Origin of the sequence: Entomoplasma ellychniae, assembly GCF_002930155.1 — a bacterium.
In the GTDB taxonomy this organism is placed as follows: Bacteria; Bacillota_I; Bacilli_A; order Mycoplasmatales; family Mycoplasmataceae; genus Entomoplasma; species Entomoplasma ellychniae.
This window is the reverse complement of sequence record NZ_PHND01000001.1, coordinates 288,356-346,026: the sequence shown is the minus strand read 5'-3', so window position 1 is coordinate 346,026 and position 57,671 is coordinate 288,356. Positions and strand designations below refer to the sequence as shown.

At 24.9% G+C, this 57,671-nt stretch carries 41 protein-coding genes and 1 pseudogene (1 of these 42 cut by a window edge); 28 read left to right on the top strand and 14 right to left on the bottom strand.

The features are described from left to right. Nucleotides 1–84 carry the 3' end of a hypothetical protein gene (locus tag EELLY_RS01515; RefSeq protein ID WP_219818100.1) on the top strand. 618 nt of this gene lie to the left of the window's left edge, so the window shows 84 of its 702 coding nt (coding positions 619–702); its start codon lies beyond the left edge, outside the window; the stop codon is at nucleotides 82–84. A 2-nt stretch (nucleotides 85–86) separates the two neighbouring features. Next, a complete protein-coding gene (locus tag EELLY_RS01510) occupies nucleotides 87–1,340 on the top strand; it encodes an HNH endonuclease signature motif containing protein (RefSeq protein WP_104205749.1) in 1,254 nt (417 codons plus the stop codon). A gap of 315 nt (nucleotides 1,341–1,655) precedes the next feature. Here EELLY_RS01510 and EELLY_RS04340 read toward each other — a convergent pair whose 3' ends face one another. Further along, entirely contained in the window at nucleotides 1,656–1,790 is a 135-nt protein-coding gene (locus tag EELLY_RS04340; RefSeq protein WP_281253990.1) for a hypothetical protein, read from the bottom strand. 352 nt (nucleotides 1,791–2,142) lie between these two features. Between EELLY_RS04340 and EELLY_RS01505 the strand changes: the two genes are divergently transcribed. After that, nucleotides 2,143–3,837 carry a DUF262 domain-containing protein gene (locus EELLY_RS01505; protein WP_104205748.1) on the top strand — a complete coding sequence of 565 codons (1,695 nt, stop codon included), beginning with the start codon at nucleotides 2,143–2,145 and terminating at the stop codon, nucleotides 3,835–3,837. Nucleotides 3,838–4,063: 226 nt separating this feature from the next. Here the strand turns inward: EELLY_RS01505 and EELLY_RS01500 are convergent, their stop codons facing one another. Beyond that, nucleotides 4,064–4,402: a hypothetical protein gene (locus EELLY_RS01500; RefSeq protein ID WP_104205747.1), complete on the bottom strand. Its 339-nt coding sequence runs from the start codon at nucleotides 4,400–4,402 to the stop codon at nucleotides 4,064–4,066. 158 nt (nucleotides 4,403–4,560) lie between these two features. On the opposite strand from EELLY_RS01500, the gene EELLY_RS01495 reads away from it, so the two are divergent. From EELLY_RS01495 to EELLY_RS01470, 6 genes are all read left to right on the top strand, one after another. After that, a complete protein-coding gene (locus EELLY_RS01495; RefSeq protein ID WP_104205746.1) occupies nucleotides 4,561–7,551 on the top strand; it encodes a DEAD/DEAH box helicase family protein in 2,991 nt (996 codons plus the stop codon). 65 nt (nucleotides 7,552–7,616) lie between these two features. Next, nucleotides 7,617–8,990 (top strand): DNA (cytosine-5-)-methyltransferase, encoded by a 1,374-nt coding sequence (gene dcm, locus EELLY_RS01490; protein ID WP_104205745.1) that lies wholly within the window; start codon nucleotides 7,617–7,619, stop codon nucleotides 8,988–8,990. Beyond that, on the top strand, nucleotides 8,977–9,630 hold the full coding sequence (locus EELLY_RS01485) for a hypothetical protein (protein ID WP_104205744.1): 654 nt from the start codon (nucleotides 8,977–8,979) through the stop codon (nucleotides 9,628–9,630). The genes dcm and EELLY_RS01485 overlap by 14 nt, the downstream gene beginning before the upstream one ends. A gap of 5 nt (nucleotides 9,631–9,635) precedes the next feature. After that, entirely contained in the window at nucleotides 9,636–12,143 is a 2,508-nt protein-coding gene (locus EELLY_RS01480; RefSeq protein WP_104205743.1) for a DUF262 domain-containing protein, read from the top strand. 121 nt (nucleotides 12,144–12,264) lie between these two features. Further along, on the top strand, nucleotides 12,265–12,888 hold the full coding sequence (udk, locus tag EELLY_RS01475) for a uridine kinase (RefSeq protein ID WP_104205742.1): 624 nt from the start codon (nucleotides 12,265–12,267) through the stop codon (nucleotides 12,886–12,888). Nucleotides 12,889–12,931: 43 nt separating this feature from the next. Further along, complete coding sequence (locus EELLY_RS01470) at nucleotides 12,932–13,699, top strand: MurR/RpiR family transcriptional regulator (protein ID WP_104205741.1); 768 nt, start codon at nucleotides 12,932–12,934, stop codon at nucleotides 13,697–13,699. Nucleotides 13,700–13,756: 57 nt separating this feature from the next. On the opposite strand, the gene EELLY_RS01465 is transcribed toward EELLY_RS01470, so the two are convergent. The 3 genes from EELLY_RS01465 to EELLY_RS01455 are packed head-to-tail and all read right to left on the bottom strand — an operon-like array spanning nucleotide 13,757 to nucleotide 18,705. Continuing rightward, nucleotides 13,757–14,647 carry an HAD hydrolase family protein gene (locus EELLY_RS01465; RefSeq protein WP_104205740.1) on the bottom strand — a complete coding sequence of 297 codons (891 nt, stop codon included), beginning with the start codon at nucleotides 14,645–14,647 and terminating at the stop codon, nucleotides 13,757–13,759. Between the two features lie 42 nt (nucleotides 14,648–14,689). Further along, a complete protein-coding gene (locus EELLY_RS01460) occupies nucleotides 14,690–16,105 on the bottom strand; it encodes a glycoside hydrolase family 1 protein (RefSeq protein WP_104205739.1) in 1,416 nt (471 codons plus the stop codon). Nucleotides 16,106–16,113: 8 nt separating this feature from the next. After that, a complete protein-coding gene (locus EELLY_RS01455; RefSeq protein ID WP_104205738.1) occupies nucleotides 16,114–18,705 on the bottom strand; it encodes a glucose PTS transporter subunit IIA in 2,592 nt (863 codons plus the stop codon). 271 nt (nucleotides 18,706–18,976) lie between these two features. Between EELLY_RS01455 and EELLY_RS01450 the strand changes: the two genes are divergently transcribed. The 12 genes and pseudogenes from EELLY_RS01450 (at nucleotide 18,977) to EELLY_RS01400 (ending at nucleotide 36,446) form a co-directional block, all read left to right on the top strand. Further along, nucleotides 18,977–19,636 (top strand): aquaporin, encoded by a 660-nt coding sequence (locus EELLY_RS01450; protein ID WP_104205737.1) that lies wholly within the window; start codon nucleotides 18,977–18,979, stop codon nucleotides 19,634–19,636. Nucleotides 19,637–19,745: 109 nt separating this feature from the next. Beyond that, a pseudogene (locus EELLY_RS04400) lies at nucleotides 19,746–20,144 on the top strand (DNA topoisomerase IV subunit B); the annotation flags it as partial. Nucleotides 20,145–20,370: 226 nt separating this feature from the next. Then, on the top strand, nucleotides 20,371–21,255 hold the full coding sequence (locus EELLY_RS01440) for an HAD hydrolase family protein (RefSeq protein WP_181021038.1): 885 nt from the start codon (nucleotides 20,371–20,373) through the stop codon (nucleotides 21,253–21,255). Between the two features lie 162 nt (nucleotides 21,256–21,417). Then, the gene (gene parE / locus EELLY_RS01435; RefSeq protein WP_104205734.1) at nucleotides 21,418–23,343 is read left to right on the top strand and encodes a DNA topoisomerase IV subunit B; all 1,926 of its coding nucleotides are present in this window, start codon (nucleotides 21,418–21,420) and stop codon (nucleotides 23,341–23,343) included. Nucleotides 23,344–23,364: 21 nt separating this feature from the next. Beyond that, nucleotides 23,365–26,100, top strand: coding sequence for a DNA topoisomerase IV subunit A (parC, locus tag EELLY_RS01430; RefSeq protein ID WP_104205733.1), 2,736 nt, complete (start codon nucleotides 23,365–23,367; stop codon nucleotides 26,098–26,100). Nucleotides 26,101–26,192: 92 nt separating this feature from the next. Further along, complete coding sequence (locus EELLY_RS01425) at nucleotides 26,193–27,200, top strand: alpha/beta hydrolase (protein ID WP_104205732.1); 1,008 nt, start codon at nucleotides 26,193–26,195, stop codon at nucleotides 27,198–27,200. A gap of 121 nt (nucleotides 27,201–27,321) precedes the next feature. Beyond that, nucleotides 27,322–27,465, top strand: a complete 144-nt coding sequence (locus EELLY_RS04170; protein WP_181021037.1) for a hypothetical protein — start codon at nucleotides 27,322–27,324, stop codon at nucleotides 27,463–27,465. A gap of 220 nt (nucleotides 27,466–27,685) precedes the next feature. Further along, nucleotides 27,686–30,397: a DEAD/DEAH box helicase family protein gene (locus tag EELLY_RS01420; protein WP_104205731.1), complete on the top strand. Its 2,712-nt coding sequence runs from the start codon at nucleotides 27,686–27,688 to the stop codon at nucleotides 30,395–30,397. Between the two features lie 179 nt (nucleotides 30,398–30,576). Beyond that, complete coding sequence (locus tag EELLY_RS01415; protein ID WP_181021036.1) at nucleotides 30,577–31,311, top strand: MurR/RpiR family transcriptional regulator; 735 nt, start codon at nucleotides 30,577–30,579, stop codon at nucleotides 31,309–31,311. 68 nt (nucleotides 31,312–31,379) lie between these two features. After that, entirely contained in the window at nucleotides 31,380–33,275 is a 1,896-nt protein-coding gene (locus tag EELLY_RS01410; protein WP_104205729.1) for a PTS transporter subunit EIIC, read from the top strand. Between the two features lie 14 nt (nucleotides 33,276–33,289). Further along, nucleotides 33,290–34,684, top strand: coding sequence for a glycoside hydrolase family 1 protein (locus tag EELLY_RS01405; protein ID WP_104205728.1), 1,395 nt, complete (start codon nucleotides 33,290–33,292; stop codon nucleotides 34,682–34,684). A 172-nt stretch (nucleotides 34,685–34,856) separates the two neighbouring features. Further along, on the top strand, nucleotides 34,857–36,446 hold the full coding sequence (locus EELLY_RS01400) for a hypothetical protein (protein WP_104205727.1): 1,590 nt from the start codon (nucleotides 34,857–34,859) through the stop codon (nucleotides 36,444–36,446). A gap of 7 nt (nucleotides 36,447–36,453) precedes the next feature. Here EELLY_RS01400 and EELLY_RS01395 read toward each other — a convergent pair whose 3' ends face one another. Then, nucleotides 36,454–37,476, bottom strand: a complete 1,023-nt coding sequence (locus tag EELLY_RS01395; protein WP_104205726.1) for an alpha/beta hydrolase — start codon at nucleotides 37,474–37,476, stop codon at nucleotides 36,454–36,456. 80 nt (nucleotides 37,477–37,556) lie between these two features. On the opposite strand from EELLY_RS01395, the gene recD2 reads away from it, so the two are divergent. The 4 genes from recD2 (at nucleotide 37,557) to EELLY_RS04245 (ending at nucleotide 43,217) form a co-directional block, all read left to right on the top strand. Next, nucleotides 37,557–39,788, top strand: coding sequence for an SF1B family DNA helicase RecD2 (recD2, locus tag EELLY_RS01390; RefSeq protein ID WP_104205725.1), 2,232 nt, complete (start codon nucleotides 37,557–37,559; stop codon nucleotides 39,786–39,788). A gap of 129 nt (nucleotides 39,789–39,917) precedes the next feature. After that, the gene (locus tag EELLY_RS01385; protein ID WP_104205724.1) at nucleotides 39,918–40,544 is read left to right on the top strand and encodes a hypothetical protein; all 627 of its coding nucleotides are present in this window, start codon (nucleotides 39,918–39,920) and stop codon (nucleotides 40,542–40,544) included. Between the two features lie 158 nt (nucleotides 40,545–40,702). Continuing rightward, nucleotides 40,703–41,017 carry a BspA family leucine-rich repeat surface protein gene (locus EELLY_RS01380; protein WP_104205723.1) on the top strand — a complete coding sequence of 105 codons (315 nt, stop codon included), beginning with the start codon at nucleotides 40,703–40,705 and terminating at the stop codon, nucleotides 41,015–41,017. Between the two features lie 145 nt (nucleotides 41,018–41,162). Continuing rightward, nucleotides 41,163–43,217 (top strand): BspA family leucine-rich repeat surface protein, encoded by a 2,055-nt coding sequence (locus EELLY_RS04245; RefSeq protein ID WP_219818099.1) that lies wholly within the window; start codon nucleotides 41,163–41,165, stop codon nucleotides 43,215–43,217. A 56-nt stretch (nucleotides 43,218–43,273) separates the two neighbouring features. Here the strand turns inward: EELLY_RS04245 and EELLY_RS01370 are convergent, their stop codons facing one another. From EELLY_RS01370 to guaA, 5 genes are all read right to left on the bottom strand, one after another. Next, nucleotides 43,274–44,260 carry an aldo/keto reductase gene (locus EELLY_RS01370; RefSeq protein ID WP_104205722.1) on the bottom strand — a complete coding sequence of 329 codons (987 nt, stop codon included), beginning with the start codon at nucleotides 44,258–44,260 and terminating at the stop codon, nucleotides 43,274–43,276. Nucleotides 44,261–44,344: 84 nt separating this feature from the next. Beyond that, nucleotides 44,345–44,704, bottom strand: coding sequence for a MerR family transcriptional regulator (locus EELLY_RS01365; RefSeq protein WP_104205721.1), 360 nt, complete (start codon nucleotides 44,702–44,704; stop codon nucleotides 44,345–44,347). A 391-nt stretch (nucleotides 44,705–45,095) separates the two neighbouring features. Then, nucleotides 45,096–45,428 carry a hypothetical protein gene (locus EELLY_RS01360; protein ID WP_219818098.1) on the bottom strand — a complete coding sequence of 111 codons (333 nt, stop codon included), beginning with the start codon at nucleotides 45,426–45,428 and terminating at the stop codon, nucleotides 45,096–45,098. Nucleotides 45,429–45,573: 145 nt separating this feature from the next. Continuing rightward, the gene (guaB, locus tag EELLY_RS01355; protein WP_104205720.1) at nucleotides 45,574–46,701 is read right to left on the bottom strand and encodes an IMP dehydrogenase; all 1,128 of its coding nucleotides are present in this window, start codon (nucleotides 46,699–46,701) and stop codon (nucleotides 45,574–45,576) included. An 87-nt stretch (nucleotides 46,702–46,788) separates the two neighbouring features. After that, the gene (guaA, locus tag EELLY_RS01350) at nucleotides 46,789–48,327 is read right to left on the bottom strand and encodes a glutamine-hydrolyzing GMP synthase (protein WP_104205719.1); all 1,539 of its coding nucleotides are present in this window, start codon (nucleotides 48,325–48,327) and stop codon (nucleotides 46,789–46,791) included. A 299-nt stretch (nucleotides 48,328–48,626) separates the two neighbouring features. Between guaA and EELLY_RS01345 the strand changes: the two genes are divergently transcribed. From EELLY_RS01345 to EELLY_RS01335, 3 genes are all read left to right on the top strand, one after another. Beyond that, entirely contained in the window at nucleotides 48,627–49,856 is a 1,230-nt protein-coding gene (locus tag EELLY_RS01345) for a PhnD/SsuA/transferrin family substrate-binding protein (RefSeq protein ID WP_104205718.1), read from the top strand. A gap of 63 nt (nucleotides 49,857–49,919) precedes the next feature. Beyond that, the gene (gene phnC, locus EELLY_RS01340; RefSeq protein WP_104205717.1) at nucleotides 49,920–50,672 is read left to right on the top strand and encodes a phosphonate ABC transporter ATP-binding protein; all 753 of its coding nucleotides are present in this window, start codon (nucleotides 49,920–49,922) and stop codon (nucleotides 50,670–50,672) included. 2 nt (nucleotides 50,673–50,674) lie between these two features. Further along, complete coding sequence (locus EELLY_RS01335) at nucleotides 50,675–53,236, top strand: PhnE/PtxC family ABC transporter permease (RefSeq protein ID WP_181021035.1); 2,562 nt, start codon at nucleotides 50,675–50,677, stop codon at nucleotides 53,234–53,236. Between the two features lie 350 nt (nucleotides 53,237–53,586). Here the strand turns inward: EELLY_RS01335 and EELLY_RS01330 are convergent, their stop codons facing one another. From EELLY_RS01330 to EELLY_RS01320, 3 genes are read right to left on the bottom strand one after another with little or no spacing between them, the layout of a single operon-like run. Then, nucleotides 53,587–55,473: a hypothetical protein gene (locus EELLY_RS01330; protein ID WP_104205716.1), complete on the bottom strand. Its 1,887-nt coding sequence runs from the start codon at nucleotides 55,471–55,473 to the stop codon at nucleotides 53,587–53,589. Continuing rightward, complete coding sequence (locus EELLY_RS01325; RefSeq protein ID WP_104205715.1) at nucleotides 55,461–56,756, bottom strand: SGNH/GDSL hydrolase family protein; 1,296 nt, start codon at nucleotides 56,754–56,756, stop codon at nucleotides 55,461–55,463. The genes EELLY_RS01330 and EELLY_RS01325 overlap by 13 nt, the downstream gene beginning before the upstream one ends. A gap of 2 nt (nucleotides 56,757–56,758) precedes the next feature. Next, a complete protein-coding gene (locus tag EELLY_RS01320; protein ID WP_104205714.1) occupies nucleotides 56,759–57,649 on the bottom strand; it encodes a hypothetical protein in 891 nt (296 codons plus the stop codon). Nucleotides 57,650–57,671 lie beyond the last annotated feature (22 nt).

Below are 57,671 nucleotides of genomic sequence, written 5' to 3'. Positions count from 1 at the left end.
TGAATATGTAATAAGTTATTTGAGAATGATATTCAAGTTTGAAAAGGTGTTGATTATAAAAAAGATGGTAAGGAATTTTTCTAATTATGAAGATATTTGTTCCTAACAATTTAATTCAGAATTTAATAATACTTAGAAATAGAGACTGAAAAGAAAAACTATCGCAAGATCAAATATTGTTAAAAATTAAAGATGTATTAATATATGATGAAATAATAAAAATGGATGAAAAATTAGAATTTGAAATAATAAAAGAAAAATTTCAGGGTATTTTTATAGAAGATAAAAAAAGTGTAATATATTTTACGCAAATGTTAAGTTTCAAAGGAATGCCTAGATCTAGAAATACTTTTTTAAGTCAAAATTTTGAACCAGCCTATAAATTTGCTCTAAAAAATAATTCAAATATTTCTGTTTCTATAAATCCCTTTGATTTATCTAAAAGTTTTAGTATTTCTGCAGAATCAATTAATAAAGATTTCAAAACTCTATTAAGTATGTCTGTAATTATAAATAAATCCATGCCAATTAAATATAACGAAAATTTCGTATTTTTAGATCTAAAAGATTACATTTCTACAAGAAATAATTTAAAATCCAAAAACAAAGGAAATAACTCTATATACATAAAAATTTTTGAGGATGACAAAAATATAACTGTTTATGGAAAAGTAGAGGGGGCAAATTATTCTGACTCAGTAATTACTTGTAGAATAATATCAAAGCTTAATTCTGAAAAATTCAGTCTTTATTTTTTTAATTTAGAAAACGATTCAAGTCTTTCTAAAACACAATTAAATACAATTTCTGAAATTGGTTTTACAGTTATAGATTATATTAAAGAAGAAAATGATTTGGCAAATGAAATTAAAAGAAAACACTTTAATGATGAATATGAAGAAATAGTAAAAAGAAATCAAATGTTGTTTTTTAAAAATATAATTCAAAAATACATAGGTACTGAAAATTTTGATTTACATAAGTGTTTTGCATGTGATTATATTATTGATTCTAATTTTATTGCTTCTCATATACATAGATTTGCAGATATTTGTAAAGATTTTGAAGCTGGAAAAATAGATATAAAATTGGCTACACATCTTGCTGTTTCTGGAGAAAACGGTTTTCTTTTGTGTCCTAACCAGGATAAAGAATTTGAAAAAGGTTTGATTTATTTTGATATAGAAACCAAAAAGTTTGTTCCTAATGAAAGTAAATTAAATAATGAATCTTTTGAACAAATAAATAAAAGAATTAAAAATCAAGATTTTTCAAAGATAAAATATAATAAAGAATTTAGCGAAAATTTAATTAAGCATTTAAAAAGAATAAATTTATAAAGTAATAATATTTTGCCAAATAACAATAAAAGTTTAAAGAACAAAAAACGTAGAATAATTCTACGTTTTTAAGATAATTTATATTTAATTTTGTTATTTGATAATTTTACATACTTATTCAATTTCAATAAAAGTTTTTATAGAAATTATAGCTTTTTTATTTAATTTAATAAAAAGTTCAATACTTTTTTACTTTCATTTTTTTTCATTTTCAATTTCAATCATTGAGTTCAATAATTTTTTGATTGTTGTTTGCGATTTCTTAACACTTTTTATTAAATCACTGCTGGTCTAAATTCTTTAACAAAGTTTCTTCTAAAATAATAAATATTTTTCATTATATTTTTCAATGTTTAAAACTTGTTTTGGTTTTATTGAAAAATTATAAGTTACTATATTTGAAATAAATATTATAAAAATTGTAAATAAGTATTTACTTATTTTTCTCAAGAATACCCCCTTTCCAATTTTACAAAACATAATTATAGCTTTATATAATATGCAAAAATAGTAAAAGAAGGATTTTCACAATAGCTTATTGTTCTTTTTTAGATTATGTATCATGTCTATACAATATTTCTACTTTTAATAATAAACTTTCTTATAACAATAATTGACAACATGAATATAAGTAACAAGTATTTACTTTTATTTCTCAATCATATCACTTATTTAATTTTATAAAAAATTGTATAAAAAGTCTTATTTACAAATATGAAATACATTTCATTTTGTCATTATGTATAATATATTAGAATAAACAATTTTAATAGCAATAACATAAGAAGTGAGAGTGGCAAAAATGAAGGCAGATTTGAAAAATTTACAGGACTTTTTTGATTCGCAAAGAACACAGTTTTTTATACCAGTTTATCAAAGAGAATATGCATGAACTCAAAAGCAAATAAACCAGTTATTGGATGATTATGAGGATATACTTACTGGCAAAAGCAAAAGTCACTTTATAGGAAATGTAATATATAGATCTTCCACTTCTGGTGGAGTTATAAAAAATGAATTGATAGATGGTCAACAAAGAATAACAACGATGTTTTTGTTATTTATCGCTACAAAGAATGTTATTTGTGAACTCCCAGGTGATTACAAACAGGAACTGTCTATAATTGAGGAATTTATTTCCAACAGAGCATTTAAAAATGAAATGAAAATGCGCTTAAAACCTAATAATGTTGATAGAGAGACTTTTAAAGAAATTTACAATAACGAAAAAGTGAATTATTCAGAATCTAGTTTATTTAAAAACTACAAAATTATATTAAATAGAACTAAAAAATGAATTTTTGATTTTGGAATAGCTAAAATTTTTGATTTATTTGTTAATGTTAATATTGTTTATATTGAAATAAATGATTCTGACGATGTTAAAGTGCAAAAAGTTTTTGAGTCTATAAATAGTACAGGTTTAGATTTAAAAAATATAGATCTTATAAGAAATTTTTTGCTTATGGGTTTAGATGAAGAAAAACAAGAAAATTTTTATGTTAATAAGTGAATTAATTTTGAGAACACTTTAGCTAATTACCTAAAATTTGGATTAAATGAAGATGATTTTTTAAAAATGTTCTTGCAAGTTCACAGAAGAGAGTTTGTCAGCAAAAGTAACATTTATACATTATTTAAGGAATATGCAAAAGAAGTAGATTTAAATATTTATACAATTATGGATGATTTAATGAAGATTATCAGTCAATGAAATGAAATTTATCTTGAAAAAGATGAAGAATGTTACAATTATGATAGAGTTTGACAAGATGAACCTAAAAATAATCAAATGCAAAGCAGTTTGTTAATTTTATGTAAAAATGCTTTTGACAGTGGAATTATAGATCAAAAAGGTTGAGAAGATATAAAGCAAACTATTTCAATATACTTCATGCGAAGAAAGATTGCTGACTTTGACACCTCGTCAATAACCAGATTATTTACAGGTACTATCTTAAATTCCTTGTCTAAAGTTTTAAATTCTAAAGAAATGACATTAAATGAATTTATATATAAGCATTTATTTGTTGATAGAAAAAATTCGGAAATGAGAGCGCCCTCTGATGAAGAAATAAGGGATGTAATTAAGCATAAAAATTTTTATAAATTACAAATATGTAAACAAGTTCTATTATTTTTAGAAAATTTTGGTGTTAAAACTTTAATACCTATTTCAAAATTTGAAATAGAACATATAGCACCACAAAACCCTATAGAAAATAGTTTGTGATTACATTGAATTGGAGAGGATTACCAAACTAAAATAAATTATCTTGGGAATGTTACTTTAGTTACAGATAGTATGAATAAGGAGTTAAGTAATAAAGAGTGGATTCCTATTGAAAAAAAACAAGGTAAAAAAGAGCTGTTTCAGTACAACAAACACATAAGGTTAAACAGTGACATTAGTTCTTTGGACATTTTTAACTATGATAGTTTATTAGAAAGACAGGATAATCTTGTTGAAGAGATTATAAAAATATTCACCAAATAATTAAATTTTTTGAATGTTCTTCAGAGATATAATAATTATCAAAAAAAAGAAAAAAATGAATAAATAGGAAGAGCAACTATTAATGAAATTGTAATTATAAAAGATTGAAATATTAAATAAAAATACCTCATAAAATTCTGAACTATAAATCAATTCAAGAATTTTATAAGGTACTTGTTTAGAAGCACTGTACTTCCAATTTAAATTTATAAAAGAAAATTATTTTCTATTCACTGTCAATATATTTTTTGATTGCTAAATTAAATTCAGCAATCAATTTCATGAAAAGCTTTACACTTTTTTGATTATTTTTCATTTTGTTTTCAATTTCAATCACTGAATTTAATAATTTTAAATTCGTTTGAATTGATTTATTTGGTTTTTCTTTTAAAAATACAAAATGCTCTATTTGTGATGACAAAGTTTGTTCTAAAAATAATAAATATTTTTCATTATCTTTTTCAGCATTTAAAACTTGTATTGGCTTTATTACAAAATTATAAGTTACTATGTTTGAAATAAAAATTATCAAAATTATCAATAAGTATTTACTTATTTTTCTCAAGAATACCCCTTTTCTAATTTTATAAAAAATTATATATATTTGCTATTCATTATTTTGCTTCAATAAAATAGTATTATCAAATAAATTATCAAAATTAACTCATTTTTAACTGATTTAAAACTTGAAAAATGATAAACTGATATTAAAGATGGTCAAAAATGAAGAAAAAATTATTACAGGATATTTTGTTAAAAGAAAATGAAATAGTGCAAAATGAAAATATTCAAAAATTAAAAAATCAAAGTGACAGATGAATTTTAAATCAGATACAAAATGATTTGGGAAAAGAAATTGAAAAATTTAGTTCAATTGAAGAAAAAATACAATATATTAATACTATTTTAGGAAACAAAAATATTTTTTCAAACTATAAAAATCAGAATCTTGCAAATTGTTCAATAAATGATGAATTGAGTATTAATAATTTGATAGTTTCTTTTGCTAAATATATTGAAGATGAATTCATATATTCTAGTGATGTTTTTATGATATCACCATTTATTAGCTCATTCATGGTTAATAAATTGAGAAATTGGCTTTCAAACAATGAAGAATTAAAAGTGAAAATAATTACAACAACTTTTGATGGTAGCTCAAAATTTTTGTCATTAGAAACACTCGTTGAATTAAAAAAAGATTTTAGAGAAAGAATTGATATAAAAATTGAAAATTCTTTCAAAAATAATGGTTCAAGAATCCACATGAAAGCGTATTGTTTTTTACGTGAGGGCGGTTTTGGAAATTTATACATTGGTTCAAACAACTTTACAAGAACTGGAATTATGCTTGGAAATGAATATTCTATTAAAGTAAGTGAATTTAGAGAAAAAGAAATATTTAGTAATTTTTTAAGTGAATTTAATAAATTATGATCTAACAATTTAATAGATATTGAGAATACTGAAATCATAAATAAGCTGATTTCGGCACAAATTTTTATTGATGAAATAAATAGAGTTAAAGAAAAAGAACAAGATTCTGTTTTAAACAATTTAGACATGAAAAACAATTCAATTCAACTTTTTCCTTATCAGCAGGAAGCAATAAACACAATAATAAGAAGAGAAAATGCAGGAATAAATAAGCATTTGGTTGTTATGGCTACGGGAACTGGAAAAACATTAGTTGTAGCAAAGTATTTTGAACATATATACCATCAAAGCAATAGACCTTTAAAAATATTGTTTATAGCTCACCAAAAAGAAATTTTAGACCAAGGTATGGAAACTTTTGAAAAAGTTATGCCAGGTTTTAAAAAAGAGGTTGGAGAGTTTTATGATCAGAGAGCTACAATTGCTGATTTAAAAAATACGCAATATGTCTTTACTACATTTCAAACCTGTTTACTTAATTTAGAAGAGTTAGAAAATTATGCATATGATTTAGTTATATTTGATGAAGTTCACCATATAGAAGCAGCAAGTTATAAAAAAGTTTATGATGTATTTTCCAAAAATTGTAAAACACTAATCGGTTTAACTGCAACACCAGAAAGAACTGAAGGAATAGACATTAAAAAATATTTTAATCATGAATACGCATATAAAATGGGTTTGTATGAAGCTCTTTTAAAAGATTTTTTAGCTCCTTTTGATTATTATTTTATTAAAGATGATACTGTTGACTTAACGGGTATTGACTTAGTTAAAAATGAAAAAGTGGGCAAAATTTTAAGTTCTACTAATAGAAATGAATTTGTTTTAGAAAATATAAAAAAAATGATCGGATTAAATAACCGAGATACATCAACTGTTTTATTTTGTTCATCTATTGATCATGCCATTAAACTAAAAGAATATCTTTGCAATAATTACTTAAGATGTGAAGTTCTAACTAGTGAAAATTCAAAATCTGAAAGAGAAAAAATATTAAGTGACTTTAAAAATAAGAAGATAAATTATTTGTGTGTAAGAGATATTTTTAATGAAGGTGTTGATGTACCTAACATAGATAGAATAATGTTTTTAAGACCTACAAATTCTTTGCTGATTTATTTACAACAATTAGGAAGAGGTTTAAGAAAGACTCCTGATAAAAAATTACAAATATATGACTTTGTTAATAATGTTGATTTATATGTCAATAAGAAATACGACCCATTCCTACTCTTTAGAGCATTTAGTAAAGATAACAATATAAGAGTAAGCGATTTAATAAAAAATGAGCTAAAAGTAGAAACTTTATTGCCTAATGGCTCAAATATTTACATGGAATATTTGACAAGAAAAGATTTAATTAACAAAATAAAAAAATATGAATCAAATAAAAGTTTTGATAATATTATTTCTGAATTTTCAAAAATAGATTCTTTTGATAATTATGAAGAGATGTTTTTAGAAAATGAAACCAGAGAAGATTTTTCACCGTTTAAGATATATTCAAAAGGAAAAAGTTTTATAAAAGGAAACGAAGTATTTTCATTAGTTTTATCTAGAATGGCTATAAATAATATTTCAAATATTTTAGATCGTTGACTTGAAATAACTGAACAAGAAAATATTGACGTTGAGAAAATAGAAGATAGACTATTTATTTATAATTTTTGTAACAATTCTAAAAGGGATAAAGAATTAGCAAATGAAAAAAATTTAAAAGTTATTTGAAAAAAAGTTAGAAAAGATAATAATTTTATTAAGGAATTACAATACCTAATTAAATTTAAATTAAAAAATGAGGATTTGATAACTATAGAAAATATTTTTTCTAAACCATTAAATATTTTTTCATTAAAAAATATGTATTTTACTTATGACCAAATTAACACTGTTTTATTAACTGAGTCCAAAGAATATTTCAAGAGAAACACTAATGTAAAAGGAATTTATGAAGTGGCGAAAGGTGATTGAGTAATTTGTGCTTCTTCGCTAACTAAACAAACTAGTTTTAAACACTCAAACTATTTTTTTGAAAATACTGGAGAACTTTCTTGAGAATCGCCTGATGAATGAAAATTTTCAAACCCTGAAAAAATAAATTTATCGAAAAATAGATACTTTGTTTTCTATCAATCTGAAGAAACAGTAAACTTGTTCAATGATAAAATAAGAAAATTTATCGGAACAGTTCAAAGCATTGAAAAAAGAGAGTCTATGCAAAATAATAAAACTAATAAAGAAAATAAAGTTTTATACAAACTTAAAGTTTCTTAATTGTGAAGAATCTCTTGAAAAAAAAAAAAAAAAGATATTATCTTCCTTAGATAGGAAGTTTTTTTATGCAAAAAATTAAAGTCTTTGAAACATTTTCGGGAATTGGAGCTCAACACAAAGCACTGGAAATTCTGAAAAAAAATGAAATTTTAGAATATGAAATTGTAGCAACAAGTGAATGAGATATATGGGCTAATATTTCTTATAATGCTTTACACCATAATAACTTGAATATAGCTGCTAATCTAGACGAAGAAATAATTAATTCTTTTTTAGCGAAGTTTACACTTTCAAATGATTCTAAAACTCCTATGAAATTAGAACAAGTTTTAAAATTACCTCGTTTAGTTAGAGAGAATTTGTATAGTTCAATTATAAACTCTAATAATCTAGGCAGTATCACAGAAATAAAAGGGCAAAACCTTATTAATTCTGTAAAAGAATTTGATCTCTTAACATATTCTTTTCCTTGCCAAGATTTATCCACTGCTGGAAGTTTTCATGGTAATAACCAAGGGATGAAAAAAAATGGTGGTACAAGGTCGGGTTTGCTTTGAGAAATAGAAAGAATTCTAAAAGAATTGAATGAGATAAACAAATTACCAAAATACCTATTACTAGAAAATGTTAATAACATGATTTCAGAAAGACATAAAGATGATTATAAAGAATGACTAAATTTTCTCCATTCAATTGGTTATAATACTCAAACATATGTTCTGGGGGCTAACGAATATGGCATTCCTCAAAATAGAAAAAGAGTATTTGCTTTAAGTGTTAGAAAAGACGTGGATAACGAATTCATAGATACTTTTAATATAAGTCTTGGAAAAGTGATTAAAGAGTTTGACAAACCATCAGACATAAGCGAGAAAGTAAAAATTAAAAAAGATATTTTAGAAATATTAAAAGAAAATTATTCAATTCCTAAATATAAAATTGAAGCTATAAAAGCAACACCAAATAAAACTCCGAGCAGAGGAAGAATCTTTGAGAACAACAGAATGTTATCTTCAAAAATTAATACAGGTATTAAAAGGCACTTGAAAAATACATTTAAATTTGAAGATATAATTTATTCTTATTTTTCTTCAACAATAACTACTAAACAAGATAGAGATCCTAATGGTGGTGTTATAAATTTGAAGAAAACCATTTTAGAAAACAGGGTGGATGAAAAGAAAAATGTTAAAAAAGCTAATTTTAGACTTTTAACGCCAAGGGAATGCTTTTTACTAATGGGTTTTGAAGAAGATGATTTTGAAAAAATCACTGATGTAGCAGAAAAAATAAACCGATCTCATAATAAGAAAAATAATTATTTAGGTGAAAGTGTGCTATACAGGCAAAGTGGTAATAGTATAGTGGTCAACGTCTTGGTATCTATTTTTAACAAAATAGCCAAAATTGAGGAGAAAATTAAAAATGAAAATAGATAATTTTGAAAAAGAAGTTTATAAACTATTTTCCAACATTACAGGTTTAGAAATTAATCAAATAAACCCTAAATGATGAAAAATTAAAACGAGTGTAAAAAGTATGATAGAAAAGTTATATAGTTATAAGACTAAAGATAAATTTCTACATTTTCATTATGATGTAAATAATAAAAAGTTTTATATTAATGGGGATCTAACTGGAATATTTAAAAGCACATTTCGACAATATTTCATTGTGGGTTACATTCTTGGTGTTTTTAAAATTGATGATGATGTTGTGTCTTCTAAAACTTTTATGGAATTTGCATCAAAAAAAGCAAAATTTGAATTAACAACTTATTTTTTAGATAGTGCTAATTATGAAATATTTTTGATAGAACATGACATAATTAAAAGAATTAAAGAAGTAATAATGTGATCTAATCCTTCTTCTTTTATTTGAAAATCCTTAATGAATTTTATTTTTACGATCGTTACGTATACAATAACTTACAAGCAAAACACAATAGAATTAATGATGCTTTTTTTAGAAAATTATAGACAAAAAGCAAGCACAAAAATTGCTGGGGCAATAGAGGAATATGAATCACAAAAAGAATTAGCCATTAGAATACTCAATTCTAATGTAGAAAGAAAATAAGCAATATGCCAAAGAAATTATTTAAAAAATTTTATAATTTTTTATCAGATCAAGAGAATAAAGAATTGCAGATGATAGAGTCGAAAATAATAATAGAAAACGAAGATATAGCAGTTAATATATCTATGGAAATATCAAAAATTTTAGAATCAAAAATGAATAGAATTTTAGAAAGTAGACAAATTTACTTAGACTCATTTGAAAAAACATCAAAAACATTATTTTATGAAATATGTCGTTTGTATTCGGAAGAAAAAAAAGAATCTGGAATTTCAAAAAATACTGCAATGCCCAAAGTTATTTATTCGACTTTTAATTATTTAAGAAATTGAAGAAACGACGATGGTCATCCAAGCGAAATAAATGTAAATAGAAGTTTTACTGATGTTATTCATTTAATTAAATGTTTTGATTTAGTTTTATCATTTTTGATCGATTTTTTTGATAATGAAGATTTCCAAAAAGAGCCTTTTAATGAAGATGTTTTATTAAAAATTTTAAATCAAAGAAAACATTTTATAGAAGAAATAACGGATTTAAATAAAGAAGCTGATACCTCCTCTATTAAATTAGGTAAAATTGATATTAGTTCCTTTGTTTTGAATCCTGAGATAAATTTCTTTATTCCTTCTTATCAAAGAAAGTATAGATGAGATGAAGAAACTTGTAAAGAATTGGTTACTGGAATAATTAATAAAAGTAAAAATATCGATGACGAATATTTTGGGACAATAGCAATCACAATAGAAGGAAATACAAAGAATAGTCCAATAAGAATAGTGCGTTTAATTGATGGTCAACAAAGAGTTACTACTTCTCTTATTATTTTTAGAGTAATTTTTGATTTATGGAAAGAAAAACAACTAAATTCTTATGAATCAGAAATTTTAGAAATTCCTGAAGATTTAAAATTGACTTTTTTGAGTGAAGGACATGAAAATAAGTACAAAAATGTTACAGGTAATGAATTAGAAAATAAATCTATTGAATTTATTTTAAATGACAACTCTACTTACAGTGAAAGAATCAATAAAATAAATAATTTTGAAACAATAGGTAAATCTCAAGCAGCTAAAAACTATTTTGTAATTCATGATGAATTATCTTCATTGAATCAAGAAGAATTACATCTTTTTTATGAAAGATATGCGTATAGATTTTTGATTTCTTGTGTTGATTTTAACAAAACTCCAGCAGAAGAAATGGAAATTTTCGAAACTCTAAACTCAAAAGGAACAGAATTAGAATCTTTTGATATGATAAAAAACTTTTTGTTTAATTTAATCAATAAAAATATTTTTTTAGAAAAAGAAATTGAAATAACAGAAATTTTTAATGAACATATGAGTTTTGATGATCTTAAAGTAGATAAAGCCACAATTAGAAAAGTTCAAGAAACATTTTTATTCAGTTATTGTGAATATAAATTGCTAAATTTTAAACCAATAGAAAATAATTTAAGTAAAAATAAAAAATCAATATTAAAACATTTTAAAAAAATTTATGAAGATAAAAATAACATAGATGTTAATGAATTTAGAAAAATAGTTTCAGAAATAGGGAAATATGTTGCTTTAGCTAAGTCTTTTGAATCAAAAAGTTATGAGAATAACTCAAACGACGTATTATTTCCCCTTAGATATAATATTGCTAATATAGCTCACAAAGATGTTTTATTACTCATAATTTTCTATATTGTAGACGTATTCGCTAAGAATAAATGGGATTCTTATAGCAAAACTATAAACTATAAAGATAAAGCTAAACTAATGAAGAATACATTATTTGAATTTGAAAAATGAATAATTTCATTAGTCCAAGTTTGAGGTCCTGGGCAATCATTACAAAAAACTATTTTAAAATTATTGAGATTTATGAACTTTTTTGATACTTCAAATTTAGCTATTCAAGAACAAATACCTAATATGGTAAAAAAATGATTAGCGATGGATGAGGAAGATTCGTTTACATTCCAAAATAAAGAACAAAAAAAACTACTATTGGAGAACATCAATCATAAGACTCCTACAATGGAACAATTTAAAAATTCTTTAATTACTAAAAAAGTGCAAGACAAAAATATTGCAATGGTTTTATTAAAAAGACTTGAAAGTAGTTTAATTAATGACTGAGAGATAAAAAGAGAAAAAAATTCTTTAGAACATATAATGCCTAAATCTATTAAAGGAACTAAATGAATCGAATATTTAAAAGACCAAAATAGTGATATAACTGAAAAAGAAATAAATGATAAACATGATGAATATATGGATAAAATAGGAAACTATTTAATTTTAGATAAAAATAAAGAAAATTCAAAAATTTCAAATGGTGAATTTGATGTCAAAAGAAAAGACTTTATTAATTGGAACAATCCTCTATGTACTTTAATTTTTGGTGATACTGCCAATAAGAATTTATTAACTACTGAAAGGTTTGGTTTTGTCGAAATAGAAGAACGAACTAAAACAATTTCTAATCTAATTGTTGAAAATATATATTACAAAAAATAGACAACATGATATGAAAGCATTTGTTTATTTTTTAATTATTCAAATATTATCACCATTATTATTAGTCTAGCTAGGTTTTTCTTGTTAAAATATTAATAAATTTAAACAAACAAGGGGAAAAATGTCTAAGAAGGTAACAATAATACTAATCGCTGGTGGTACTGCTTCTGGTAAAACAACTGTAGCTCATAGATTAGCTAATGAAATACTAAAAGATAAATCAGTAACTCATATATCAATGGATAATTATTATAAAGATTTTAGTGAGTTAACTTTTGATGAAAGAAAAAAAATAAACTTTGATCACCCTAATAGTGTTGATGTTGAAATGTTAACAAATGATTTAACTGCATTATTAGATTATCAACCAATTAAAGTTCCAATCTATGATTTTAAAACTTCTGCAAGAACAGAAGAGTTTATCACTTATAAACCAAGTGATGTAGTTATTTTGGATGGTATATTTACTTTAGCTATTAAAGATATAAGAAAATTTGGTGATATTAAAATTTTTATTAAAACTGAAGATGATTTAAGATTTATCAGAAGATTACAAAGAGATATGATTGAAAGAGATAGAACTATTGAAAGTGTTATACATCAGTATTTAACTGAAGTTAAACCAATGCATGATACTTTTATTGGATCAAGCATTGAATATGCAGATTTAATTGTTCCTTATAAAGAAGGCAATGAAGTTGCAATTGATTTAGTGGCTACTAAAATCAGTAGTTTATTAAGTTAAAATAAGTATGTATTTGTGCTTTAATTAATATAAAGAGGTATATATGCATTCAGTATTAGATCAAATAGCTTCTATGTGTAGTGAAACTAAAAAAACAACTTCTTGAAAGATTTCAAGTGAACTAATAAAGTTTTATAAGAACAAACAAGAATTACCTAATTTAGTAACTTTAGCTAATTCTTGTTTTGTATCTCCATCAATGATTACCAAGTTTTCTAAAAACTTAGGATTTAATGGATATAAAGAATTAAGCGTAAAAATGCAAATTGAAATAATTGATCGAAGTCATAAAAATATTAGCACTATTTTTGATAACTCAAATAGTTTATTTAAAGAAAATGAAATTAATGCTATTAATACTATTAGAGATTTTCAACTTATAAAAGAGAAGTTTAACTCTTTAATTAATCTAATAAAAAACGCTAATAAAATTTATATTTTTTCAACAAACTATTTTTCAGATGTTGCTAAATTAATGAATATCATGCTTTTATCTAAAGGGATAAATGTTGTTTACATGAATAAATTAAATAGCATGATATCAATTTTTGATAATATCTCTAAAAAAGACTTATGCTTATTTTTTATTGGTGGTAGTGGTTCAGATGAAATTAAATTTTATTTTCAACAATTATATAATAAATTTCAAGTTGAAAATATTTTTTTATTTTGTACACACTCTAAAATTTTTAAATTTAATTACCCCAATAATTCTATAATTATTGATACAGACTTTTTAAGTCATAATTTCTTTGAAAGAACATTTTCATTAAGCTATATTATTATGCAAATTGATTTACATTTAAATTAAATAAAACAAAAAAAATTACTTTATTTTTAAAGTAATTTTTTGTTATTAAGAGTTAATTTACTTATGATAAATTTTAGCTAAGTAATGCCCTAAAGCACCATCGTGAGAATCGCATGAAACATCATATGCTTTTGCTAGGATTTCAGGCATTGCATCTTTAACAGCAATAGAATATTTTAAATTTTCAAAAACAGATATATCATTGTGACTATCTCCAAAATAAATAACATTATTTGGTTTCAAGTTTTGCTTTGTATCTTGATTGATAATATCTAAAAGATTTAAAATTCCTTTATATTTATTAGTTTCACCAATTACTAAATCAACACCATCAACAGATCACCAGGTTGCTTTAATATTGTACTTTGAGAATGTTTGTTCAATTATTTTTATTATTTCTGGTTTTTGTGCAAGATTAATTTTTTTCATAGTTATTTTAGGTGTATCGTGGATTGAGTTAAGTATTTCATCAGTTAAAATTTGGTGATTATAATTAGCATCGCCTGTTTTTTGTATACTTCTCATTAAATCTTTAAAATCTTCATTTGAGTAATAAATTACATCTCCTTTTTGAGAAGTTATGTCATAAACTAAATCAAACTTTTTAATAATTGTAATTATTTCTAACATTATTTTATGATTAAAAACGTTTTCAATTCAAGTTTTATTAGACTGAAAATCATGTATTAAATTTCCTGTACAAGAAATAAAATACTTATTAAATTCTTGAATATCACCAGTTAATTCATGAACTGCTCATTTCATAAAAAATGGAAGATTCCCAGTATTCATAACAACATAAACACCATCTTTAATTGCCTGTTTCAATCATCTTATATTGTTTACATGATTTTTGTGTTCACTTTTTTTGTTTGGATCTAAACTATATAATGTCCCATCCATATCAGTAATTATAACTTTAATTTCATCTTTGTTTATTTTAAACATTGGTCCCCCTTTGTAACTATCACATGTGGTTTTGATTTAAGATTATTTTAAATCCTCTCCATCTGATGCAATCACTTTTTTATATCAGTAAAAAGAATCTTTACGGTAACGTTTTAAATCTTTTAAATCATCTTCGTCACGATTAACATAAATAAACCCATATCTTTTTGAAATACCTTGGTGTGTTGATACTAAATCAATAGCACTTCAAGGGTTATAACCAATTAACTTAACTCCATCAGCTAAAATTAAAGGTATTTGAGCTATATGATCTCTTAAGTAAGCAATACGATAATCATCGTGAATTTTTCCATCACTTGTTAAAACGTCTTTAGCACCCAATCCGTTTTCAGTAATAATAATAGGTAAATTGTATCTATCATGTAACGCTCTTGAGGTCATTCTAAAACCAATTGGATCAATTTGTCATCCATATGGTGTTTTTTCTAAATACTTATTATCAGCTGATTGGAACATATTTTCAATATTAAATCCCATTTCTTGATCTCCAACTTTGTATTCAGAATCTTTAATAGGAGCTTGTGCTGTTGTGCTATTGTAATAGTTAAAAGCAATAAAATCAATACTTACTGATTTGAATAACTCTTCATCTTCTGGTAGGATTACAACTTGATAGTTATTAGCTTTTCAATATTCAATTAAAATCTCACTGTAATATCCTTTTACAAAAGGATCTATATAACTTCAGTTTCTTAAAACATTCGCATTATCTGCTGCTAAAACATCACTTGGAGCACATGTTTTTGGATAAACTAATGATATATTTGGCGCAGGGCCTATTTTAGCACTTGGAGAAATCTTACGTAGTTCTTTAATTGCTAAAGCTTGTGCAACATTTGCATTGTGAAATGATTGATAAGATTCAGTTCCAGTATCATGACCTTTTTTTTGTTTCCCTAATACGTGTGAAAATAAAATTACCATATTTAATTCATTAATAGTTTGTCAATAATTAATTTTATCTTTAAACTCTAAAAATAGTGTTTTTGCAAATTTCACATAAGCTGGTACCATTACTTCTCTATTAGCTCACCCACCTTTTTCTTCTAAAGTAATTGGTGCATCAAAGTGATGAATTGTTACTAAAGGCTCAATTTTATGTTTTAATAATTCATCGATTAAATTATGATAGAATTCTAATCCTTTAGAATTGGGTTTATCCTCAAAACCTGTTGGATATATTCTTGTTCAGTTTATTGAAAATCGATAAGACTTAAATCCCATTTCAGCCATTAAAGCAACATCTTCTTTTCAATGATGATAATGATCAGCACAAACTTTAAAGTCTGTAATTCCTCCAACTTTTAAATCAGAAAGAAAACCACCTTTTGAAACATCTTGAACTGATGGACCCTTGCCATCAATATTTCAACCTCCTTCAACTTGATAAGCACTAGTTGATGCTCCTCATAAAAAATTACTTGGTATTTTTTTCATATTTTCTCCTATGCATTTTTTAATGCTTTTTTAATTTCATTTTTTGTTAGAACGTTTATTTTTTTACCCACTAATTCATAGTTTAATTCTAGTGAATGAAGTGAGTTTCAATAATTATTCATAATTATATTACAATCTTCTGAATTGTTTTCTTTAAGTATTTTGTCAATAATATTTTCAATATATTCAAACTTTGTATTTAATGTTTTTGAAATCCATTCCATATTAGTTGCATTGTTTATTTGTAATTTTTCAATTTCATTTTCTAATTTATGAGTTAATTCTCCATTTTTTATTAAATTGTATTTATCAATTAACGGTTTTTGTTTTTCAATTTTTGCTTTTCCAGTAATTTTGGATAATTCTATTTTTTTTATTTGTTGTTTTAATTTTTCTTTTTGTTTTTCTAAGTGCATTTGTGCTTTGTCTAATGAAACAGATTTATTTGTAATTAAAACAATTTGATTTTCTATTTTTTTTAACTTTTCAATTTCTTCTTTTGAAAAAACATTTTTTAAATCTTTTATTTCGTTAACATATTTTGTATTTAAATCTTTTAATTTTTGATGATTTTTTAAAGCTAAAACTTTAATAAAGAAATTTGTTGTTTTACCAACACCTTTATTCTCATTAATTCTGTCAACATAAATAAGATAACAAACAAAAGCTGCTAATAGAATTGCTAACAAGTTAGTAACTAATCAAAATACACAATTCATTACAGGAGTATTTGGTGCACCTATAAACACATTATTAACACTATCTTTGCTAGGCTCCATTAGTAAAGCTGTAAATCCAAAAATCCCTAATCCTCCAGTAGTTCTATTTTCAACTCCTAAAAGTCCTGAAAATAAGCCAATAATACCAGCTGTTATTAATCCCGCTAAAAATGGTTTTCATTTTGGAAGATTTATTCCATATAATATAGGCTCAGTAACCCCAACAATTCCACCAGGTAAAGCTGCTAAACAAGCTACTTTTGTAATTTTATTTTTTGTTAGAATACAAACTCCTATAGCAGCTCCAACTTGAGTAAAAACAGCAATATTTGTTGGTGCTAGTAAAGTTGAAGGTATTCCTTGAGATACTGCTATTGATATAGGCACAATTATTGACGTGTGCATACCTGTTAAAACTAAAGGTTGTCATACTATGGCAAACAATCCAACTCCAATTCCATATGGTATTTGTGATAAAAGCCCCATAAATTTTGTTATTTCTTGTTCAATTAAAAATAAAATTGGTCCTAAAGCAAAGAATATTAAAATAAATACAAACATCACACCTAATAAAGGTCTAAATAAAACATCAATTGAAGTTGGCATTCATGTTTTAATCCATTTGTCTGCATAATACAAAATAAAAGCAGATACAATGTGCGGAATAATTGATGAAGAGTAAAAACTTATTTTAACTGAAAAGTTTCCTATTGAGAAAAGCGATAAGTTAGGAACTAAACCTAATCCTAAAGTAGCCCCAGCAATCATTAGTGATACAAATATTTGAAGTATCTCAGGACCACCCAATCATTTTATTGTATTGTATCCAATGTATACACCTAAAAGTTTTAAACCAGTTTCAGCAGCTACATTCATAAATACTGAAAAAGCATCTACTTGCATATTTATAGGTGAACCTAGTCCAATGTTCATGTCAACAATAACACCAGTCATAACTAAAATTGTTTTTATCCCCATTAATAGACCAGATGTCATCATTATAGGTAATGCTGGTAAAATGATAGCTGCAAAAGCTTGCATTATTTTTTTAGGTATTGAAACTTTGGTAAAAGTTCTTGCATTTGATTTTTCATTCGGGTTTTTATGTAAATTTTCTACATGCTCTAAAACTGCATCTTTAACTTTGTAAACTTCACCACCAATAACTATTTGTATTTGATTACCTGCTCAAAGCACACCTTTAACAATCGATAATTGTTTAATAGCTTCTTGATCTACTTTGTTTTTATCTACTATTTCAAACCTTAGTCTTGTCATACAATTATAAACATTTGTATAATTAGACTCACCTCCAATCAAATTAAAAATTTTACCAGCAGTTATTTGATAACGATTTTTTGACTCTAAAATTTCTTTAATATCATCAGTATAACTTACTTCCTTTTGAACATCATTATGAGTAAAAGTTGCGATCAAATCACCTTGTTTAACTTCACCATCTTTTTGCATTTCAAATTTTCATCCAGTGAATTCATTTAAATCTAAAACAATTGGTGTTGCTTTTAACAATTTATGTTTTTCAATTATTTTAAAATCAACATCTACTATTTCTTTTTGTAAAGAAAGTTTATCACCAATTTGAGCTTTTACATCAAATGGCTTTCCTTCTAAATTAACTGTATCTAAACCAATATGCATTAAAAATGCTGGTCCTTGTGAATCTTTAAAATAATAAGCATGCTTTGTATTAAAAATTTGTACCAATTCACCTTTTGCCAATGGAGAAAAAAACACATTTGATTTTGGTTCAATATAAAAACCAATACCTAGCATTTCTTCTGAAAAAACTCCATCATTTAATTCAACTAATGGTTTAACTATTCCATCAACAGGTGAATAAATCTTAATTATTTTTTTCATTTTAATCCTTTCATTTTCTAAGATAATTTTATGATTAAAATAATTCTAATTTTTGAAGTTTAAATGGTATGTAAAAAACAACACGCTTTGTGAAATATTTTACACTTTATTACATTTTTAAATATTAAAAGTCTTTTGATTATTATTTTGATGATTTTTATAATATAATAAAAAAATATTTTAAAAGAGGTGATAACATGTCAATTGGCACTGTATTTTTATCTGAAATAATCGGTTCATTAGTTTTATCACTTTTAGGTAATATGGTGGTATGGCTAATCAATTATTAACTAAAAAGAAGCCAAACGAAGTAATTATCGCCATTTGTTGGGCTTCTGGTGTAACTGTTGGAATAGTATTCTCTTTAATGCTTGGGGGCGTTGGACATCTCAATGCTATTATCTCTTTATTTTATTTAATCTATAATTGAAATTCAATTGGGTCATATTGATTGTTTTGGATATTTATCATTGCACAAATTATAGGTTTTGTCTTAGGACAAATTTGTGTTGTTTTTTTGTATCAAGGAAAAATAAAACAATCTTTGGCTGATGGGTTTAAACAAGAATATTTAAACTCATATTGTTATACAAGAAACAATGAAAAATTTATGAAAGTTTTTATCGCTGAATTTATCGGTGCTATTTTCTTCTTATTAGCAATTTATTTTATAATTGAAAATCCTAATAAAATTTTAAATCCAAATACTTCTTTTATTTTCATTTTTATTATTGTTATTTGTATTGTGTTATCACTTGGTGGTATTACAGGACCTTCATTATCTCCAACAAGAGATATTTCATTAAGACTTATGCATAAAATAATTCCTTTTAAAAATAAAGGTTCTAGTGAATTTAAAGAGAGTGTTCCACTGATTTTAGGGTCTATTTTGGGAACAATAGTGATAGGGTTAGTATTTTTAATAATTTAAAACTTATTTATAATAAACTCTAAAATTTGTTTTTATCTTTTTGTTTTGAAAATAAACTTAGATTACATTTTAGTTTTTTTATAATATAAATCGTTAAATAGAAAAGCGAATTAATGGTAAAGAATTTAAATATGATGAATCAGCTATTCACGTCTTCAAAGATCTAAAAGCTGTTGAAAAACGTCCTGAAATGTATATTGGTTCAACTGACACACGAGGTCTTCACCATTTAGTTTGAAAAATAGTTGATAACTCAATTGATGAAGCTTTAGCTGGATATTGTAGTAAAATTAATGTTGTATTAGAAAAAAATGGAAGTGTAACTGCTTCAAATAATGTTATATGATTTCCAATTGGAATCATACTACTGGTAAATCAGCACTAGAAGTAATTTTTAGTAACAATTTATAAAGACAAACAAGTTCATGAAATAGAGTTTGGTAATGGAGGGAAATTAGTTCAACCATTAACTCAAGTTTCAAAAACATATAAAACAGGCATGACTGTTAAATAATTAATGAAGAAAAAACCATAAGTTATACTTTAGATAATATGATATATTTGGAGATAAATTTATTGATCTATTTGTATTTGAAAATTTAAAATGCACACAACTGTTAGTAATGCATACCCAAGATAAAACAAAAGCTTTTGATATCTCTTGTAATGCTGACAAATGGGATTTAGGTTATTATCATAAAAAATATAAGTTGATTAATTTAAAAAGGAGAACTATGTTTAAAATTAATAGCGATGAAATTAAAATAATTATAACTGATATAGACGGCACATTATATCCAATGGATCATAAAGGATTATGACGTGTCAATAATCAGCAAAATATTGATTGAGTTAAAAAAGCAATTCAAAACAATATACACTTTGTAATGAATACAGGTAATTTACCATTCTTTTTAAAAGATATGTTAATCGATATTTCAGGTGAAATTAATGATTACAATAAATATTTTATTTCTTGCACTGGTAATTTAATTTACAATTTTAAGACAAATGAGTCTATAGTTGAAAACTATTTTGATAAAGAATTAATAATAAAAATTGTTGATAAAATAAAAAAGTACAAATTAGTTTATTTTATTGCTAGTGAAAACGGGGATGTGATCTATTTTTCTGATCGTGTGTTTAAAGAAAAATTAATACAACAAGACAATTCATTGAATGGTCGTTTACATCGAAAAGATTTAACACAAGAAATTTTAAATAGCTTTAAATATTCACCAAGAATATCCATGAAAAATGTGCTACCTCAAGATAAACTTGAAATAATTAAAATATTTGAAGAAGAATTTAAAGATGAAAAAATTAATACCACATGGTGATCTGATGATGGTGTTCATTTAACGATAGGTACAACTAATAAATATAATGGAATTAAACATTTATTAAAAATTATAAATAGTGAAAATGATACTAATTTAACATTAAATAATGTTATTTATTTTGATGATAATGAAAATGACTTATCAGTCTTTAAAAATCTTAAATACTGTATAGCTGTAAATGATGCTATATTAGAGATTAAAGAACTTGCATTTGATATATCATGTGATTCAAAAGATGGAGCAATTGGGTTTTATTTAGAAAAAATATTAGTTTAATTAAAGTAAAAACTTAGATTTTTACCTAAGTTTTGAAAATGAAAAATTAATCAAATTTAACTAATACTTTTAATAATTGTTTTGTGTCTTTAATAAACCTTATGTTGTGTGGGTAATGAAAATATTGTATAATATAATATGTTAAATAGAAAAGGTGAATCAATGGCTAAAGAAGTTAAATATGATGAATCCGCTATTCAGGTCCTGGAAGGACTAGAAGCAGTTCGTAAACGTCCTGGAATGTATATTGGTTCAACTGACACACGTGGACTTCACCATTTAGTTTGAGAAATAGTTGATAACTCAATTGATGAAGCTTTAGCTGGATATTGTAATGAAATTAATGTTGTATTAGAAAAAAATGGAAGTGTCACTGTTTCAGATAATGGAAGAGGAGTTCCAACAGGAATGCACGCGACTGGTAAATCAACACCAGAAGTAATTTTTAGTATTTTACATGCTGGTGGTAAATTTGGTGGAAGTGGATATAAAACTTCTGGAGGATTACATGGAGTTGGATCAAGTGTTGTTAATGCTTTATCTAAAAAATTCAAAGTAACAATTTATAGAGATAAACAAGTTCATGAAATAGAGTTTGGTAATGGTGGGAAATTAGTTCAACCATTAACTCAAGTTTCAACAACTTATAAAACAGGAACTATGGTTAACTTCTTACCAGATGATTCAATTTTTAATACAACTAAATATTCATTTTCAGTTATTAGTGAAAGATTAAAAGAATCAGCTTTATTAAATTCAGGATTAAAAATAACCTTAGAAGATAAAATAAATTCTAAATCAGTTGAATATCAATTTGAAAATGGATTAATTGAATTTGTTAAAGAATTATCTAGTGAGTTTACACCAATCACTGAACCTATCACAATTAAAAATGCAGCTAAAAGAATTGAATCTGAAATATGTTTACAATATACAGAAGATTTTAATGAAACTATTTTAGGATTTGCTAATAATGTTAAAACAGGAGATGGTGGAACACATATAACTGGATTTAAAATTGGATTAGTTAGAGCAATTAATGATTATGCTAAAAATAACAAAATATTAAAAGATAAAGATGCTCGTTTAGATTCAAATGATTTAAGAGAAGGATTAGTAGCTATTGTGACTGTTAAGATTCCTGAAGATCTAATCGAATATGAAGGACAAACAAAAGCAAAACTAGGAACTCCAGATGCTAAAAATGCAGTTGAACAAGTTGTTTATGATTTTATGAACTTTTGATTAATTGAAAATAAAGTTGCTGCTACTAAAATTATTGAAAAAGCAATTCTCGCAAGAAAAGCAAGAGATGAAGCTAGAAAAGCCAGACAAGCTGTTAGAGATTCTAAAGGTAAAAAAACATCAAGAACAATGCTTGGAAAATTAACACCAGCTCAAGGTCGAAAAAAAGAAATTAATGAATTATACCTTGTTGAAGGAGATAGTGCTGGGGGTAGTGCTAAATCTGGCAGAGATAGAGTTTTTCAAGCCATTTTACCTTTAAGAGGAAAAGTGATTAATTCTGAAAAAGCTAAGTTAAATGAATTGTTAAAAAATGAAGAAATTCAAACAATTATTGCAGCAATTGGAGCTGGAATTGGTCAAGATTTTGATGTTAGTGATATTAACTATGGAAAAGTTATTATCATGACTGATGCTGATACTGATGGAGCACATATTCAAACATTATTGTTAACTTTCTTTTATAGATATATGAAAGATCTTATAACTAACAAACATATTTTTATTGCTTTACCTCCATTATATAAAGTTACATTTGCTGATAAAAAATTCATATACTTGTGAGATGAAATAGAATTAAATGACTTTAATAAAGTTAATTCAAAGAAATTTGAATTACAAAGATATAAAGGGTTGGGTGAAATGAATGCTGATCAATTATGAGAAACAACAATGAATCCTCAAGCTAGAAAATTAATTTTGGTAACAATTGAAGATGTATTATTAGCTGAAAAATCATTTAGAACCTTAATGGGTGAAGATGCTGAAAAAAGAAAAGAATGAATACAAGAAAATGTTAAGTTTACTTTAGAAGATGAACAAATAGATATTATTAATAATTAAAAAAAAGAAAGGAAAACTAATATGGCTAAAAAATTAATAGACAATTCAAATGTTGAAAATCAAAAAGGTATCATTAGTTTTCCTTTAGATGAACTAATGGGAGATCGTTTTGGAAGATATGCTAAATATATTATTCAAGAACGTGCACTACCAGATGCAAGAGATGGATTAAAACCAGTTCAAAGACGTATTTTATATGCAATGAATGAATTAGGATTAACATCAGAAAAAGCATACAAAAAATCAGCTAGAGTTGTTGGAGAAGTTATTGGTAAGTACCACCCTCATGGTGATACTTCTATTTATGATGCGATGGTTAGAATGAGTCAGTGATGAAAACTAAACATGCCATTAATTGATATGCAAGGAAACAATGGGTCTATTGATGGTGATAGTGCAGCTGCAATGCGTTATACTGAAACACGTTTAGAAAAAATTTCTGATTTATTATTAGATGATTTAAATAAAAATACAGTAGCATTTGCACCAAACTTTGATGATAGTGAAAAAGAACCAACAGTATTACCAGCATACTTTCCAAATATCTTAGTTAATGGATCAACTGGAATTGCAGCTGGTTATGCTACAAACATGCCACCACATAACTTAGGTGAAATAATTGATGCAACTGTTAAGTTAATCAGAACACCAAATACTAGAATAGAAACTATTTTAGACGTTGTTAAGGGCCCAGATTTTCCAACTGGGGGTATTGTTCAAGGGCGTAACGGAATTAAAGATGCTTTTGAAACTGGTAAAGGTAAAGTTATTATTAATTCAAAATGACATGAAGAAAAAAATAACATTATTATTGATGAAATACCATACGAAGTTGTTAAACAAGATTTAGTTAAAAAGATTGGTGATGTAATTGATGCTAATCCTGGATTAGGTATTTTAGAAGTTAGAGATGAAACTGATAGAAATGGTTTAAGAATAGCGATTGATTTATCTGATAAAGCTAATATTGACACTGTGAGAAAATTCTTATTTAAATCAACACCATTATCTGTTTCATATAACTATAATAATGTTGCTATTGTTGACTTACAACCAAAACAATTAAATATTGTAGCATTACTACAAGCATATATTAACCACTACAAGCAAGTGTTTACATACAAAACTCAATTTGATTTAAATAAAGCAGAAAAAAGATTAGAAATTGTTTTGGGTTTGATCAAAGCAATGGATATATTAGATCAAGTTATTAGAGTGATTAGAAAATCTAACAATAGAATTGATGCTATTGAAAATTTAATTAATGAGTTTGCATTTACTCAACCCCAATCACAAGCTATTGTTGATATGCGTTTATATCGCTTAACTTCAACTGATGTTGTCAAACTAGAAAATGAAAAAAATGAATTATTAGATAACATTAAACTATTAAAAGAAATTTTAAATAGTAGCGAAGTATTAGATGAAACTATTGTTGCTAGATTAAAAGAAGTTAAAAAACAATTTGCAATCCCAAGAAGATCAATTGTTGAAAATGATGTTGAAAACCTTGATGTTGAAGCTAAAGAAGTTTTAGTTGAAAAAACATTTGATTTATGAGTGTCAAGAGATGGTTATTTAAAAGCAATTGAATCTAATCTAATTTCAAGAAATGATCCATTATTATTTGGAAGAAAACCAAATGATATTTGAATATCAAGTGGTGTTGTTTCTAACTTATCGCATTTGTTGTTAATTACTAATAAAGGGACATACTATTCAATTCCTTTATATAAATTGGCTATGAATAAATGAAAAGAAATAGGAGTGCATGTTAATACAATAGCTACAATGGACCCTTCAGAATACTTAATTAGTAGTTTTATAGTAAATGGTTTTGATCAAGCAACTCAACAAATTTTAATTACTTCTAAAAATGGTAATATCAAAAGAACCCCAATTAAAGATTTAGAAACTAAAATCTTTACTAAAGCATTTAGAATAATGAAAACACTTAATGATGATGAAATTGTTAGCGCACAATTAGTTGGCTCTAAAACACAAATTGTTGGAATCATTACTAAAAAAGGATATGGTGTTTGTTATAACATTGAAGATGTTCCTGTGCAAGGAACTAATTCAAAAGGGGTTAAAGCAGCTAATTTAAATGCTGATGATGAAATTGTTTCTGGATTAAGTTTAAACCTTAATGACTCAATTGTTTTTTTAACTGAAAAAGATGGAATTAAAAAATTAAGATCAAATATTTTACCAGTTTACACAAGACCAAAACGTGGGGTTAGAATTCTTCCTGAAAGAAAAAGAGGAACTGAAGATATTATTTATGTTGCTAAGTTTAGTTCAAATGAAGAAGTTATTATTAAGGCAATAGATAAACAAGATGTTTATCATGAAGCAAATATTTCAAAATATCATCATGTGGAATTAACAAGCGTTACTGGTGATTTTGAAATTAAAGATATTTTGCATGCTAGTTTTCAAAATTTTAATATTAGTATTAATAATGATATTCCACCATCTTCATTATCAGCTAGTGATGATAATGAAGGTTATGTGTCGAAAGCTCAAATTAGAGAAAAACAAGAATTTAATAAAACTAAAGTATCTTCAAAAGTTGTAATAAGTAAAACTAATAAAGAAGAAAGTGCGCAAAGAATTCATTCTTTATCATCTGGTCTTGGAGATCTTTTAGGTGACATTTCTTCACTACTAGATAATGTTGGTGCTAATAAACCAAAAGATAAAAAAGAAAAAGTTAAAGATATACAATTAGAATTAGATGATTTATTTGATTAAAGAACAATATGAGTTCTTTTTTTATTTATTTGCACACTTTAAATAGTATATAATGATAAAAGATATTTTAAAAATAAAGCAAGGTAATTAACATGAATCAAAACAGTAAAAATTATAAATACAATTTAAAAACTATAGTTTATACAATTTTTAATTTTATTAAAGTAAAAAAAGCTTCAAATGCTAACTTTGAAGCTTATAAAGACTTTTGTTTAAATTATCCAAGAGTTAGTGATTATTCAAAAGCATTAGATGAACCAATTATTGTTAACTCATATGAAGCACACATTAAAGATCTAAAATGAAAAGAAATGAGTTTAACAACTTTTGATAAAAAAGATATTAAAACATTAAATTTAAATTTGAATGGTAAAAATATTAGTTGTATTTATATAACTAATCCTAATTCTAATAAATGGGTTGTTGGGATGCATGGTTGAACAGAAGACAAGTATCTTGCTTTAAGATTAGTATTTCATTACTGACAAGCTGGATATAACGTATTAACATTTGATAGTTATGCTCATGGTGATACTTATGGTGATAATACTGATATTGGGCTATCATCATTACCAATTGTTGAAAAAGTAGTTGATTATATTAAAGTTGAATTTAAAGCTTCGCATATTGGATTAATTGGTAATAGTATGGGGGCTTCTTCAGCTGTTTTATATGCACAAAAAGCTAACAATAAAGAAATGATTAATTGAATTGTTGCTGATTGTGGGTTTAATGATATTAAACTGCAATACAGATATTATAATCAGCAAAATTTTGCTAAACAAGATTGATATAAAGTTTGTTTTGCATTCATTAAGAAATTTTCAAAAATTACAAAATCAAATCAAAATAAATTTAATTTAATGAAGAAAATGAAGTTAGCTAAAGAAATACCAATATTTTTTATTCATTCTAAGAAAGATACATTTGTTCCTTGTTTTATGAGTGAAGAAATGTTTGTTGAAAAAGTAATTTATGAGAAAAAAATAATAAGTGAACTTTGAACACCAAATTCATCTGGTCATGTTTGAATTATTGCTGATTTAAATAAAGATTATGTAGAAAAAACAATTGCTTTTGCAAACAAAAATGAAAAATAATTAGTTATTTATTTTAACTAATTATTTTTTTGTTTATTAAGATTACTAATTTTTAAATTAATATCTCAAGCAAATAGTTTTACTAAAAAATAAACTAAGACTAAACTAGGAAACATTAATAATGAAAACAAAAAAAATAAAACTATTATTAGCTATTTTAATACTGATACTGCCTATTTGTGTACTTTTTAATAATTTAAATTTTTCAAAAAAAGTTAAAAATGATAATTATGATAAAGTAGAAATTAAGTACAATAAAATTTAAAAAGAAAGATTTTTCAAATAATTATATTGATTTAAAATTAAAAAATCAGGAAAAATTATAGTTCTATAATGATATTTGAAATTATACTAATTCTAAAATAGAAAGCCTAAAGATACCACAAGTGGAGTCAAAGAAGGATGTCTATTTTAATGAAACTATAAAAGTTTCATTAAAAACATAAACTATGAGAAAATATAATAAATAGAAAAGGCATAAACTAATGAAAGAAAAACTTTTTACAAATAAAGATGAGCAATCGCTTTTAGAGGAAATAAATAATGAAATTATAACTTCTAAAGAAGTTTATTTAATTTATCCTTTTATATCTAAAAGTATTTTAAATAAGATATCTAAAACTTTTGAGTTTTGTAAAAACAATAATATTAAGATTAAAATTATTTCAACTACTTTTGACGATTTATCTCAATTTAATAATTTGAATGAATTAAAAATATTAGTTGAAAAATATTCTAATATTAAAATTAAAATTGAAAATAACTTAGAAAGAAATAGTGAAAGAATTCATATTAAAGCATCTATTTTTAAAAAAGAAAATGGTTTATCTACTGCTATTATAGGTTCATCTAATTTAACTGTTAAAGGTATGATTTCTGGAAGGGAATGAAATATCAAACTTACAGAAAAAAATAATAAAGATTTAATTGAAAAAATGATTAATGAATTTGAAAGTTTATGAAAAGAAGAACTTATTGATTTTTCAGATTCATTTGAAAGAGATTTATTAATTCAAAAAATCAAAGAAAACCAAGAAACACTATATAATTCAAAATTAGAATTACTAACTAATAGTTTGACTAAAAAATACTTATATAAATTTCAAAAAGATATTGTTGATAAATTAAGTTATCGAAGATATACAAATAAAAATAAAAACTTAGTAATTATGGCTACTGGAACTGGTAAAACCTTAGTATCTGCATTTGATTACAAAAGACAAGTAGATCAAGCTAAAACTAATCTTAGAATTTTATTCTTAGCACATCAAAAAGAAATAATTGATCAAGCTATTAAAACATATCGTCAAGTGCTTGAAGACAATGAATTTGGTGATGTTATGTATGATGGAACTATTAATAATAATCCAAAGAATTTATTTGCAACAATTCAAACTTTGTCAACAAGGCTTAAACTGTTTAAACCAAATGATTTTGATATTATAGTTTTTGATGAAGCTCACCATATTTCAGCGATGTCTTTTGATAAAGTATTTAACTACTTTAAACCAAAACAAATTCTTGGATTAACAGCAACTCCAGAAAGAGAAGATAACAAAGATATTAAAGCATACTTTGACAATGAATATGCAACTGAATTAAGACTATGAGATGCTATTAATCAAAAATTATTATGTCCTTTTGATTATTATTGTATTGATGATACAAATACTAATCTAAATGGTGTTGATTTAAACTCTGATAAAGAAATATTTAAAGTTATTAATACAGATTCTAGAAATGAATTATTATATAAAACAATTAGTAAATATTTAGGAGTTCATGCAAGGCCAACTACGCTTATTTTTTGTGTTACTGTAAAACATGCAATTAACATAGCAAACTACTTAAAATCAAAAAACTTAAAAGCTGAAGCTTTAACTTCAGAAAATACAAAAGATCGTAAAAGAATTCTACATGAATTTGCAATTGGGCGTATTAATTATTTATGTGTTGTAAATATTTTTAATGAAGGTGTAGATATACCTGAAATTAATACGATAATTTTGTTAAGATCAACAAATTCAAAAACAGTTTATTTGCAACAATTAGGTAGGGGCTTAAGAAAAACTGAACTTAAAAATAAATTAGAAGTATATGATTTAATTTCAAATATTGATAATAAATATGATATCACACTAGGAATTAGAAATTTATTTAATCCAATGATAAAAAATAACAAATCATTTAGTGCAAAAGAGGGTTTGCCTTATAATTGCACTATTAATTTAGAAAAACATACAGAAGAAATTATAATTAATAGTTTAAAAAAATGATACATTAATAAAAATTCAATAAAAAGTTATATTGTTGAATATTATGAAAAATATCAAGATGATGCTTTTAAAATGTTATTAAAGGATTATGAAATTTCAATTTTAGATTTTTATAATAACTTAGATAATTTATTTATACCAATAGCCAAACAAATAAATCAGTATAACCCTTTTGAAAATGATATAAAAAGAAATAAAAATATATTAAAACAATTTTTATTTTTAGATAACTATAAAATTGTTAAATATTTTTACAACAGATTAACTTTAAAAATCACAAATAAAAAAATTGATTTAGATTTAGATAATTTATTAATAACTTCATGTTTATATGAAATAACAAGTATGGAAAAATTTTTAAGTTTATATCCAGAATATCTACAAATTAATGATCTTGTTGAACATTTCATTTTTCATAATAAAATAATTGTTGAAGAATTAATAATGATTTTAAAATATAAGTTGGAAAATGAAACTTTAATATTTGCCAATGAAGTTGAACCTTTATTAAACCTAAAAGCAACTTATACAGTAAAACAAGTATTATCAGTTGTTAATCGTACAAATTTTTTACACTATCGAGACGATTTAAAAGTTTTAACATTTCAAGCTGGATATTTAACTTTTGATAATTCAAAACAAATTATTTTAGCAGATGAAGATAGTGAAAATTATGGAAAGAAAACTAAATATCAAAGTGAAGATAAGCTTTTTTACTGATCTTTACCTGAAAAAATGACAATTAGAAATAAAATTATTAAAGACTTTGAAAATAAAACTATTAAAAAGTATTTGTTTATTCATGATAAGCAAAACTATAATACAAAAAACTTATTTTTAAAACTATATAAATTCGTTGGAATTGGTAAATTTGAAGAAATGCTATTTGAAGATGTTTTAACAGTTAAATTTAAACTATAGTAATGCTAAACATTTTTACATAAGCAATGTATGTAAAAAAAATAAACTAAAATTTGAGTAAAAACATTCAAAAGTTGTTAGAATTCAAGATATCTTTTATTAAAAATCTATCCTTATAAAACAGGTTTAATCGTTTTTAATAAACAAATATGGATTATAATAACAATAATGGGGTAAAAATGAGAACTATAGGCAGACTAAAAGAACTAGTTAACTACAACAATGGTCTTGATTCTTTAATAGCACATAAAATTTTATTAAACTATGAACAAAACAAGAGTATAAAACCAAAAGTAATTTCTCAATTATGTAATGTTTCAGTTTCAACATTAACACTTTTTTCTAAAAGATTAGGCTATGATGGATATTCAGAATTATACTACAGGGTTATGATAGAAAAAGAATTTTATAAGACTGAAAAAAACATCATTTCAAATAATAAAGAAAACAATGATCCTAAAATTTTGGATTTAGTTAAAAGAATTCATAACAGCGAAAAAATATTTTTTTTAAAATCAGAAGAAACTTCAAGTGTTTTTATAGATTTTTTGATCAGTATTCTATCTTTTGAAAAAAAAGTTGTTTTTACAAAAAGAAGGAAATTAGAAAAGTATTATGCTAATTTCATAGATAATAAAACTTTGTTTATAGTTTTTGTAACAGGTTTAGAAATTAGTGAACTGTGAAATAATATAGACTTATATATGAACTATAAAGTAAATATATTTTTAATCACAACTGAAGCAAATCGTGATTTAGTAAAAAAATATAAATTAGAAGATTCGTCATATTTTGTAGAAGATCAGATAAAAAGTAAAGAATTTATTTTAAGAACCATGTATAGAACTCACAATATTGATGAGTTAATAATAAAAATAACTGAATATTACACAAAAAAATTTTACAATCAGTAAAATTTTTTTCTTGTTTTTAATTATAAAATTAAAGTAGTTAGAAAAATTTCTAACAATGAAAGGTAAATATGGAAAAAAGTAAATATTATGAGTATGCCTTAACTTTTTTTAAAGCTATTGGTGGTATTTCAAATCAGACTAATGTTTATAATTGTATGACAAGACTTAGATTTAAAATACTTGACAAAAAGTTAGTAAACGAAGAAGAAATCAAAAAAGTTAGTATTGTAAAAAACACTAATTGAAATGGTGATGAATTACAAATTATTATTGGTGGTGATTGTTATAAAGTTAAAGACCAGTGTAACATTATTTTAAATGAAAGTATATCTTTAGAAAAAGCTATTGAAAATTTTTATAACCAAAAAGATGATTTTATTTTAGAGAAAAGTGAATTAGAAGTTAAAAAAAATAATATTAAATTCACTAAAAAAATAATGCCTGCAATTACAGCGATTGTATTCCCAACAATTCCTATTCTTATAGGTAGCGGAATTATTGGAGGAATTCAATCATTATTAGTTATTTTACATGTTTTGCAAACTCCCGCTCCTGGGGGCAGTATAACAGATTTAAGTTTAATTAGTGCTATTATGTTTGTAGCATCAAAGGTTGGTTTAGAATTAGTTGGAGTGGTGTTTCTTATAAGTGTAGTTAACTATCTTAAAGGTGATATTTATTTAGCAATATTTTTAGCCTTAGGATTAACTTCAAGATATTTATTTGGTAATGGTTGAGATCTATTCACACTTTTTGGACAACCAATAACAATTAAATCTTACGAGGGAACAGTGCTGCCTATGATTGCAGCTGGATTCTTATTACACTATATAAATAAATGAGTAAAATCATGAATGCCAACTCAAATTGATGTTGTATTTAGACCTGCAATTGTTTTTTTTACTTGCTTTATTATAATGTTGTTTACTATTGGGCCATTCTTTAGAATAATAGAACAGTTTATAAGTAAATTTGTTATTTTGACAGGTAAAATACCTGGGGGAATCGGAACGGGTATATTAGCTATGATATGACAACCTCTTGTTCTTACTGGTACACATGTAGCTGTTGTAACTGCTATAACTTTACCCATGACAACCACAGGAGAACCTTCACCAATGTATACAGCGGTTCAAATTGCTGTCATGGGTCAAATAGGAGCTAGTGTTGCAGTTGCTATTTTAGCAAAAAATCAAAAAACTAAAATTGCAGTTATGGGTGGTATTCCAGGTGCTATATTTGGAATTACAGAACCTTTAATTTATGGTATCAATTTACCTAAAATAAAACCTTTTTTATTTGGTTGTATAGGTGGATTATTTGGTGGTCTTTTAGCTGGTGCAACTGGTGTAGCGCAGTTTCAAAGAACAGGAACTGGTATAATGTCATGAATGGGACTTGGAACTGGTGTTAGTTTATACATGGGAATTATTTCAGGATTTGTTTCTTTAGGCGTAGCATTAATTATATCTTTGTTGCTATTTAAAGATAGAATACCAGAATATATTTTAGTTAAAAAAATTAATAAAAAAACTTTCAAAAAAAATACTAACAAAACTCTTTCTGAAGTAGTTGCAGTTTTAAAAACTAATGAAGTTATTAAAAAATATGAAGATTTATTGCAAGGTAAAATAAAACTTGACAGTACTATAGAGATTTTAGAAGAAAATCAGAATCAGACTAAATTTAAAATAAAAGAAAAAGCTAATAAACTACACTTAAAAGGTCAAAAAGAAAAAGTAGAGATATTAAGAATAAAATATAATGAATATTTAGTTAATAAAATATCAATTTTAAGTAATAAAAGAAACGCTCTAATTTTAGAGTTAGAAAAAGTTCAAGAAAGATATAATTTGTTAATTAAAGATTTAACAAACAAAATTAAAAATGAAATTAAAAATGAAGATATTTTAATAAAATATAAAGAAGCTTTAAATTCAATTGAAGCTTACTATTCAAATTAGAAGAGGTAAATAATATGAAAAATAAATTTCCAAATAATTTTTTATGAGGAGCATCAACTAGTGCTTATCAAGTTGAAGGGGGTTGAAATCAAGATGGAAAGGGACCATCAATACAAGATGTTAGAACTAATATCCCTGAAGGCACAACTGACTTTAAAATTGCTTCAGATCATTATAACAAATGAAAAGAAGACGTTGCTTTAATGGCTAAAATGGGGCTTAAATCATATCGATTTTCAATATCATGGTCTAGAATAATGCCTTTAGGGTATGGTGAGATAAACAAAGAAGGCTTAAAGTTTTATAAAAATTTAATTAAAGAATTAAAAAAATACAATATTGAACCAATTATAACAATGTATCATTTTGATTTACCTTATGGTTTAGAAAAACTTGGTGGATGATTAAACCCTGATATAGTACAATACTTTGAAAAGTATGCTGAAACTTTATATACACATTTTGGTGAATATGTTAAATACTGATTAACAATAAATGAACAAAATGTAATGATACTTTTTGGAGAAATAGTAGGTATAGATTTATCTAAATCTGAAAATAAAACAAAGGATTTATATAAAATAAATCATCATATGATGTTAGCTCAAGCAAAAGCAATTATAAAATGTCACAAAATGGTTAAAAATGGTCTTATTGGTCCTGCACCAAATATTAATCCGGTTTATGCAAACTCAAATGATCCAATTGATCAAATCGCTGCATTTAACATGCGACATTTTAGAAATTGATTTTATTTAGATACTTGTATTTTTGGTGAATATAACAAAAATGTTATTAACTATTTAATTAAAAATAATGCAATGTTTCAAATAACAGATGAAGAACAAAAAATTTTAAAAGAAGGTAAACCAGATTTTATTGCCTTTAACTATTATGCTTCTTCAACTGCAAAGTTTACATTAGAAGAAGATTTTGAAAGCATAGCAGATCAACAAAAAATAAAAAGTTTAAAAGGTTTATATCATCAAGTCAAAAATGACAATTTACCTAAAACTCAATTTGGTTGAGAAATTGATCCATTAGGATTTAGAATAGTATTGCGTGAACTTTGAGATAGATACAATCTTCCTTTAATGATTACTGAAAACGGTATTGGAGGGTCTGATACATTAGAAAACGGAGTTGTAAATGATCAATACAGAATTGATTATTATCAATTACACTTAGCTGAATTGAAAAAGGCAATTTTACTAGATGGTGTTAATGTTATTGGATATAACCCTTGAAGTGCTATAGATTTAGTTTCAACACATGAAGGTGTTAAGAAACGATATGGTTTCATCTTTGTTGATAGAGATGAATTCGACCTAAAGTCTTTAAAAAGATACCCAAAAAAAAGTTTTTTTTGATATAAAAAGCTAATCACAGAAAATGGTGAAAACCTTTAAATATAAAATGTGGAAGTAAATAACAACTAAACTGTAAACTGATAATTTTGGCAATTTTGTTAAATATCAGTTTTTTGTCTTTTAATTCTAATTCATTTTCTTATTAATTAAACTTTTAAATAAGTTATAATAAATAGAAATAATCATATAATTAATTAGGGAAAATAAGTAAATGAAAAAAAATTTTAAAATTTTAATTGCTAGTTTATCATTAACAACTTCTATTTTGTATACTCTAAACATTTTTCAAACTGAGCAAAAAGTTTATCAAAGTTTTATTCATGATGATCTTTTAAATAAAATTGTTTCAAATCAGCAAATTCAATATACTGATTTTATTTCACCATCAATAACAAGCACAGAGCAAGAAAGTATTTTGTATTATGGTAGAGTTTTAAAATACTATTATGCAAATTCAATTAAAGTTGATGATGAAGATATTAAAAAATTAGAATCATATTTTGAAAGTTTTAGTGCTGCAGATAAAGCATTTGCAATTCAAAATTTACTTTCAACTACAATCAATATCAGTATTTATGGTTCAAGTAGTGATGCTGAATTTTTTGCCGAAGCTTTTTCAAAATGATTAAATACACCTGATAAACAAAAAAATAAAAGTTGAGAAATTACAAATGCTTTTTTTATTGAAATTTTTCCTGATATTTTAAAACAAGGAGGAGTTTTAGAAGATACTCAACAAAATATTGTAGATATTGTTAACAAAAAAATACACACAGAAAGTTCAGTTATTTATGATACCACTTTAAAAAGCATTGATATTGATTCAAAAAGCGTTAATTTAAAATACAGTTCAAGCATAGAAAATTACTGAATAGGTACAAAACAAAACGGGACTGGAGCATTAGATTATATTAGCAAACAATTTTCATCACAAAATTCTTTTGCTTTTAAAAACGCTTATAGCGTTGTACAAAATTGAATGTATGATTCATACACCCCAGCTTCTTTAGAATCAATTGCTAGTTTCAAAGCTTTTAATAAAAATAAGTATTCAAATTTTGAAGCATTAGATGCTAAACTTTCACTAGTTTCAACAGCAAATGATGGAGTTAGTAGATTACCATTTAAAAAAATTTATGACGCTTTAGAAGAAACTTATCTAAAACAAATACCTAAAAGTTCAATTGATTTTGAGCAATGAACTTATGCGGACACACAAAAATTAAAAGAATTAACTTTATTTTTGTACAACATGTTATTTTCACTAATATCAAACGACTCATGAGTTGAAAATTTACTTACTGGTTTTATTGTCTCTCCAGATTTCCCTTTAAAGTCAACTAAGGCTAAAAATATGCAAAATGTAATGGGGAACACTATTACAACTAGTAAAACTAGCTCAACGCAAAAATCAAATCAAGGTGCAGAATATTCATACATTGTATTAACAGGGGTTAGCTTAACATATAAAGAATTTAATTCTCAATATAAAATGGGGTTTTGAAGTTCACCAGCAAAATTCAATACATTAATTCATGAATTTGGTCATGCACTTGATGCATTTGGAAGTAAACAAATTTCAGCTAGATCTAAAAATTATAAAAAAGATATATATTATAAAAAAATGTATTCTGGAAATATTTTTGGTGATTATATTCCAACCTTTGATTTTACTTTCCAATTTTGAAAAGACCCTTCATCAATAATAATAATTGGTGTAATTGGAATTGTTAGTGTGGTGTCAATAACTTATTTAACATTAAATTATAAATCGCGTAAAAAAAAGGATAAAGAAGATTAATATAAAATTATTTTTTAACTTTTTTAATAAAATTATTTATTAATTTATTATATTCATCTTGATGTTTAACAATACTTTCACTGTGTCGCGCATTCTCAAATAACTTTAATTCTGATAAAGAACTAAAGTTATATTTTTTTTGTTCATAATATGTAACTATTGAATTATGATAAGTAATAAAATCATCTTTTTTACCATGTATAAATAATATTGGTAAATCTTTTATGCTTTCAAGATTGATCTGAGTATTCATATCATTTAAATTTGTTTTAGAAACTTTTTTAAATCTTCCATTTATATTAAAAGAACAAAAATATCAAGCAACTCATTTAAAATATCTTTTTAAAAAAAATCTTATTTGTTCAACTGGTTGGGTTAAAGCACAATCTGAAACTAATCAATCAACTTTATTAGTTAGATAAAATTGTTGAGCTCAATAAACAGCAGTACCTCCCCCCATACTTATACCAATCACACCAATTTCTTCGACTTTATTATTGGATTTAATTCAAGTTATAACAGTGTTTAAAAGTTTTGAATTAGTAACCCCAAAATCTGAATACTCACCAAAAGTGTCACCATGTGCATATGCGTCAAAACTAACAACATTATAACCTTGTTTAAATAAATTAATCCCATTTCTAATTCCTAAGTATTTATTACGTTTAAAACCATGTAAAGCTACAACTCATTTATTTGTTTTATTATTCAACATCACACAACTAATTGATTGATTTTTTTTATGTTGAATTTCAAATGTTTTAATTGCACTTGGGTCTATTTCTAAATTTTCTAATTTCTTTGCTTTTATATCTTTTAAAAAGTGATTAAAAGTATTAACTTCATCTCCATTTTCATCAAGCCCTTTTCTATCATATTTAAATAAATATGGATTAAAAAAAAGAGTTACGAATCAACTTAAAGGATAAATTATAGGAAATAAAAGAATTACTCAAAATCTTTTTCAAAAAGTATATTTGTATTTTTTTAAATATTTTTTACTAGTTTTTAAATTATATATTTTTTTCATATCATACCTTTTTCTTAATTATACAATTTTACTCTCTTCATAGCTAATTTTAATATAAAATTTAATAATGAAAGGCTTATATGCTAAAAAGTAAAACATATCGTGGATATTTAATTAAAAATGGTGTATTAAATGATTCTGGTTGAGGAACTGGAATTTTTAGTATGGAAGATAATGAGAAAAACCAATTAAGTATCAAAGGAATTATTGGTTCTATGACTAAAAAAACTTTATATGAAATAACAGGTGAGTTTGAAGAACACCCAAGATATGGAAGAAGTTTTAAAGTAACTGGTTTTAGAAAAGCACCAATCCATTCTACAAAAGAACAAATTAATTTTTTATCAGGTCCAAGTTTTCCTGGCATTGGAAAAAAAACAGCTGAAACGATAGTTAACTTTTTTAAAGAAGATGCGATTGTTAAATTAAGTGAAAACTTAGATATTTTAGATCAAATTCCTGATTTACCTAAATCTTTTATTCCAGTGATTATTAACGGAATAAAAGACAATATCGAAAAAGAAGGTCAACAAAGATTAAGATACATCTTTTTTGAAAATGGATTAAAAACTTCTATTTTAGATTGAATGGAAAACAAATTTGAAAATGATAATCAAACTATTCAAAATAATTTTGAAAATAATTTTTTGTCATACACTTATCAAAAGAATATAGCGTCATTTGATGACCTAGATAAAGTGGCTGTTTGATTTGGATTAGATTTAAATTCAGATGAAAGAATTGGTTATTGAGCTTGAAAATTAACAAATGAGATATTATTTGATAAAGGTGATTCTTATACTGATAAAAATGTTTTATCAAGACTATTAATTAAAAAGTTAAATATTTTACAACCAGATTTAATTATGAAAGGATTTTTATTTGCTAAAAAAGAAGGTATTTTAGTTTTTGAAGATAATAAAATATACACTAAAGAATCTTATGAAGAAGAGAAAGTAATTGCTGAAAAATCTTTGGCATTTTGTAAATTAAAATCAAAACCAGTTAATCAAAACAAATTAGACTTTGAAATAAGTTTGATAGAACAAGAAATAGCTTATAAAAATAATATTCAAGATTTTAAATTTGATGATATTCAAATTCAAGCTTTAAAAACTTTTGCTAATAATCGTTTATTAATTCTTACTGGTGGACCTGGGACTGGCAAAACAACTTTAATTGAAGCCATGGTTAAATTATTTTATAGACTAAATAATTCAAATAATTTCGCAATAGCAACCCCAACTGGAAGAGCTGCTAGCAGAATTAGAGAAACTTTTAAAAATTCTAACGCCACAACTATTCATAAACTATTGCAAGCAAAAGATACTAATGAGTTTCAAATTAATGAAAATAATCTTTTAAAAGAGCAATTAATAATCATTGATGAGTGTTCAATGGTTGATAGTTGATTATTTTCAAACTTATTAAAAGCTTGTGATAATGTTGAAAAAATAGTTTTTGTAGGGGATGCTAATCAATTACCAAGTGTTGGGTATGGAAATGTATTTAAAGATATGATCCATAGTAAAACAATTACAACAATATTTTTAAATCAAATACATAGACAAAAAAACAAAAGCGAGATTATAGATATTGCTTATAAAACTTTAGCAAAAAAATTAGAGTTATCAGACATTATTGATAAAACAAGTATTTTTTCACAACTAGACAAAACTAATGAAGACGTTTTACACCAAATAACTGAAATTGTAAAAAACAATTGAGATGATTTAAAAACAAAACAAAATTTTTTACAAATCATTTGTCCCATGTATGGAGGAAATTTAGGAATTGATGAAATCAATGCTGAAATCCAATATAAATTTAATAAAAATATTAATGATAAAACAAAAATATTTCAAAGAGGGGATTATAGATTTGTTGTTGATGATAAAATTATGTTTTTAAGAAATGAACCTGATTATGATTTATCAAATGGTGATGTTGGTAAAATTGTTGCATTTCAATATAATGCTTATAAGCGTTTAAAAGCTGTTGTATGTGAATTTAATGAAAAAGAAATAGTTATTAAACCATCTGATTTTATTGATGTCAAATTAGCATATGCTACTAGTGTTCATAAAACTCAAGGAAGTGAATATCAAAACGTTGTATTAGTATTAGATAATAATCCCTATAATTCAATATTTTTAACTAATTCACTTATTTATACAGCAATAACAAGAACTAAAGAAAATTTACATATTTTTAGTAGTTCACATACATTATTTGATGCAATCGAAAAAGACGAACGATTAAGACAAACAACTTTAGTTAATAAACTATTAACTATGAAATTATTTAAATAAATTAATCAATATAAATGTTTTAAGAATTGATACTAACTTGTATTAGTGATTTTTAATTTTTATTATTTTATTAATGTAAAATTATTATAAGTTACCAATAAACTTATAAAAAGAGAGAAAACAAATAATATGGATAAAAGACAAGTATATTTAAAATATTTATTAACAGTGGCAACACTTGCATTATTAATTAGTATTTCTACAATTTTTATTTATTTAAGAAAACAACCAACAAGTATTGTTCCATCATGATTAACTTCAGTTGTAGTGTTATTTTGAGTGATAGGTTTTAGTTTGTTGTTTATTTATTGATTTGTTAAATTAAAAGATATTTTTATTTCAAAAGAATTTAAATTTTCAAATAAAGATAAAAGGTTTGCTATGTATTCTTTATCATGCTATGTAGCTGAAGCTATTGTTGCTATAATTTTTATTATTTTAGCACACTATACAAAAATACTTATCTGAGAATACATTTTACATATAGTTATAATAATTGTTTTATCGATGATTGGTTCAATATTAGAATTATATTCAAGAATTCAATACCAAGTTTATTTAAATCAAAAAGCATATACTTCATATGAGGAAAATAAACAAAAAATAGTTAAAAATCTTTTAAAAGAACATGAGTTAGATAAAAATCAAGCTGAAGTATTAGCAAGTAATCAAAATAGAACTAAACAAGCCCAAGAAATACTTCAACAAGATATAACAAATAGAAATAAAATTAATCCATTTGACGAAGAAATATAAAAAATATTAAGTTTTTTATTTGTTCTTATTTTTTATCACTTTGTTGAATGTTGATGATTTTTATTTTGATTAATTAATAACTTCACTCATTTTTTTGCAAATTCATTATTAAATTTAATTAAGGGACAAGCAATTGAAATAAAAGTAATGATACTAATATGTCATTAATGTTTAGAAACGCAATTAATTTTAATCAAGATTTAAATAATTGAAACACTTCAAAAGTGATTAATATGTACAGAATATTTCAAAATACTTTATCTTTTAATCAAGATATTTCAAATTGAGATACGTCAAAAGTTACAGATATGTCATTAATGTTTTGAAATGATTATTTTCCATCATTTAATGGTAAAGAAATGAGCTTTGATCAAGATTTAACTAATTGAAATGTTAGTCTGGTTACTAAGCATATAGAATTTTGAAATGACAAAAATATAAAATGAGATAAACAGCCAATTTTTACTAAATAAAAAGTTAATTAAAAATGCAATATTAGAAATAAGTTTAAAATCAATATTATTTGTGATTTCAAACTTATTTTCTTAATGTATTGTTGTTGTTTTTTTTTTTTTTTTTGCAATAATTGAGTTGAGTTTAATTAACTTGGAGGCAAAAATGAAAAAGAAAAAAATATTATTTGCAATAATATCATCTTTACTACTTACAGTTGTAATTGCTGGACCCATAATTTATGTTATGAATAAAAAACAAAAACCAATTGTTAATGAGAAAAAAGAAAATATTTCATTAATCAAAGATAAATTACAAAATATTTTAAATTCAAAAAATGATGGTGAATGAAGTGTTGAAGAATTAAATCAAGCTATAATTACTGCTAATATTGATGTTGCTGGTGGAATCGTTGTTACTGCTGGTGAAAAATCACAAAACTTTGAAAATAAACGTGATTATCATGAAGATACTTACATTTTTACTGGTAATGGAACTTCTGAAAATGCTTATAAATACACTGGTTCTATTAATTTAATTCATGAGTGAAATGAAGTTAACGATACAACACAAGATATTTCTAAAGTTGAAGATAAATTACAAAATATTTTAAATTCAAAAACTAAAAGCGAATGAAGTATTGAAGAATTAAATCAAGCTATAATTGATAAAAAAATTGATGTTGATGGTGGAATTGAAGTTGCAAAAGCAGAATTAGAACCTTTAAAAAATGAATCAACAACAGTTGATCAAATAAAATACACTTTTACAGGTAAAGGTGAAGTTAATAATAATTATAAGTATAATGGCTCAATTGAATTAGTCACACCAATTATTTCTGGTGAATCATTAGCAGATAATATTACTGTTTATCAAGATCAAAATGGAAATTTATTGCAAACTAGTGAGATGAATTTTTCAAATTTAAATGCAGTTGAAATATATAAAATTGGATTTAAAACAGATGGTTCTACAATTCAAAATTTGAAAACTGTAAAATCATTACCAAGCACATTACCTAAAGAAATAACTTCATTGAAAGCTTTTTTTGCAAATTCTTCATTAAATTCAATTAAAGGGATAAGCAATTGAGATACATCAAATATTACTAGTATGGAAGAAACGTTTAATGGTGCTTCAAATTTTAATGGTGATATCTCAAATTGAGATACATTAAAAGTGACTAATATGTTCAGAATGTTTCAAAATGCTAAAAATTTTGATCAAGATATCTCTACTAAAAATGTAAAAGATCAAAATGGAAAAGAATATACAGCTTGAGATACAAGTAATGTTACCCAAATGGGGGCGATGTTTAATGGTGCTTCAAATTTTAATGGTGATATCTCAAATTGAGATACATCCAAAGTGACTAATATGTTATTAATGTTTAATGGTGCTACATCGTTTAATAGTGATATATCAACTAAAATAGTAAAAGAAGAAAATGGGGAAAAATATACAGCCTGAGATACAAGTAATGTTACCCAAATGGGAGCGATGTTTCAAGGAGCATCAAAATTTAATCAAGATATATCTAAATGAGATACATCAAAAGTTACAGATATGTCATATATGTTTAATTACAGTTCTTCGTTTAACCAAGATTTATCCGAATGAAAAACTTCAAATGTTACTAATATGCAGGTGATGTTTCAATGTGCTTCAAATTTTAATGGTGATATCTCAAATTGAGATACATCAAAAGTGAGTAATATGTCTTATATGTTTGTTTTAGCCGATTCATTTAATCAAGATATAGCAAATTGAAATACATCAAAAGTTACAAATATGTCAGTAATGTTTGCTGGGGTTTCATCGTTTAATAGTGATATATCAACTAAAATAGTAAAAGATCAAAATGGGGAAGAATATACAGCCTGAGATACAAGTAATGTTACTAATATGTCTAATATGTTTCAAAAAGCATTAAGTTTTAACCAAGATATATCAAATTGAAATACATCAAAAGTCACAAATATGTCAGGAATGTTTTGTGATGCATTTTCATTTAATCAAGATATATCTAAATGAGATACATCAAGAGTTACAGATATGACTCAAATGTTTTGAAATGATCATTACCCTTCATTCAATGGTAAAGAAATGAGTTTTAATCAAGATTTAACTAATTGAAATGTTAGTCAGGTTACTAAGTATACAGAATTTTGAAATGACGAAAATATAAAATGAGACAACCAACCAATTTTTAATAAATAAAAAAACTTAAATTATAAAAAACTATTTGCCTTTTATATTAAGGAACAAATAGTTTTTTATTTATCTATATGGTTTTCGTTTTCTTGACTATATCTATGGCCAAGCAATTCAATACTATCTAGTATTTTTTTAATATTATCTAACTCCTCTTTGGTAAATTTAACCATAGCTCCAGAAATATTTTCTTCAACTCTTGTTATTTTTTTAGTTCCAGGGATTGGGACTATTCATGGTTTTTGCGATAATAACCAACCAATAGCAACAGCTGCTGGCGTTGTTTGTTTACTAATAGCTAATTGCTCAACATAACTGACCAACTTAAAGTTATGTTCTATATATTCAGGTGTATTAAGTCTTGGAACAGTATTTCTAAAATCACCTTCTCCAAAAATGTGCCCTGGTTTAATAGTACCTGTTAAAAAACCTTTACCTAATGGTGAAAATGGAACAAATCCGATTTTCAATTCTTCTAAAGTAGGAAGGATTTCTTTTTCGACTTCTCTTCAAAACATTGAATATTCACTTTGCAATGCAGTAACTGAAAATACTGCATGAGCTCTTCTTATTGTTTTTGGAGAAGCTTCACTTAAACCTCAATGCTTAATCTTACCTTGTTCATAAAGTTCTTTCATAACTTCTGCAACTTGTTCAATTGGTGTCTTAGGATCAACTCTGTGTTGATAGTATAAATCAATGTAATCTGTTTGTAATCGCTTTAATGAACCTTCTATTGCTCTTAAAATACTATCTCTGCTACTATCTAAACCAGTTACTTTTCTATTATCAAATGAAAAACCAAATTTAGTAGCAATAACAACTTTATCGCGCATATCTTTAAAAGCTTCACCAACGACTTCTTCATTATCAAATGGTCCATATATTTCAGCTGTATCAAAAAAAGTAACACCTTTTTCATAAGCTTGCCTTAAAAATTTTACAGCTTCTTTTTTACTTGGAAATGGTGGTTGACTAAAACTTAAGCCCATACACCCCAGACCCACTTCTGATACAATTAAATCTTTACCTAATGTTCTTGTTTTCATATAATTTACTCCTTTAAGTTTTTCAACTCAAATTAATCATATTTCATTAAACCTACTTTAATGCAAGTAAAAATAAAAAATTAATTATTTTTTATTTTTATATAAACTTTTTTTATATTCAATAAATTTTAATTGCTGTTTTAGTTCTTGAATTTTAGCTAAAACAATTTGTTCTTGATCTAACATCATTTTTAAACGTTTAGGATAAGTGTTTTCACCTTCCATTGCTAAATTAATATATTCTTTAATTTTTATTAAACTCATTCCTGACTTTTTTAAACATAATACAATTTCAATTCAATTTATTTTATCTTCATAAATAAACCTATAATTGTTTTCATCTCTTTTGAAAAAAGGAAATAAACCTTTTTTATCATAAAATCTTAATGTGTGTTCTTCAATCCCAAACTTATCAGCTATTTGCTTCATGTATATTTTCTGCATATTTTTCCTTTTAATTAATTATTGATTTAATTATATTGCATTAAACCTACTTTAATGCAAATGAAAATAAAAAACAACTTAAGTTGTCTTTTGATTATTAAAAAATGTTTATCTTGCTTTAACTTTTAATTTTTTTATCAAGGTTTTGAACTTTATCTTGTTTTGCATTTATTTTTTATAGCGTCGCTATTTGCTTGGATATCTATTTTTGATGCTTTTACTAAATTATCAAAATATAATTTTGAATTTTCTATATTACTTGATAAATATCTTTTGCATTCTTTTGGAATAAATTATATATTTTTTTGCCTTTTTAACATTTCTTTCTATTAATTTAATTATAAATAAAAAAGAATAATAAAAAAATCCTTGTTTTTGACAAAGGATTTTTTTATTTAGCTGTTTTTTTTGAAGGTGTTTGTGATAAAACACTTGCTGCAACACTTTTTGATTCTTCACTAAATCTTTTATCTTTTAAAACTTTTGAAGCTTTTGAAGCTTCTTTTTGTGAGCTTTTCTTATTTGAATTGCTTTGAGATAAAGCACTTCCTGCTAAACTTTTAGAAGTTTTGCTATATTGATCATCGTGTAATATATCCACTGCTTTTTTAGTAACACTTGGTGATGTTTGTTTGTTTTGAATCTTAGATGATACTTCAACTGTACTTTTTGAAGCTTTGTCTTTAACTACATTATTATTTTTTTTACATTTAAAAAATCACATTTCTTTTTTCTCCTTTAGTTTTTTAATTGATAAATAAATTATAATTCTTTTTTTCAAAAAAAAACTAAGTTTTTATTTAAAAAACTTAGTTAAAAAAAGATAAATTATTAAAGATTAAAAAGTTTCTATTCACTATCAACCTTTTCTATTTATAATTTGGAGCTTCAGCTGTTATTTGAATATCATGAGGGTGAGATTCTTTTAAACTTGCGCTTGTAATTCTAACAAATTTTGCATTTTTTCTCAATTCTTCAATAGTTTTATTCCCAGTGTAACCCATTCCACTTCTTATACCACCAATCAATTGAAAAATTACATTATTTAAATCACCTTTGTGTGGAACAATACCTTCAATTCCTTCGGGAACTAACTTTTTAGCCCCAGTTTGAAAATATCTATCACTACTTCCACGTTCCATAGCAACCAATGAACCCATCCCTACATATGTTTTGTACGTTTTACCATTAATGTGAATTTCTTTGCCAGGTGCTTCATTAGTTCCAGCTAACATGCTTCCTAACATAACTGATTGTGCTCCAGCTGCAATTGCTTTAACAATGTCTCCAGAATATTTTATTCCACCATCAGCAATAACAGTGACATCTTTTTCTTTTGCTCATTCATAAACATCATTGATTGCTGTAATTTGTGGCACACCAACTCCTGCAACAATTCTCGTTGTACAAATGCTTCCAGGGCCAATTCCAACTTTAATTCCATCAACTCCTGCTTCGTATAAAGCTTTAGCTCCTTCTTGAGTACAAATATTACCACCAATTATGGGTAAATCTTTATAAATTTTTCTAATACTTTTAATGGTATCTAATATTCCTTTACTGTGACCATGCGCTGAATCAACAACAATTACATCAACTCCTGCTTGAACTAAAATTTCAACTCTTTTTAAAGTTTCATCATTGACTCCTACCGCGCCACCAACTAATAACCTTCCTTTTTTATCTAATGAAGCATCTTTTAAATTTACTACTAGTTTATTTTTAACTGTAATTATTTGTTCTGCTTGTTGTTGTATTGAAAAGTTTTTATGAATAATCCCTATTCCCCCAACACAAGCTATTGCTATTGCTAGTTCAGACTCTGTAACAGTATCCATAGCAGCTGATATAATTGGGATATTTAAATAAATATCTCTTACAAATTTTGTTTTTAATTCGGTTTGATGTGGCAATACTTCAGAATAATTAGGTACTAAAAGTACATCATCAAATGTCATCGCCTGATTTATTATTTTTCCGTTCAAATTATTTTTCATAATTCCCTTTCAATGTCTAAAATGTTAATTTAAATAATAACATAAAATATTTAAAAATATTAATATCTTATCTTCAGTTGTTTTATTTTATTCTCATTCAATTGTTCCTGGTGGTTTTGAAGTTATATCATAAACAACACGATTAACACCTTCAACTTTATTAATAATCTCATTTACAACAGAATCTAAGAATTCTCATGGTAAATGAGTCGAAGTAGCAGTCATAAAATCAATAGTATTAACACTTCTTAAACCAACGACTCAATCATATGTTCTATTATCTCCCATAACCCCAACTGTTTTGACAGGTAATAGTGTTGCAAAAGCTTGAGAAACTTTTTCATATAACCCCTCTTCTCTTAAACGTCTAATAAAAATTTCATCCACTTTTTGCAAAATTAAACATTTTTCTTTAGTAACTTCTTCAATTACTCTTATACCAAGTCCAGGCCCTGGAAAAGGATGACGATCAATCATATGTTTAGGTAATCCTAATTCTAATCCAACTTGTCTTACTTCATCTTTAAATAAGTTTCTAATTGGTTCAATTAATTCAAATTGCAAATCATCAGGTAATCCACCAACATTATGATGTGATTTAATAACTTTTGCAGCTTTAGAACTTGAAGATGACTCAATTACATCAGGATAAATAGTTCCTTGTGCTAAAAAATCAGCATTTTTGTAATCTCTTGCAGCATCAACAAAAACATCAATAAAACATTTACCAATTGCTTTTCTTTTATCTTCAGGATCCTTTAAGCCTTTTAATTTTTCAAAGAAAATACTTCCTGCGTCATACTTTTTAATATTAATGTCAAAATTGTCTTTATAAGCATTCATAACTTCTATATCTTCATTTAGTCTTAATAAACCAGTATCAACAAATATACAAGTTAGTTGCTTACCAATTGCTTTACCTATTAAAGCAGCTACAACTGATGAATCAACTCCACCAGATAATCCTAAAATAACTTGTTTATCTCCAACTTTAGCTTTAATTTCATTAATTTTTTCTTTAATAAAATTTTTTAAACTTCAATCTTTTTCACAATTAGCAATGTCAAATAAAAAATTTTTTAACATAACTTCGCCTTGCAAAGAATGAGTAACTTCAGCATGAAATTGAATTCCAAAAATAGGTTTTGTAATTGAACCTATAGCAGCAATGCTAGTATCTCCATAACCTAAAATTTCAAAACCTTCGGGAACTTTAGTTACATGATCAGCATGACTCATTCAAACCTGAGTTTGTTTATCTACATTTTTAAACAGTTTAGAATTTAAATCTTCTAGTTTTAAAGTTGTTTTACCAAATTCTTGAGCATTAGCTAACTCTACTTTTCCACCAAAGTGTTCTGTTAAAAGTTGCATTCCATAACATACGCCTAAAATAGGCACTGGTAAATCTAATATTTTTTTATCGATTGTGTAGGCATCTTGTAAATAAACACTTGAAGGTCCACCAGACAATATGATAGCTTTTAATTTTTTGTATTCTTTTATTTTTTCAAATGTTGTGTCAAAATGCAATACTTCTGTATAAACATTAGATTCTCTAATTCTTCTAGCTAATAATTGCGTATATTGACTTCCAAAGTCTAATATTAAAACTTGTGTACTCACGTGTTATCTCTTCTTTTCTATAATCTTTATATATTTTATCTTAACAAAAAAATAACATTTTGGAGATTTGAATAATATTTTACAGATTTAAAAATTATTTCTTTTATATTATTTTTTTTTTTTTTTAATTATATTATGTCTATGACAACTTAATAAGTAAGAAAAACTTTTCGCGTTAGTAAATGAGCTATCGTCTTCTCAAGACTAATTTTGAGAATATAAGTTTGATGTGGGGAGTTTTTGTGAAAACAATTAACTCTCTTTTTATTTAAGTTGCTTTTTTCAAACAAGGGGGAAAAATGAAAAAATTGTTATCAATAGTTGCAGCAATTGGATTATCATCAACCACAGCTACTAGTGTTGTTGCTTGTGGGGGTGGTGAAACTTTTGAAGTTGTGTTTATACCTTCAAAAGCAGGAACTGAAGTAATTAATACAGTAAAACCATTAGAACAACAGTTGCAAAATAAGTTAAGTCAGAAAGCTGAAGCAAGAGGTGGTTCTTTTAAGAAAAAAGTTAAAGTTTCTGTTTCAAATAACTATGAAGCTGGAGCTTCAGTTTTAACAGCTGGAAAAGCTGATATATCATTTTTACCAATCGGAACATATAATTCTTTCAAAGGTAATAAAAGAGCTGATGGAACTTATGACAAACTTGGTATATTAGCACAAGCTTCAAGACAAGGTATGAAAACCGAAGTTGAAACGAATTTAGATTCAAAAGCAGAATATGATGAAAAAGACTCACTTTTAGTAGCAACTAAATATAATGAAAGTTTTTCTAAAATTGATGAAATTACAAACAAAACTTCATTAGATAAAATTTATAAATCTGATGAACAAGTAATTTATTATAGATCTTATATTTATATCAATAATGAATATTTGAAAAGTATGGAAGAAAAAGTTGGAAAAATTGAAGAATGAAATAATAATAATTATGTTAAAAATGTAAAAACTTTAATTAACGAAAGAAAAAAAGGATTTACTTTTGGAAAATCAAAGACTTCTAATGCTTCAAGCATTTATCCATTAATGTGATTAAAAAACACAATAGGTTATGAAGATGCAGAATTAGAAGAACTTTATTCTAATTCTAAAAAACAAACAGACTATAATAATGCTGCTCAAGGAGTGGCAGAAGGAACTTATGATTTTGCAGTAGGATTTAGTGATATTAGAGCAGATTTAAAAGATGATGATTCTACTACTACAATAAATAGTGCAAAAGATGCAATTCAAAAAACCAAAGTTATTGGTGTTGGAGATCAAATTATCAATGATGGAATTATATATTCAAGAAAAGAAAATAATAGTGCAGAATTATTAAATGATGTTAGAGAAGCCTTTAAAGAGCTTATTTCAAAAGAAGAAAATAAAGAAATATTTAAAATTTACAGTCATACAGATTACTCAATTCCAAAAGATATTGCATCAAGTAATGAATGAGAAGCACAAAATGATAAAGACATAGCATCAGTAAGTGAAAAATCCGATGCTATGTTAAAACAAATTCAAAATTGAAATTAGAAAAATAAATGGAAAGTTAACTAAAATGAACTTTTGTGCATTTTAAGATTAAATAATAAGGAAATGATAGAGTTTAAAAAAGTAAATAAAGTTTGGTCCAATGGAAAACATGTACTTAAAAATATTAATTTAAAAATAAATGATGGTGAATTTGTTGCTATTATTGGTCTTTCTGGTGCTGGTAAAACAACACTACTAAAAACTATAAATAAAGTAAATGCAATAACTTCTGGCGAAATTTTGATTGAAATTGATGAACAAACTAAATACGAAATTTCTTCAACTAAAGGTTCTTCTTTAAAAAAACTAAGAACACATATAGGATTAATGTCTCAAGAATATAATAATATTGGCAAACAAAATGTTCTAAAAAATGTTTTAAATTCAAAAGCAGCACAAATTAGTGGTTTTAGATCTTTAATCGGATACTTTACAAAAGAGGAAAAGAAAAATGCACTAGAGTCTTTAAGTAAATTAAAATTATTAGAATATGCTTATGTACGAGCAGAAAATCTTTCAGGAGGCCAACAACAAAGAGTAGCTCTTGCAAGAACTATAAATCAAAACCCAAAAATTATAATAGCTGATGAACCAGTTTCTGCTTTAGACCCAGTTTTAGCTGCAAGAGTAATGGAAGATTTTAAAAATATAAATAAAGATTTTAAAATGACTGTAATAATTAATATTCATCACGTAGATTTAGCAATAAAATATTGTGATAGAATAATTGGTCTTAATGATGGAAAAATTGTTTTTGATGACCAACCCTCAAAATTAACTAAAAAAGAAATAGATACAATATATAGTGGTGTATAAGTATGTTTAATAGAAAAATAAATGCAAAGTTTAACAGTGAAGTATTTAAAATTAATTCAGAGTTATCAAAAAAACCAAAAAGATTATTTTTTTGAACGCTTACTATATTTTGTTTGTTCATTGTTGTAATATCTTGATTTACTTTAGATTCTAAGTGAACTGAATTTTTTCAAAGTATTCCTGATTTGTTTCAAAGGTTTAAAGAAATGTTTAGTTGAGATTGAAATGATTTTTTAGATAAAGGATCTTCAAATAATTCTTTTTTTGAAAATTCCATGACTTCTATTTGAGAAACTTTATCAATGTCTTTTGCGGGAACAATTTTTGGTATTCTTTTAGCTATACCTTTTGCTGTTGTTGCATCATCTAATATAGTTAAAAATAAATCATGAAATTTTATATCAAGATTTATATTATTAATTTTTAGAACAATCCCAGCTTTTACATACGCTTTGATATTAGTTGGTTATTTTGGAGCAACAACTTTTACTGTCATGGCAGCTTTAACTATATTTACTTTTTCAATTGCTGGTAAAACATTATATGAAAGAATTGAGCAAATAGATACTCAAATTTATATTGCTTCACAAGCAACTGGAGAGTCAAAACTTAAATCTTTCAGAACTGCTGTATGGCCACAAATTTCTCACCATACATTATCCACAACTTTTTATTCTCTTGAAACTAACATCAGATATATTTCAATTATAGCTGGTGTTACAAAAATTGGTATTGGTCAATTAATTGATACTTCTATTGCATATGATAGATGAGATAGAGTTGGTTTTTTAATTACAATTCTTCTTGTTATAATTTTGGCTTTAGAATTATTTATTTGATTAATTAAAAATTATATTATTGAGGATAAAGATTTTTTGCTAGATAAAAAAGAGCAAAAAAAATTCGAAAAAAAATTGCGAAAAATAAAAAATGAAAAGTTTATTTCTTTTTACACTGAAAACATTCTTTGTCAAGAAATAAATAATGAGTTAAAAAATTCATCTCTTTCTAAGAATGAGATAAAACTTTTAAAGAGCAAAAAATTAATAATTAAAAATAATTTTATAAATGAATATAAATTAAATTTAATCAATGATAAAAATGAATACTTACAGATTAAATCTAAAAGTTCAAATGATTTAGATCTTTATATTTGAAATCAAGAATACAAAATCAACATAAGAATTGATAAAAAATATTCAACAATGATAAAAATGCAAACTGAAATTTTTAAATTCAAGTTATTGTCTTCGATTAAAGAAGAACAGACTTTAAAACATAAAGAGTTTGTTAATAATTTAAGTGTCGAACAAGTTCTTAAAAATGAACCAAAACATTTTATAAAAAGAATTATTTTATATTTATTTTTATTGAGTTTGCTTATTTATTCATTAACACTAGTAAAATGAGAATTAGCCAACAAAGAAACTGTCAAACTTTTAAATAGTCATATTTTACAAATGATAAAAATTAGCTGATCTTCTTTTTTTACATCAGTTAATTCTGGTGGAAATAACAATGCACCTTATAGTGTGGTGTATTTATTGTATGAAACATTATCTATTTCTGTTGTCGCAACTTTCATTGGAGCTATAATTGCTTATGTTTTAGGAATGCTTTCTTCTGAAAAAATAGTTAATAAGTATGTAGCAAGATTTTTCTTACTTATAACTTCAGCTCTAAGATCTATTCCAACATATATTTATGCTTTAATTTTTTTAGTTGTTGTTGGAATGGGCCCTTTTACTGGAGTATTAGCCTTAATAATGGGGACTATTGGTATGTTAACAAAATATAACAGAGAATTATTTGATGATATTAATCAAAAAATAATATTTCAAATGGAAGCAACAGGTTTAGGGTTATTAGGTAGAATAAGATATGGTATTATTGCTCAAACTTCTACCGCAGCTTTTTCAAACGTTTTGTATAGATTTGAAATAAATTACAAAGAGGCTATTATGTTGGGAGCTGTTGGGGCTGGGAATATGGGATTTTTATTAAATACTTATTTTACAGATCAATATTTTAGTGAATTTGGAGCTTTATTATTAGGAATCGTAATAGTTACGTTGTGTATTGAATACACTTCAAATACACTAAGAAATAAAATAAATAATAATACTGATTTAAAATGATTATGTAAATTTATAAATATTATTAATCAGAAAATGTTTGTAAGTTTTAAAGCTAATGAAAAATTATTAAAGATTGAAGATAAATTATCTTTTTCAGAATCAAGCGCTTTATACACTTATACAAATCAACAAATTTTAAAAAGAGCAAAAGTTATAAAAAAAGAATTTAACCTTCCTTCTAAAACATCTTGATATTTAGCCTTAAACGAGAAAATAAACAATAGTTATAATTTAACAAGAAAAAGAATGAATAAACTTGAATTACAAAAAGATAAAACTTATATTTTAAACAAAGAATTAAAAAAAATAGATCAGAAATTTCATTTATTTAAAACAGAATTAACACATAAAAGAAATAAATGAGTTAAAGAAGTTAAACAAAATTCTTTAAAAGAAATTAAAACTATAAAAAAAAAATACTTTTAACAACAGATAATACTATGAAAAAACAATTTAAAAGTTCTATAAAATATATAAAACAAAATACCAAAATGAAGATCTCAAACATTAATTATTAAAAAGAGAAATCTATATTTAAACTTTAAAAAAATCTACACTTTTAACAAATGTAGATTTTTTTATGTCTAAGTATTTAATAAAAAACAAAGCATTTAAAAATATTTAAATAGAATAAACATTAGAAAATAATTAAAAATTGGTAGAATAATAAAATAATTTAGAACTTTAGAATTTATTAAATAACATCAGCTTTTGCCAGTGTTGTTTAATAAGATGTAGTCTTTTATTTTTTACTTGTTTAAATATTAAAGACTCTTTTAATTAACATAACTTATTTTATTAATTATGTATTTTTTTGACTTATCTTTTTTTTCAAAAGACACATCAATTTTTTTAGTATCAATTGAAACTAAAGTTTGATTATTATTGATATCAACTTTAGTTTTTAGTTTCAAATTCTCAAAATCATTTTTAATGTTTTTGTCTAATTCTTTTTGAATCTGATTTTTATCATCTAAATACTTTGTGATTAAAGGAACTAAATTTGACCCAACATGTAAATCCTTTTCTAGATTTCGTAAATAATAAATGAATGAATCTTCAGCAATCGGAATCTTACCTCCTAATTTTTGTGAAATCATTTTCGGGTCATTTTCTAAAATAGACATAACACCTTTTAATTCCAAAATTATTTTTGAAAGACTATCTCAATCTATTGAAAAAACAACACTTTCATTATCAATATCTAGTGGTGTAATGATTGGAGATAGCTTTTCTTTTATTTGTTGAGTTAACATATATAAATTATCAACTTGTAATATTTCTTTTAAAACATTACCTGACCATAAAACTTCCCATGGAGTTTCTAAAAAATTTGAATTAAGTAGAGCAGTTATTAAATTTTTCATCTTTTCATCTTTAATAAAGTTTCCCAATAATGGTCCCGCTAAGTCAATTATTGAGTTTACTAAATCCCCACTTACTATTTTAGCGTCAGATGAAACTAAAGCAATTGATGTAACTAGCATATTTCCAATAGCAATTTTATCATCACTTACCGCATTTCCAATAGCTTTAAAAACTCCGCTTATTCCTCAAGAATTAGTGTAATCATTTTCTGTTAATGATTTAAAAAAGTTTGGAATTTGGAAAATTGACCCAATAGTTTTAAAATCGTTATTTTCTCAAAAAATGACATTTAATAAATTTCTAATTTTAATGCCTTCTTTATCTTCAACATTAATAGCTTTATCTAAATATTTCAATAGGTTCTTAATATCAAATTTATTATCAAATTCTTTAACTTTTTTATTTCTAAATTCTTCTAAATCATTTCATTCGAGCAAAACGTTAGTTTCTTTACTTATTTCTTGTGTAATAAATGAATTTAAATAAAATGCTGAAACATGCATAAAATTTAAAATATCACAAATGGCTGAAAAATTAGTAATTAGATTAAAACTATCTATTTTATTTGATTTGATTTTAATTATAGAATTTTCAATACTTTTTAAAGACATTTCTATATTGTTGTTGTTTGACTCTGCACCACCAGTTATAGTATTTAATCCTTTAGCAAAACTAATAATACTTTCATTTAAACTTTCTTTTAAAGTCATATCTTGATACTTACTCATATCAAAAGCGCTAGCTAAAGCATCAAGATTTTCATCTGATAAAATTACCTTTCCATATTGTAAAAAGTCCAAGTTTGTAATAATTTCATGTTTAAGTGATAAACCTTCTTGTAATAAAAAAAGCATTAAACCCATAAAATTATCATCTTGAATAAACGAACCCAAATTTTGAATAATGCTATTAAAACCAGATAAATCAAAATTTATTTTTGGAGTTAACCCTGTAGTTAGATTTTTGGCTCCTTTTCATTGATCATCTTTTGCATCTAAATATTTATTAGACACGGATGAAAATCTAGTTCAATCTTTTAAATTTGGTAATGAAGAGTTATATACTTGAGAAATGTCAGAAATATAAAAATCTTTAACATTATTATTGTAAACATAATTTACATTATAATTTTTTTCCTGATTTAAATAATAGATTTTTGCATATTGCTCAGCTAGTAAACTCATTTCATTTATTGTATTAGCATTTTCATCAGATAATTTAGTAAAAGATAAAGCACTAGTAACACTAGAAGCTGAAATAGTTATAACTGATAAACTTAGTATTAATTTTTTCATGTTTTACTTATCTCCTCTATTATGTTCAAGATATCTTTTGAAACTAACTCATGTACGCCTTTTGTAGGGTGAACGAAATCTGTAAAAAAGAAAGAATTCAAATCAGCATGTTCTTGGGCTTTAATAGTTTTAATTTTGACATCAAGAATATTTTCAGCTTGTAAGTTATTTTTTAAAAATTCAATAATTGTATTTACAACTTCATCGAATGGCTTTGTTTTTAATTCTTCTATAATTTCAGAGATTTCAATTGGTTTGTCATTTAATTTAACTTCAAAATCCATTTTGCTTTCATCAGTATAAGCTACTCTTAAATTTGATTTAGCTTTTTCTTTAAGAGAACTGTCTGAAAAAGTGTCTAACCATCTTTTTTCTAAATTAGTTTCTCCTTTTTCACCTAATGTATATTTATATAAGTCATAAAGATGTATTGAATCATTATAATAAGGATTAATTTCGTTTAATAACTTTAAGACGTTCTCATAATATTCACTACAAACACTTGTTATTGCTTTTAACTCGTCGCCTGTTTTATTTGCATACCTGGGAGCAAAAGACATAATTGGTGGTGTCATAAAAATAATATTTTTAACATCATTGTTTAAAAGATTTAATAAAGCTATTCTTAATCTTTTTAAGCTATCATTCATAAATTTTAATTGATCTGATGGACTATTTCTTAAATCTATCATTGACATTAAGTCATTTCCACCAATTTCAAAAAATACAATATCTTTTTCATGGATTATTTGTTGACTTATTAATGTTTTTGTTTGTTTATCAACTGTTACATCATTCAACAATATACTAGATATCCCACTAACTTGACCAGCAGTAGCACCACCAACAGAATAATTTTTTCCATATTCTTCTTTTATTCCAACAAATTGATTACTTGCATTAAAAGTTTCTAAACCTAATGCTTTAGAAACTTGAACTGAAGCAGTTGGACCATTTGAAAAGTTAGAATGATGAACACCATTTTCATCATATCCATAACCATCTCCGCCTAATTGCAAATTAATTTTTAATATACTTGTACTTAATTTATTGTTAATAAGTTCTGATAAACCATCTTGATCACTTAAACTATCTCCAATAACATAAAAATTAGAAACTCCAAATTGATATTCTCCGCTTGAATCTTTTGCTTGAGATTTGTCAATATTTTTTCCAACTAAATAAGGGTTATTTAAATCTAATTCATTTGAACAAGAAACTGCTTGAATAGCCAATGGTGTTGAAACACTAAGCACAGTTAATATAGATAACATTTTTTTCATATCTATTTTCTCCTTTTATTTTTTATTAATTTGGTAGTTGAAAAAATAACTACTGTTGGTGTAATAAAAACTGAGCTACATAGCATTATAAAAGCAATTTGAGTAATAATTTGACCTCTAATAAAATTAGGAGAATAAAGCACGTCTGGTGTTATGTGTTCTGGCAGATCACTAGCTTTTAATTTAGTATCAATAAATGGATTTTCCAAGCCTTTAATACTTAATGCATACTTTAAAGAATCAATTTGCTGATTTACAAATCAAGCTTTATTATTTTTTAAAAGCGTTCCTGGTGAATAACTAACTGTTATCCCTGTTAAACCTGGTTTTGTAGATTCAATTCTTGCATCATATTCTTCTTGTTCAATAAGTTGCTGTTGTCTTTTTGATTTTTGTTTTAATTTATTCGAAAATATATCACTTATTCCATCTTTATGAAAAACTCATTGAATACCTGTATTCACATATCCATATGATTGGTATTTTTGTGCAATTGCCATATCAAATTCGATTATGTCATTACCAATGTCATAAAAATCAATAGGAGTTTTTTCAGCTATTATTTTATCTCATTTTTTGTGAAATCATTCATTTGAAAACTGTCTGTATTGAGTATTTAACTCATTATACTCATTGTCATCATCATGGTTTATAGTTGATATAGCATCAGCTATATATGAATTTTTAACTACAGTTAACATAATTGGTTCATATAATGCACTTTTTGGATTCAAAACATACTTATTTTTAGGTGTCATTATTTTTAACTGTTTTCTTACTGAATCAATAAACATCTTAGATTCTAACCCCATTCCAGGAATTAGTAACCCAAGTGAAGCAATAAAGTAAAAGATTGCAATAAAAATACAGATTATCAGCATTCATTTTTTCATATAATTTTCTCCTCAATGCATT